Origin of the sequence: Pseudomonas sp. IT-P2, from assembly GCF_949767575.1 — a bacterium.
GTDB classification, from domain to species: Bacteria; Pseudomonadota; Gammaproteobacteria; order Pseudomonadales; family Pseudomonadaceae; genus Aquipseudomonas; species Aquipseudomonas pharyngis.
In genome coordinates, this window is record NZ_CATKQA010000045.1 from 171,983 (window position 1) to 229,653 (window position 57,671).

At 61.5% G+C, this 57,671-nt stretch carries 44 protein-coding genes and 1 other RNA gene (2 of these 45 running past the window's edge); 20 read left to right on the plus strand and 25 right to left on the minus strand.

The features are described 5' to 3' along the window. From hemN to ACM6JM_RS22515, 3 genes are all read left to right on the plus strand, one after another. Positions 1–7: the 3' portion of an oxygen-independent coproporphyrinogen III oxidase gene (gene hemN / locus ACM6JM_RS22505; protein ID WP_011333280.1), read on the plus strand. 1,376 nt of this gene lie to the left of the window's left edge; the window shows 7 of its 1,383 coding nt (coding positions 1,377–1,383); its start codon lies off the left edge, out of view; the stop codon is at positions 5–7. 199 nt (positions 8–206) lie between these two features. Further along, positions 207–941, plus strand: a complete 735-nt coding sequence (gene fnr, locus ACM6JM_RS22510; RefSeq protein WP_039770035.1) for a fumarate/nitrate reduction transcriptional regulator Fnr — start codon at positions 207–209, stop codon at positions 939–941. Positions 942–1,019: 78 nt separating this feature from the next. Next, positions 1,020–1,568 carry an adenine phosphoribosyltransferase gene (locus tag ACM6JM_RS22515; RefSeq protein WP_003223345.1) on the plus strand — a complete coding sequence of 183 codons (549 nt, stop codon included), beginning with the start codon at positions 1,020–1,022 and terminating at the stop codon, positions 1,566–1,568. A gap of 135 nt (positions 1,569–1,703) precedes the next feature. Here ACM6JM_RS22515 and ACM6JM_RS22520 read toward each other — a convergent pair whose 3' ends face one another. The 5 genes from ACM6JM_RS22520 to dnaX all read right to left on the minus strand — a co-directional run bounded on the left by ACM6JM_RS22520 (position 1,704) and on the right by dnaX (position 7,266). Further along, on the minus strand, positions 1,704–2,852 hold the full coding sequence (locus ACM6JM_RS22520; RefSeq protein WP_414882513.1) for an acyl-CoA dehydrogenase family protein: 1,149 nt from the start codon (positions 2,850–2,852) through the stop codon (positions 1,704–1,706). Positions 2,853–2,923: 71 nt separating this feature from the next. After that, positions 2,924–3,526, minus strand: coding sequence for a recombination mediator RecR (recR, locus tag ACM6JM_RS22525; protein ID WP_007951652.1), 603 nt, complete (start codon positions 3,524–3,526; stop codon positions 2,924–2,926). A gap of 66 nt (positions 3,527–3,592) precedes the next feature. Further along, entirely contained in the window at positions 3,593–4,627 is a 1,035-nt protein-coding gene (locus ACM6JM_RS22530) for an NADP-dependent oxidoreductase (protein WP_414882514.1), read from the minus strand. Positions 4,628–4,775: 148 nt separating this feature from the next. Next, positions 4,776–5,114 carry a YbaB/EbfC family nucleoid-associated protein gene (locus ACM6JM_RS22535; RefSeq protein ID WP_007951650.1) on the minus strand — a complete coding sequence of 113 codons (339 nt, stop codon included), beginning with the start codon at positions 5,112–5,114 and terminating at the stop codon, positions 4,776–4,778. Between the two features lie 67 nt (positions 5,115–5,181). After that, entirely contained in the window at positions 5,182–7,266 is a 2,085-nt protein-coding gene (gene dnaX / locus ACM6JM_RS22540; protein WP_414882515.1) for a DNA polymerase III subunit gamma/tau, read from the minus strand. Between the two features lie 145 nt (positions 7,267–7,411). Here dnaX and ACM6JM_RS22545 point away from each other — a divergent pair, with 145 nt between their 5' ends. Beyond that, positions 7,412–8,161: a substrate-binding periplasmic protein gene (locus ACM6JM_RS22545; RefSeq protein ID WP_414882516.1), complete on the plus strand. Its 750-nt coding sequence runs from the start codon at positions 7,412–7,414 to the stop codon at positions 8,159–8,161. 9 nt (positions 8,162–8,170) lie between these two features. Here the strand turns inward: ACM6JM_RS22545 and ACM6JM_RS22550 are convergent, their stop codons facing one another. From ACM6JM_RS22550 to ACM6JM_RS22580, 7 genes are all read right to left on the minus strand, one after another. Continuing rightward, a complete protein-coding gene (locus ACM6JM_RS22550; RefSeq protein WP_414882517.1) occupies positions 8,171–10,129 on the minus strand; it encodes a hypothetical protein in 1,959 nt (652 codons plus the stop codon). A gap of 217 nt (positions 10,130–10,346) precedes the next feature. Then, an RNA gene (gene ffs, locus ACM6JM_RS22555) (signal recognition particle sRNA small type) lies at positions 10,347–10,443 on the minus strand. A 111-nt stretch (positions 10,444–10,554) separates the two neighbouring features. Next, positions 10,555–11,721: a putative zinc-binding metallopeptidase gene (locus ACM6JM_RS22560; protein WP_085667907.1), complete on the minus strand. Its 1,167-nt coding sequence runs from the start codon at positions 11,719–11,721 to the stop codon at positions 10,555–10,557. A gap of 153 nt (positions 11,722–11,874) precedes the next feature. Next, complete coding sequence (gene ligA / locus ACM6JM_RS22565; protein WP_414882518.1) at positions 11,875–14,232, minus strand: NAD-dependent DNA ligase LigA; 2,358 nt, start codon at positions 14,230–14,232, stop codon at positions 11,875–11,877. An 87-nt stretch (positions 14,233–14,319) separates the two neighbouring features. Further along, on the minus strand, positions 14,320–15,177 hold the full coding sequence (gene zipA / locus ACM6JM_RS22570; RefSeq protein WP_074687633.1) for a cell division protein ZipA: 858 nt from the start codon (positions 15,175–15,177) through the stop codon (positions 14,320–14,322). 306 nt (positions 15,178–15,483) lie between these two features. Next, the gene (gene smc / locus ACM6JM_RS22575) at positions 15,484–18,972 is read right to left on the minus strand and encodes a chromosome segregation protein SMC (RefSeq protein WP_074687632.1); all 3,489 of its coding nucleotides are present in this window, start codon (positions 18,970–18,972) and stop codon (positions 15,484–15,486) included. A gap of 2 nt (positions 18,973–18,974) precedes the next feature. Further along, the gene (locus ACM6JM_RS22580) at positions 18,975–19,634 is read right to left on the minus strand and encodes a GntR family transcriptional regulator (protein WP_039770022.1); all 660 of its coding nucleotides are present in this window, start codon (positions 19,632–19,634) and stop codon (positions 18,975–18,977) included. Between the two features lie 266 nt (positions 19,635–19,900). Here ACM6JM_RS22580 and xdhA point away from each other — a divergent pair, with 266 nt between their 5' ends. From xdhA to guaD, 4 genes are all read left to right on the plus strand, one after another. Next, the gene (gene xdhA, locus ACM6JM_RS22585) at positions 19,901–21,355 is read left to right on the plus strand and encodes a xanthine dehydrogenase small subunit (RefSeq protein WP_064378760.1); all 1,455 of its coding nucleotides are present in this window, start codon (positions 19,901–19,903) and stop codon (positions 21,353–21,355) included. Next, positions 21,348–23,741, plus strand: a complete 2,394-nt coding sequence (xdhB, locus tag ACM6JM_RS22590; protein WP_103386406.1) for a xanthine dehydrogenase molybdopterin binding subunit — start codon at positions 21,348–21,350, stop codon at positions 23,739–23,741. Before xdhA ends, xdhB begins: the two co-directional genes overlap by 8 nt. A gap of 141 nt (positions 23,742–23,882) precedes the next feature. Then, entirely contained in the window at positions 23,883–24,740 is an 858-nt protein-coding gene (xdhC, locus tag ACM6JM_RS22595) for a xanthine dehydrogenase accessory protein XdhC (RefSeq protein WP_414882519.1), read from the plus strand. A 13-nt stretch (positions 24,741–24,753) separates the two neighbouring features. Continuing rightward, on the plus strand, positions 24,754–26,058 hold the full coding sequence (gene guaD / locus ACM6JM_RS22600) for a guanine deaminase (RefSeq protein WP_039770015.1): 1,305 nt from the start codon (positions 24,754–24,756) through the stop codon (positions 26,056–26,058). A 178-nt stretch (positions 26,059–26,236) separates the two neighbouring features. On the opposite strand, the gene ACM6JM_RS22605 is transcribed toward guaD, so the two are convergent. Next, positions 26,237–27,001: a GntR family transcriptional regulator gene (locus tag ACM6JM_RS22605; RefSeq protein ID WP_007952027.1), complete on the minus strand. Its 765-nt coding sequence runs from the start codon at positions 26,999–27,001 to the stop codon at positions 26,237–26,239. A gap of 224 nt (positions 27,002–27,225) precedes the next feature. Here ACM6JM_RS22605 and ACM6JM_RS22610 point away from each other — a divergent pair, with 224 nt between their 5' ends. Beyond that, positions 27,226–28,416 carry a benzoate/H(+) symporter BenE family transporter gene (locus ACM6JM_RS22610; protein WP_039770013.1) on the plus strand — a complete coding sequence of 397 codons (1,191 nt, stop codon included), beginning with the start codon at positions 27,226–27,228 and terminating at the stop codon, positions 28,414–28,416. Between the two features lie 61 nt (positions 28,417–28,477). On the opposite strand, the gene ACM6JM_RS22615 is transcribed toward ACM6JM_RS22610, so the two are convergent. Further along, positions 28,478–28,822 (minus strand): YggL family protein, encoded by a 345-nt coding sequence (locus ACM6JM_RS22615; protein WP_039770011.1) that lies wholly within the window; start codon positions 28,820–28,822, stop codon positions 28,478–28,480. A gap of 234 nt (positions 28,823–29,056) precedes the next feature. Here ACM6JM_RS22615 and dacB point away from each other — a divergent pair, with 234 nt between their 5' ends. Further along, entirely contained in the window at positions 29,057–30,517 is a 1,461-nt protein-coding gene (gene dacB, locus ACM6JM_RS22620; protein ID WP_039770010.1) for a D-alanyl-D-alanine carboxypeptidase/D-alanyl-D-alanine-endopeptidase, read from the plus strand. Between the two features lie 211 nt (positions 30,518–30,728). Here dacB and ACM6JM_RS22625 read toward each other — a convergent pair whose 3' ends face one another. Next, positions 30,729–33,113: a diguanylate cyclase gene (locus ACM6JM_RS22625; RefSeq protein WP_414882520.1), complete on the minus strand. Its 2,385-nt coding sequence runs from the start codon at positions 33,111–33,113 to the stop codon at positions 30,729–30,731. Between the two features lie 146 nt (positions 33,114–33,259). Beyond that, entirely contained in the window at positions 33,260–35,530 is a 2,271-nt protein-coding gene (gene rlmKL / locus ACM6JM_RS22630; RefSeq protein ID WP_414882521.1) for a bifunctional 23S rRNA (guanine(2069)-N(7))-methyltransferase RlmK/23S rRNA (guanine(2445)-N(2))-methyltransferase RlmL, read from the minus strand. A gap of 530 nt (positions 35,531–36,060) precedes the next feature. Between rlmKL and rmf the strand changes: the two genes are divergently transcribed. Beyond that, on the plus strand, positions 36,061–36,276 hold the full coding sequence (rmf, locus tag ACM6JM_RS22635) for a ribosome modulation factor (protein WP_003223300.1): 216 nt from the start codon (positions 36,061–36,063) through the stop codon (positions 36,274–36,276). Between the two features lie 139 nt (positions 36,277–36,415). Here rmf and ACM6JM_RS22640 read toward each other — a convergent pair whose 3' ends face one another. After that, positions 36,416–37,435, minus strand: coding sequence for a quinone-dependent dihydroorotate dehydrogenase (locus ACM6JM_RS22640; RefSeq protein WP_039770005.1), 1,020 nt, complete (start codon positions 37,433–37,435; stop codon positions 36,416–36,418). 222 nt (positions 37,436–37,657) lie between these two features. Here ACM6JM_RS22640 and ACM6JM_RS22645 point away from each other — a divergent pair, with 222 nt between their 5' ends. From ACM6JM_RS22645 to cobA, 8 genes are all read left to right on the plus strand, one after another. After that, positions 37,658–38,869, plus strand: a complete 1,212-nt coding sequence (locus tag ACM6JM_RS22645) for a CmpA/NrtA family ABC transporter substrate-binding protein (protein ID WP_074687625.1) — start codon at positions 37,658–37,660, stop codon at positions 38,867–38,869. A gap of 15 nt (positions 38,870–38,884) precedes the next feature. Then, positions 38,885–39,460 carry an ANTAR domain-containing response regulator gene (locus tag ACM6JM_RS22650; protein WP_007916390.1) on the plus strand — a complete coding sequence of 192 codons (576 nt, stop codon included), beginning with the start codon at positions 38,885–38,887 and terminating at the stop codon, positions 39,458–39,460. A 220-nt stretch (positions 39,461–39,680) separates the two neighbouring features. Then, complete coding sequence (locus ACM6JM_RS22655) at positions 39,681–40,892, plus strand: nitrate/nitrite transporter (RefSeq protein WP_414882522.1); 1,212 nt, start codon at positions 39,681–39,683, stop codon at positions 40,890–40,892. Between the two features lie 7 nt (positions 40,893–40,899). Then, positions 40,900–42,570, plus strand: coding sequence for a protein kinase domain-containing protein (locus ACM6JM_RS22660; RefSeq protein WP_414882523.1), 1,671 nt, complete (start codon positions 40,900–40,902; stop codon positions 42,568–42,570). Positions 42,571–42,880: 310 nt separating this feature from the next. After that, positions 42,881–45,334, plus strand: coding sequence for a nitrite reductase large subunit NirB (gene nirB, locus ACM6JM_RS22665; protein WP_064384028.1), 2,454 nt, complete (start codon positions 42,881–42,883; stop codon positions 45,332–45,334). Further along, positions 45,331–45,648 (plus strand): nitrite reductase small subunit NirD, encoded by a 318-nt coding sequence (gene nirD, locus ACM6JM_RS22670; protein ID WP_007951992.1) that lies wholly within the window; start codon positions 45,331–45,333, stop codon positions 45,646–45,648. Before nirB ends, nirD begins: the two co-directional genes overlap by 4 nt. After that, positions 45,648–48,362: a molybdopterin-dependent oxidoreductase gene (locus ACM6JM_RS22675; protein ID WP_414882524.1), complete on the plus strand. Its 2,715-nt coding sequence runs from the start codon at positions 45,648–45,650 to the stop codon at positions 48,360–48,362. Before nirD ends, ACM6JM_RS22675 begins: the two co-directional genes overlap by 1 nt. Positions 48,363–48,375: 13 nt before the next feature. Next, a complete protein-coding gene (gene cobA / locus ACM6JM_RS22680; protein WP_039769994.1) occupies positions 48,376–49,128 on the plus strand; it encodes a uroporphyrinogen-III C-methyltransferase in 753 nt (250 codons plus the stop codon). Positions 49,129–49,203: 75 nt separating this feature from the next. On the opposite strand, the gene ACM6JM_RS22685 is transcribed toward cobA, so the two are convergent. The 8 genes from ACM6JM_RS22685 to ppsA all read right to left on the minus strand — a co-directional run bounded on the left by ACM6JM_RS22685 (position 49,204) and on the right by ppsA (position 57,367). After that, a complete protein-coding gene (locus ACM6JM_RS22685) occupies positions 49,204–50,238 on the minus strand; it encodes an OmpA family protein (protein WP_011333252.1) in 1,035 nt (344 codons plus the stop codon). A gap of 107 nt (positions 50,239–50,345) precedes the next feature. Next, positions 50,346–50,936 carry an RNA polymerase sigma factor SigX gene (gene sigX / locus ACM6JM_RS22690; RefSeq protein WP_011333251.1) on the minus strand — a complete coding sequence of 197 codons (591 nt, stop codon included), beginning with the start codon at positions 50,934–50,936 and terminating at the stop codon, positions 50,346–50,348. Positions 50,937–51,026: 90 nt separating this feature from the next. Further along, entirely contained in the window at positions 51,027–51,851 is an 825-nt protein-coding gene (locus ACM6JM_RS22695; RefSeq protein ID WP_007951987.1) for a mechanosensitive ion channel family protein, read from the minus strand. A 2-nt stretch (positions 51,852–51,853) separates the two neighbouring features. Continuing rightward, positions 51,854–52,102: a hypothetical protein gene (locus ACM6JM_RS22700; RefSeq protein ID WP_007951986.1), complete on the minus strand. Its 249-nt coding sequence runs from the start codon at positions 52,100–52,102 to the stop codon at positions 51,854–51,856. A 63-nt stretch (positions 52,103–52,165) separates the two neighbouring features. Next, on the minus strand, positions 52,166–53,161 hold the full coding sequence (locus ACM6JM_RS22705; RefSeq protein WP_074687620.1) for a zinc transporter ZntB: 996 nt from the start codon (positions 53,159–53,161) through the stop codon (positions 52,166–52,168). Positions 53,162–53,185: 24 nt separating this feature from the next. Further along, a complete protein-coding gene (gene rraA, locus ACM6JM_RS22710) occupies positions 53,186–53,677 on the minus strand; it encodes a ribonuclease E activity regulator RraA (RefSeq protein WP_011333248.1) in 492 nt (163 codons plus the stop codon). 226 nt (positions 53,678–53,903) lie between these two features. Next, entirely contained in the window at positions 53,904–54,893 is a 990-nt protein-coding gene (locus tag ACM6JM_RS22715; RefSeq protein WP_011333247.1) for an alpha/beta fold hydrolase, read from the minus strand. Positions 54,894–54,991: 98 nt separating this feature from the next. Next, positions 54,992–57,367, minus strand: a complete 2,376-nt coding sequence (gene ppsA / locus ACM6JM_RS22720) for a phosphoenolpyruvate synthase (RefSeq protein WP_039769989.1) — start codon at positions 57,365–57,367, stop codon at positions 54,992–54,994. A gap of 174 nt (positions 57,368–57,541) precedes the next feature. Between ppsA and ACM6JM_RS22725 the strand changes: the two genes are divergently transcribed. Then, a protein-coding gene (locus ACM6JM_RS22725; protein WP_007951980.1) for a pyruvate, water dikinase regulatory protein crosses the window boundary here: on the plus strand, positions 57,542–57,671 show its start. 689 nt of this gene lie beyond the right edge of the window; 130 of the gene's 819 nt are visible here — the first part of the coding sequence; its start codon is at positions 57,542–57,544; its stop codon lies beyond the right edge, outside the window.

Below are 57,671 nucleotides of genomic sequence, written 5' to 3' on the forward strand. Positions count from 1 at the left end.
GATCTGACTTTTCATCAACAACGCAGGGGGCTGCGTATCCATAGCGGTCATCGAAACGGTGCCTTGCACGCCGTCCGAGACACGTTTATCGGCCGTCATCCCTGCGGCGTTTTGCCGGCCGGGCAATCTCGCCACAGGCTGGCCTGAATGTCCTCCGCTGGGTTACCCTTACGCCTTATGTGTGTTTTCCCACAAGGATTTAAGAAATGTCCGAGCCAGTTAAACTGCGCGCTCACAACCAGGCTAATTGCAAGGATTGCAGCCTGGCCCCTCTCTGCCTGCCACTTTCGCTGAATCTGGAAGACATGGAAGCGCTGGACGAAATCGTTAAACGGGGTCGCCCGTTGAAAAAGGGTGAGTTCCTGTTCCGCCAGGGCGACACCTTCGATTCCGTTTATGCAGTACGCTCCGGCGCTCTGAAGACCTTCAGCCTGAGCGATACCGGCGAAGAACAACTGACCGGCTTCCACCTGCCGAGCGAGCTGGTCGGGCTGTCCGGCATGGACACCGAGAAACACCCGGTTTCCGCCCAGGCCCTTGAAACCACCTCGGTCTGCGAAATTCCGTTCGAACGCCTTGATGAGCTGGCCCTGCAACTGCCGCAGCTACGCCGTCAGCTGATGCGCGTGATGAGCCGCGAAATCCGCGACGACCAACAGATGATGTTGCTGCTGTCGAAGAAAACCGCCGACGAGCGCATCGCCACCTTCCTGGTCAACCTGTCGGCGCGTTTCCGCGCTCGCGGCTTCTCGGCCAATCAGTTCCGCCTGAGCATGTCGCGCAATGAAATCGGCAACTATCTGGGGCTGGCGGTGGAAACCGTGTCCCGGGTCTTCACCCGCTTCCAGCAGAACGAACTGATCGCCGCCGAGGGCAAGGAAATCCACATCCTCGACCCGATCCAGCTCTGCGCCCTGGCCGGCGGCTCGCTCGAAGTCTGATCTCGACCCGCGGCCGAGCGAATCGTTTCAGCCGCGGGTATACTGCGCCGTTTGCAGCCCTGCCAGGACACCTCGACGATGGTCTTCGACTCCTTCGACATCAAATCCCTGATCCGCCCCGTGATCGACTTCCCGAAACCGGGTGTGATCTTTCGCGACATCACCCCGCTGTTCCAGTCGCCCAAGGCCCTGCGCCTGGTGATGGACAGCTTCGCCCACCGCTATGTCGAAGCCGACTTCACCCACATCGGTGCGATGGATGCGCGTGGTTTCCTGATCGGTTCGGTACTGGCCTATCAGTTGAACAAGCCGCTGGTGTTGTTCCGCAAGCAGGGCAAGCTGCCGGCGGACGTGCTGGCCGAAGGCTACGCGACCGAGTACGGCGAAGCGTTCCTCGAAGTGCACGCCGACAGCCTGTGCGAGGGCGACTCGGTGGTGATGTTCGATGACCTGATCGCCACCGGCGGCACGCTGATCGCAGCGGCCAACCTGATCCGCCGCATGGGCGCCCGCGTTCATGAAGCGGCGGCGATCATTGATCTGCCGGAACTGGGTGGTTCGCAGCGTCTGGAGGACATGGGGATTCCTACGTTCTGCCTGACGCAGTTTGCGTTGACTGATAAGTAAAACCCCGCGCCTGATCGTTCCCACGCTCTGCGTGGGAATGCCTCAACGGACGCTCCGCGTTCGGCTTTGGAAGGGACGCGGAGCGTCCCGGGCTGCATTCCCACGCGGAGCGTGGGAACGATCAAACACCGAAGATTACAGTCCCATCTGTTTGCTGATGATCTCGTTCATCACTTCCCGCGTCCCGCCGCCAATCGACAGAATCCGGTTATCCCGATACAGCCGCTCCACCAGACTTTCGCGCATATAACCCAGCCCGCCAAGAATCTGCACCGCCTCATTGGTAATCCGGTCCGAAGTGTCCGTGGCAAAGTTCTTGGCCATGGAAATCTCCTTGATCACGCTCTGCCCCGCCGCCATCTTCGCCGCCTGCCGATAGGTGAACTCCCGCGAGACTTCCAGCGCCGTGGCCATTTCCGCGAGGCGATGCTTGATCACCTGGAACTTGCCGATGGGTTTGCCGAACGCTTCACGCTCCTTCGCCCACTTCAGGCTTTCTTCCAGCGCCAGTTGCGCGGTCATGTTGGCCATCAGCGCCAGCGCCAGACGTTCGCTCTGAAAGTTGCCCATGATGCAGGCGAACCCCATGTTCTCCGCGCCAATCAGGTTTCCTACGGCCACCCGGCAATCATCGAAGAACAATTCAGCCGTGTCCGACGCCCACCAGCCCATTTTCTTCAGCGGCCGGCCGACGGTGAAACCGGGCGTGCCCTTCTCGATCAACAGCAGGCTGATGCCGCCAAAACCGGGCGCGCCGGTACGCACTGCGACGGTGTAGTAGTCGGCGCGCACGCCACTGGTAATGAAAGTTTTGCTGCCGCTGACTCGATAGTGGTCGCCATCGCGTACGGCGCGGGTCTGCAGGTTGGCGACATCCGAGCCGCCGCCCGGTTCGGTGACGGCCAGCGCGCTGATTTTCTCGCCGCTGAGTACTTGGGGGACGACGCGGTTACGCACTTCGGGCCGAGCCCATTTGACGATCGGCGGCAACCCGATATCGAGCGAACCGAGCCCGGCGACCAGCCCGCCGGAGCCGCAACGCATCAGTTCTTCGCTGGCGGCGATCTTGGCAAACAGATCACCTTCGTGACTGCCGCCGAGCGCTTCGGGGTAACCGATGCCGAGAATGCCGGCCGCACCGGCCTTCAGGTACAGCTCACGGGGAAAGCTCTCGGCTTCTTCCCACGCATCGATGTCCGCCAGGATCTCGCGCTCGACGAAACGTCTGACGCTGTCGCGGACCATTTGGTGGCTGGGGTCGAAGTATTCCTGGAAGGCGGGCATCGGCGAACTCCATGGAAGGGTTCGCCGAACTTAACCGAGCGCTTGCTTGGTTTTCAACAGGATTGTGTGACTCAGAGGGAAATCGGCTTGCGCCCGGCAAACGAGTGGGCCAGCGTGCCGCCGTCCACCAGCTCCAGTTCGCCGCCCAGCGGTACGCCGTGAGCGATGCGCGAGGCGATCAGGCCTTTGTTCTGCAGCAACTGGGCGATGTAGTGTGCCGTCGCCTCGCCTTCCACGGTCGGATTGGTGGCGAGGATGACTTCGGTGAAGGTGCCCGCCTCTTCGATCCGCGCCATCAATTGCGGAATGCCGATGGCTTCCGGGCCCAGGCCGTCCAGCGGCGACAGGTGCCCCTTGAGCACGAAATAGCGCCCGCGAAATCCGGTCTGCTCGACCGCGTAGACGTCCATCGGCCCTTCCACCACGCACAGCAGCGTGTCGTCGCGACGGGTGTCGGCACATTGTGGGCACAGATCGTCTTCGGTCAGCGTGCGGCACTGGCGGCAGTGTCCGACCCCTTCCATGGCCTGGCTCAAGGCCTGGGCCAGGCGCGTACCGCCGCTGCGGTCACGTTCGAGCAACTGCAACGCCATACGCTGGGCAGTTTTCTGACCCACGCCCGGCAAGGTTCGCAGGGCGTCGATCAGTTGGCGAATCAAAGGGCTGAAGCTCATGGGGAAAAAGTCCGACAAAACAACGAGACGCGGTTTATACCCGCGCCTCCGGCCAGCGTCAAATCCTCAGTCCTGGGCGACCTTCACCACCAGTTTGCCGAAGTTGCGCCCCTCCAGCAGCCCGATAAACGCCTCAGGCGCCTGCTCCAGGCCCTCGACCACGTCCTCGCGGAATTTCACCTTGCCATCGCGCACCCACGGCACCATCGCGCTGATGAATTCCGGCTGACGGTCGCCGTAGTCGTCGAACACGATGAAACCCTGAATCCGTACCCGTTTGGTCAGCAAGGTGCGTTGCAACATGGGCAGGCGATCCGGGCCTTTCGGCGCTTCCGAAGCGTTGTAGCCAGCAATCAGGCCACACAACGGGACCCGCGCCTTGGGATTGAGGAGCGGCACGACGGCATCGAAGACGTGACCGCCGACGTTTTCATAATAGATGTCGATGCCATTGGGGCAGGCCTTGGCCAGTTGTTCGGCGAAATCCGGCGCCTTGTGATCGATACAGGCGTCGAAGCCCAGTTCCTCGACCACGTATTTGCACTTCTCGGCACCACCGGCCACGCCGACGGCGCGCAGGCCTTTGATCTTGGCAACCTGGCCGACCACCGAACCCACTGCGCCGGAAGCGGCGGCGACCACCAGGGTCTCCCCTTCTTTAGGCTGACCGATGTCCATCAATCCCATGTAGGCGGTCATGCCCGGCATGCCCAGCACGCCAAGCGCCATTGACGGACTCGGCAGGCCGGACGGGATCGGGATGATGTTGCGGCCATCGCTGATGCTGTGGCTTTGCCAGCCGGTGGCACCAACCACCAGATCGCCGGCGTGGAATTTCGGATGACGCGACTGCTCGACCCGGCTGACAGCGCCGCCGGTCATCACTTCGTCGATTTGTACCGGCGCCGCGTAGGACGGCGCGTCACTCATGCGCCCGCGCATGTAGGGATCAAGCGACAGGTACAGGGTTTTGAGCAACACCTGGCCGTCTTCAAGGTCCGGCAGCGCCTCGCGCTCCAGACGGAAGTTCTCGGGCGTTGGCGCACCTACCGGCCGCGAGGCAAGCACGAAGCGTTGATTGAGGGTCAGAGGGTCGGACATGTCAGCGTCTCCTTTGAATGATGAATTCGGCGGTATAGGGAGCAGACCGTTGCAGCTATTGCGCGTTCGATGTTTCGTCAGCCGGAAACAAAAATGCCAGGCGCGATGCCTGGCATTTTTTGTAGCTCATCCAACCCGCAAAGGCGAATCAGAACGGCAGTTTCATACCGGCCGGCAGGTTCATGCCAGCGGTCATGCTGCCCATTTTGGCCTGGCTGTTGGCTTCGATCTGACGCACGGCGGCGTTGACGGCTGCAGCCACCAGATCCTCGACCACTTCACGGTCGTCTTCGTCCAGGCCCGGCAGTACGCTCGGGTCGATGCTGACTTTCTTCACGTCATGACGACCGGTCATCACCACGGTGACCAGATCGCCACCGGCCTTGCCGGTGACTTCGGCGTTGGCCAGTTCTTCCTGCATCTTGGCCATTTTTTCCTGCATCTGCTGCGCCTGCTTCATCAGGCCGGCCATGCCACCTTTCATCATGGGAATCACCTCAAAAGTACTTGGATCAAAACAGCGCCCGGCCATACAGGCCGGACGCCCTCAGTTATTAGCCCTGACTGACCAGGGCGTCGACAGGTTCAATAGTATCGTGTCGCACGACCGCGCCGAACTGCTGGACCATCTGCTGGATGAACGGATCGCCGTGGATCGATTCTTCAGCCTCGCGCTGACGGTTGGCACGGCGCCGGGACGCGGCCTGGGCCGGGGTTTCCTGTTCGGGCTTGATCAGCTCGATGGTCAGGGTCAGCGTGCGTCCGTGGAACTGGTTCAGCGCATCGTTCAGGCGACGCTGCTGGGTGGCGTTGAACAAGGCGCTGTGGGCCGGGTCCAGGTGCATCAGCCAGTTGTCGCCGTCGACCGCGATCAGCGTGCAGTTGGCGGCGATGCTGCCGGTCATGCCGGAGATCGGCAGTTTCGGGAACAGTTCCAGCCATTGCAGGGCCAGACCGGTGGCCGGCGCGGCGGCAGGTTCCGGCTCGGGTTCGGGAGTCGGTTCTGCGGCGTGTTCGCTGGCCAGATCGTCGAGGTAACTGTAGGCCGAATCCATGTCCGGCTCGATGTAATCCTCGTCGAGCGGCGGCTCGTCGTCCATGTCCATGCCCGGTGTGGCGGCATCGACGTCGGCTACTGACGGCTCGGGGATCGGCGCGGCGGCCCACTCTGGGGCGTCCGGCACGACGCTGTCCGGAGTCGGCAGTGGCATTGGCGGCAAATCGGGTTGTTCGGCGGTGGTTTCCAGAACGGGCTCCACCGCTGGCTGCTGCACAGGCGCCGGTTCTACCGGGTCATTCCACGGCAGATCGACAACTTCCTCAACAGCAACCGGCTCTGGCTCTGGCTCAGGAACGGGTTCCGGCACAATCACCTGGGCAACCGGTGCAGGCTCGGGAGCAGGCGCAACCACCAGTGCTGGCGCGGGTGTGGGCGCAACAGCCGCAGCAACTACCGGCGCAGGTTTCGGCGCGGCAGCCACTGAGTTTGCGGAATCAACTGTGGCCTGGCTGATCCCCACTGGCTTTAGCGGTTGCCTCGGGGCGTCCGCCGTGTCCGCCGGCCGGAAGGCCAGCATCCGCAGCAGGACCATTTCGAAGCCGCCTCGCGGGTCCGGCGCCAGCGGCAAGTCGCGGCGACCGATCAGGCCCATCTGGTAATAGAACTGCACGTCTTCGGCCGGCAAGGCCTGGGCCAGGGCCAACACCCGGTCACGGTCGCCGTGGCCGTTGTCGACACCTTCCGGCAAGGCCTGGGCGATGGCGACGCGGTGCAGCACGTTGAGAATTTCCGAGAGCACGCCGTTCCAGTCCGGACCCTGTTCGGCCAGATGGCGCACGGCTTCGAGCAACGCCTTGGCGTCGCCTTCGATCAGCGCGTGCAGCACATCGTAGACCTGGCCGTGATCCAGCGTACCGAGCATAGCCCGCACGTCGGCGGCCAGCACCTTGCCCTCACCGAAGGCGATGGCCTGGTCGGTCAGGCTCATGGCGTCACGCATCGAACCGTCGGCCGCGCGGCCGAGCAGCCACAGTGCGTCGTCTTCAAACGGGACGTTTTCGGCGCCCAGAACGTGGGTCAGATGCTCGACCACCCGCTCCGGCGTCATGTTCTTCAGGGAGAACTGCAGGCATCGCGACAAAATCGTTGCCGGAAGTTTCTGCGGGTCGGTGGTCGCCAGGATGAACTTGACGTAGGGCGGCGGCTCTTCGAGGGTTTTCAGCAGCGCATTGAAGGAATGGCTGGAGAGCATGTGCACTTCGTCGATCAGGTAGACCTTGAAGCGCCCGCGGCTCGGGGCGTACTGCACGTTGTCGAGCAGCTCGCGGGTGTCCTCGACCTTGGTCCGGCTCGCGGCGTCGATCTCGATCAGGTCGACGAAACGGCCTTCATCGATCTCACGGCACACCGAACACTCGCCACACGGGCTTGAAGTGATACCTGTTTCACAGTTCAGGCATTTGGCGATGATCCGCGCAATCGTGGTCTTGCCGACGCCCCGCGTACCCGTGAAGAGGTAGGCGTGGTGCAGGCGCTGGCTGTCCAAGGCATTGATCAGAGCCTTGAGCACATGGGTCTGGCCGACCATTTCGCGGAACGAGCGCGGACGCCATTTACGTGCAAGAACCTGATAACTCATCGAAAACCGTCGCGGCAAAGGAAGCAGAAGCGGCTAATGCTAGCGGAGCAAGGGCAAAATTGCATCCGGTGTGCTCGTCTATTCTGGCTAAGCTGCATGGGCAGGGGCTTTTATCGGTTCGGGATCGGGAATTACCGGAGCGTTTATGCGGTGGGCCGTGGGGGCAATACTGGGAATCAGCCTGAGCGCGATGGCGTCGCAACCGCCACTGCGCTTCGCCGTTGCCGACAGCTGGGCGATGCCGATGGTGCAGATCGAACGCGGCCGCCCGACCCAGGGCATCCTCTACGACATGATGCTCAGCCTGGCGACCCAAGTCGGCGTGCCAGCACAATTTCACGTCCTGCCCCGCGCCCGGGTGCAGAACGCCATGGAACACGGCGAAGTCGACGTGCGCTGCTATGCCGCACAATCCTGGTTGCCGAACCTGTCCGGCGATTACATCTGGAGCCTCCCGCTGTTCTTCCAGCGCGACCTGCTGATCAGCCGTCAGGACCAACCAACCAGCGCAGATCCGGCCCACCTGCCCCGCCAGTCGATCGGCACCGTGCTCGGCTACAGCTACCCCACGCTGCAACCGATATTCGACGCCGATCGACTCTGGCGCGAAGACGCACGCAATCAGGAGCAGGTGCTCGACAAACTGCTGGCCGGCCGCTACCGCTACGCGGTGAGCAATCAATGGACCCTGGACTGGTTCAACCAGCACCTGCTGCCGGGGCAACAACTGCAAGCGGTGGCGGTGTTGCAGGAGCAGAAGGTCGGCTGCTATGTACGCAATGATCCGAACGTGCCGGTGCAGCAGATATTGAGGACGTTGCTGCGGATGAAAATGTCGGGGGAGATTGATGACATTATCCGGTTGTATACCGGTGGTTCGGGCGGCGAGCCGTAAGCCAGACCCTCAATGCCCCGCCGCATCACGAAACTGCTGGTACTCGTGATACTCGACCCACGCCACGACATCGTACGGCACGTAAAGCTTCAGCCTGGCCCGGGAGATGGCGATGTACACGGCGCAGATCCGCTGATCGAACGCGTAGGCGTCCTTGAATTTCTCGTTGGTCAGCAACCCCGGTGTCAGCAGGACCTTGTCGAACTCCATGCCCCCCGCCTCTTCCGCCAGCATCAGCAGGCAGCCGTTGCCGGCGTTGTCGATCATTCGGTTCAGGCGTGTCAGGTCGGCAATCATGAAACCGTCTTCCAGCTTGGCCTTGACCCGCAGAAACGACTCGTCGAACCGGTTGGCGTCGCACACAGCCTGCCAGTCGGGCAGATCGCTGAAGTACGGATGCACGCCGTTTTCGCTGAATTCGGAACGGTAGAAGTCAGGTTTGAACAGTTCGATGGCGGTAGCCATGAAATGCTTGAGTTCATCCTGGGCGCGCTTGTCCGGGAATCTGAACTTGCAGTTGGCATCGAGCAGGTGGATGGCCCAGATCATCGTGTCCCACGGCGATGCCGTCAGCACCACGCAGCCTTCGGGCGGCACAAAACCTTCCGGATATTCCTTGATCAGGACGTCAGCATCACTGGCGCCTTCGAACGGAATCTTGCCCTTCTGCGAGTGCCGGGCGATCAGCGGGTTGACCAGCCGTTCGACGTTGCGGCCCGAGCGCACGGAATAGCTGATATCGCTCTGGCGAACCTCGCGGTGGCGCTTGACCGGTACGCCGCTGGCCTGCTGGTACTCGTCGCCGAGGGTGATCAGCACCTGACGACCGCGTTCGATGATCTGCAACAGCGACCCGGGAATATCCTGGCTCTCGTCGATCAGCACGTGCGTGTAGCGCGCCGGCACCACGCAACCAGCAATGCAGGCCCGCTTGATCATCAGCAGCGCTTCGAAGCCAGTCTGGCTGCCCCACGCCGGGTTGAGTTCGAGGTAGCCCCACACCCGGCTCGAATACTCCAGCAACACCTGAGCGTCGACGCTGGAGAGCGGCTGGTTGAAATGCGGCAGATGTTTCGCCGAAAAAGTGTGATCGCGGAAGCGGCAGTAGCGTTCGATCACTTTGAGGCAGAGTTCAAGGGTCGCCTGCCCGTCGTGGTGGCGGAAACCGAAGATATTCAGTTCCTGCGCCAGCGCCTGGCGACTGAGGATCCGAGTCGTCCCTTCAGCCTGAGGCCTGCGCCCGAGCATCAGCGATTGGGCAAACACCAGGAAGGTCTTGCCGGCCTTCTTCTCGCTCGGCCCCACCATGCGCTGGCGAAGGACTTCGAGCTTGGCCGGGGTGCGCGCCAGCAACAGGGTCTTTTCCGGGCGCAGATGCTCCAGCAACGCCACCAGCAGATGGCTTTTGCCGATCCCTGCGTAGCCTTGTACATGCAGGTCTTCGTCCAGATTGGCGCGGAAGGTTCTGACCAGTTTGTCCTGTGCCGGGCTCAACCAGCGCTCGCGCTGTCGGGGCGTCACTATCGGCTGGCTGAACGGGTCATGGCTGCGATGGCGCCGGACTTTGTATTCAAAATCCCACTGGCCATCGGGCAACAAGTAGTCGCGGGCCGATATTTCTTCGGCCAACAGAAAACGCAGGTTCAGAGGGTTCAGGACCTTCAGACCGAAATACAGTTTGCGCGGGTCGAACAGCCGCTGGGCTTCAGACAGCAGGCTCGCCGTCGTTGACTGACGGTTTTCGGCAGCCCAGGACAAGAGCTTGGCCAGAATTTTCTCTGCCGCCACGGCGCCGAGATCCTGCTCTTTCGTCTGCACCAGATTCTGGATGACCAGCACTGCCGCCAATTCGGGATCGGTCAGGCTTTCGAGCGCTTTTGCGCCACCCGCCTGCAACAGGTTCGCGCAGGTTTCATCCGTGACGGGCAAGAACACAGGGCTGGATAGATCGGAATGTTCCGGGAGCATAAAACCTCGCGGCCTGGGCGCAAACCTTAAAAGGTCGATCCTGGCCAGACTCTTCATTTATTTCGGTGGTGGCGAGTATGCGGGATTGAAGAGGCGTCGACACCTTCGCGAGCAGGGGTTCGGGTACGAAACGCCAAATCGCAGGCATAAAAAAACCGCAGTGGGCGAAACCCATGCAGTTCGGTGTTGATTCGTTCGATGTTCGTTAAGGTGGTAACCCTACCAGCCACACCCCGGCACACAATGTTCCCGCTGTGGCTGCTGCCTTCCGGCTCTGACCAGGTTCACGGGTAATCGTTGCGGGGGGACCGATAGGGTCACCATAACGACACTCGCCTGTCGGCGAGCCGCGCCATTGTACCTATCTGAGACGAAGTTACAACCGCTGGTTGCAGATTAAAAATATGAAGGGCTTCAAGCACTTGCTATTGCGCCTGAAGCACCTCGTCCGCGCGACCGCCCTCTTGCTGGATCACCAGATGAATGAAGTGCAGCTTGGCGATTGCCGCCGGCGGCAGGACGAAGGGATAGAAATCCGGCTGACCCATGCTGCGCGACAGTTCGTTGAGCATGCCGGCCAGTTCGATCCACGCATTGACGAACGACAGGAACGCCGCGCCGCCGGGATGTTCGGGGTCGTACAGCGTGCTCGACGGAAATGGCTGGTAGTCGAGGTCCATCTCCCGGGCGCTCATGCCGAAACCCAGCGCCGTGTCCACCGCGTCCATCATGTGCAGGTAATGCGCCCAGGTTTCCGCCCAGTCTTCCCACGGGTGCATGGTGGCGTAGGCGCTGACGTAATGCTGCGACCAGTCCGCCGGCGCGCCCTGTTGATAATGCCGCTCCAGCGCCTCGGCATAACTGGCGCGTTCGTCGCCGAACAGGTTGCGGAAGGAACCGAGCCACGGGCCGTTGTCGATCAGGCGATCCCAGTAGTAATGCCCGACCTCATGGCGAAAGTGCCCGAGCAGCGTGCGATAAGGTTCGTGCATCTGCGCCCGGACGCGCTCGCGGTGGGCGTCGTCGGCTTCTGCGATGTCGAGGGTGATCAGGCCGTTGGCGTGGCCGGTCATCGGCGCGTTGCCTTGCAGATCGACGCCGATGAAATCGAAGGCCAGGCCGGTGGCTTCGTCGAGCGTTTTCGGGATGACCGGCAGTCCAAGGCTGATCAGTTGCGCGACCAGTCGCCGCTTGGCGATTTCCACCTTGCGCCAGCGTTCGGGGTTTTCCGGGACGGACAGATCGGGAATGGTGCGATTCAGAGCGCAGGCCGCACACAGACTGTCGTGATCGTTGGCGGGCAGCAGCCAGTTGCAGGCGGCCGGGGTGTCGAGGTTGGCGCAGCGCCGGAACAGCCCGGCGTCGGGATCGACGTCCAGCGTCCAGGTGCCCTCTTGCGGCCCCGGTTGCAGCGAGGTCAGCCGGCTGTGTTCCGGTTGATAACCCAGCGCCGCGTTGCAGGCCAGGCACTGGCTGTTGCGAAAGAACAGCGACTGGCCGCAACGGCACGGCCAGACTTTGCTGTTGCGCGAGGATTCGCCCATCAACGGCGCGACGATGCGGGAACTGAGCTGCTCGAAAAAGCGGTACATGGCGATCTCTCCCTTGGGCTTGCCAAGACTAGATCATTCCCGCCCAAAGATCGTTCCCACGCTCTGCGTGGGAATGCATACCGTGACGCTCTGCGTCACAGCGGACGCGGAGCGTCCGGGGCGGCATTCCCACGCGGAGCGTGGGAACGATCATCAGGCGCTGATACCGTGCCCTTTCAGGAACGCGATAAAGGCCTCTTCGTCCATCACCTTCACACCCAGCTCGTTGGCCTTGGTCAGTTTCGACCCGGCGCCCGGCCCAGCGACCACGCAGTGAGTCTTGGCTGACACGGAACCGGCGACCTTGGCGCCGAGGCTTTCCAGGTGTTCTTTGGCGACATCGCGGCTCATCAGCTCGACCTTGCCAGTCAGCACCCAGGTTTCGCCAGCCAGCGGCAAGCCTTCGACGACTTTCTTTTCGCTCTGCCAGTGCATGCCGAAATCGCGCAGTTGCTTTTCGGCCGCTTCAGCCAGTTGACGATGCTCGAGCAAGGCAAAAAACTCGCGAACCGAGTTGGCCTGCTTCTCCGGCAGTGCCTGGCGCATGTCCAGCCAGTCCGCGTTCATCACCCCTTCCAGCGTTTCGAACTTGTCAGCCAGCTTCTGCGCCCCGCCCGGCCCCACCGAAGGAATGTGCAGCTTGTCGAGGAAGCCGCCCAGCGTGGTGCTCGCGGCAAACTCGGCGCCCAGTTCGCCCTGATCCTGAATTTCCAGACCGTGGCCCAGCAACTCGGCGATCACCTGCTGGTTGTGCGCATCTTCAAAAAAGCTGTGGATCTCGTGCGCCACTTCCAGACCGATGTCCGGCAGGTACGTCAGCACCTGCGGCAAGGCTTGCTGGACGCGCTCCAGCGACCCCAGCGAGCGGGCCAGCACCTTGGCCGTCTCCTCGCCGACATCCGGAATGCCCAGCGCATAGATGAACCGCGCCAGCCCCGGTTTCTTGCTGTCTTCAATCGCAGCCAGCAACTTGTTGCTCGACACCTCGGCAAAGCCTTCGAGGTCGACGATGTCCTCGAACTTCAGCGCGTAGAGATCAGCCGGCGAACTGACCAGTCCCTCATCGACCAACTGCTCGACACTCTTGTCACCGAGGCCTTCGATGTCCATCGCGCGGCGGGAGACAAAGTGAATGATCGCCTGCTTGAGCTGTGCACCACAGGCCAGTCGGCCGACGCAGCGATACACCGCGCCTTCGCTGATGGTTTCCTTGCCCTTGCTGCGTTTGACCAGTTGCGTGCGTTCGACATGGGAACCACAAACCGGGCAACTCTCGGGAATCTGCACCGGCCGCGCGTCTTCGGGACGACGCTCGGTGACAACCTGCACCACTTGCGGGATCACGTCACCGGCGCGGCGAATGATCACCGTGTCGCCGATCATCAGGCCCAACCGGGCGACTTCGTCCATGTTATGCAGCGTGGCATTGGCCACGGTAACGCCGGCCACCTTGACCGGCTTCAAGCGCGCCACGGGTGTGACGGCACCGGTGCGGCCGACCTGGAATTCCACGTCGAGCAGTTCGGTGAGTTCTTCCATGGCCGGGAATTTGTGGGCGATGGCCCAGCGCGGTTCACGGGCGCGGAAACCCAGTTCGCGCTGATCGGCAATGCTGTTGACCTTGAACACCACACCGTCGATTTCATAGGCCAGCGAATTACGGCGTTCGCCGATATCGCGGTAGTAATCCAGGCATTCGCCAATGCCCTTGGCCAGCTTCAATTCGTGGCTGATCGGCATGCCCCAGGCTTGCAGCTGTTTGAGGTTGCCGATGTGAGTGTCGGCGATGTCGTGAGAGACCTGACCGATGCCGTAGCAGCAGAATTCCAGCGGGCGGTTGGCGGTGATCTTCGAATCCAGCTGACGCAGGCTGCCGGCGGCGGCGTTGCGCGGGTTGGCGAAAGTCTTGCCGCCGACCTCCAGTTGCGAGGCGTTGAGGCGTTCGAAACCGGCCTTGGACATGAACACTTCGCCGCGCACTTCCAGGGTCGCGGGCCAGCCCGTGCCGTGCAGCTTCAGCGGAATGTTGCGCACCGTGCGCACGTTGACGCTGATGTCTTCGCCAGTGGTGCCGTCGCCGCGCGTGGCGCCGCGCACCAGCACGCCGTCCTGATACAGCAGGCTGACCGCCAGGCCATCGAGTTTCGGCTCGCAGCTGTATTCCACCGCCGCGCCACCGCCGAACAGGTCACCGGCCGGCAGATCCAGACCCTCGGTCACCCGACGGTCGAACTCGCGCATGTCGGTTTCTTCGAAGGCGTTGCCGAGGCTGAGCATCGGCACTTCGTGACGCACCTGGGTGAACGCGGTCAGCGCGACGCTGCCAACGCGCTGGGTCGGCGAGTCGCTGGTGATCAGTTCCGGGTTGGCCGCTTCCAGCGCCTTGAGCTCGTGGAACAACCGGTCGTACTCGGCATCCGGAATGCTCGGCTCATCGAGGACGTGGTAACGGTAGTTGTGCTGATCGAGTTCAGCGCGCAGCTCTAGAATGCGGTCTTTGGCGGCAGTCATGGGTGTTCTCTCATAAAGCAAAAGAGCAGCCGAGGCTGCTCAATCTATTTTGCCGATTGCCCCTTTATTGCGAGGCAACCTTTTCAATCAACGCTTCTGGGTCAGGGCGCGACGTTCGAATTCAACGATGCGCTGACGGTAGTGCTCGATGGTCTGCGCGGTCAGGACGCTGCGCTGGTCATCTTTCAATTCGCCGTTCAGTTCCTGGGACAGCTTGCGGGCTGCCGCGACCATCACGTCGAAGGCCTGCTTCGGATGACGCGGGCCTGGCAGGCCGAGGAAGAAGCTCACCGCCGGGGTGCTGAAATGGTCGATGTCGTCCAGATCGAAGATGCCCGGCTTGACCGCGTTGGCCATCGAGAACAGCACTTCGCCGTTGCCGGCCATGCTTTCGTGACGGTGGAAAATATCCATCTCGCCGAAACGCAGACCGCTTTCCAGAATGTTCTGCAGCAGTGCCGGGCCCTTGAAGCCGGCCGGGTCGCGGCAGATCACGCTGATCACCAGCACTTCTTCTGCCTGCGGCTGATCCTTGTCGGCCACTGCCGGCGAAGACTTGGCGGCAGGTTCGACAAAATCATCGTCGCGGCTGCTGATGCTCGGGCCGCCGTCCAGGTCCAGATCGAGATTCAGGTCGCCCTGGGCCGGACCGCTGCTGCCACGCTTGCCGCGCTTGGAACCGGATTCGCGAGGCTCGCGAGCCGGCATGCTCACCGATGGCAGATCGTGCTCGTCCAGTTGCGGCTCTTTATGGGTATCCAGCACGCGGGCCGGGCCCAACAGCTCGGCGCTGGTGTCCTCGTCGGGCAGGTTGGACAGACTTCGGTCAAGACGGAATTTCAGTTTTCCCTTGCCGCCGCGCATACGGCGCCAGCCATCGAAAAGAATACCGGCTATCACAATGATGCCGATGACGATCAGCCACTCGCGCAGACCGATTTCCATGTAATCCCGTGCCTCTATAAAAAATGCTGAAAAATAAGGGGTTTACACTGTGCAAACCGCTTTAAAACGTGGCGCCAACTCTATGTTCTGACAGGCGTTTTGCCCACGTATACGAAAAATTGACATTAAACTAGCACGACCAAAGACAACTTTACACCGTCTGTCGAAATCGCCGCGCAAATTGTGTCGAATTGCCACTTTCATTCAAATAGCCCACCTGTCGTCAGCTTTGCGCAGCTCAGCTGCAAGTTGCGAGCTACAAGCTCTTCTCTTACAGCTCGCAGCTTATCGCTCGAAGCTGCGCCGCTAGGCGTCCACCATCGCCATCGCCTCCTCGACATCCACGGCTACCAGTCGCGAACAACCCGGCTCATGCATCGTCACCCCCATCAACTGGTCAGCCATTTCCATGGCGATCTTGTTGTGGGTGATATAGATGAACTGCACGGTCTGCGACATCTCTTTGACCAATCGTGCGTAGCGTCCAACGTTAGCGTCATCCAGTGGTGCGTCAACTTCATCGAGCATGCAGAACGGCGCCGGATTCAATTTGAAGATCGCAAAAACCAGTGCCAGTGCGGTCAGGGCTTTCTCGCCGCCGGAGAGCAAATGGATGGTGCTGTTCTTCTTCCCGGGCGGCTGCGCCATGATCGTCACCCCTGTATCGAGTAGATCTTCGCCCGTCAGTTCCAAATACGCCCGCCCGCCACCGAAAACTTTTGGGAAAAGTGCCTGTAAACCGCCATTGATCTGATCAAAGGTATCTTTGAAACGGTTACGGGTTTCCTTGTCGATCTTGCGGATGACGTTTTCCAGAGTCTCCAGCGCCTCCACAAGATCGGCGTCCTGGGCATCCAGATAACGTTTACGCTCGGATTGTTGCTGGTATTCGTCGATCGCCGCGAGGTTGATCGCGCCCAGGCGCTGAATCCGCGCGGCGATGCGTTCAAGTTCTTCTTCGGCAGCCTTCTCGCTGGCCTCGGCAGTCAAGGTGTTGAGCACGCCGTGCAGATCGTAGCCGTCTTCCAGCAATTGATCCTGCAGGGCCTTGCGGCGCACGGTCAGGGCTTGCCATTCCATGCGTTGCTGTTCGAGCTGGCCACGGATCAATTGCGATTGCTGCTCGGCCTGGGTCCGGCGTTTTTCTGCATCGCGCAGTTCGCGATCGGCGTCTTCCAAAGCAATCTGCGCAGTCTTGAGTTCGTCGTCGACGCTCATGCGCTTGTCGAGCAATTCTTCGAGTTTGAGGCGCAATTCTTCCAGCGGCGCCTCGCCCTCCTCCAGATTCAGGCTGAGCTGTTCACGTTTTTCAGTGAGGCGCTCGGCCTGCATTTCCAGACGCTCAAGGGCCTGGCGAGTCGAATCATGCTGGGCCCGCAGCGAGCCGAGGCGCACGGCCAATTGATGCGCGTGGTCCTTGTGCTGGCGGGCTTCCTGACGCACCCGATCCAGCCGCTCGCGCAGGCTGTCACGTTGAGCCAGCAGCAATTCGCGCTGCTCGGTATCGAGGGCCATGGCGTCGAGGGCCTCCTGCAACAGGATCCGCGCTTCGCCGATGTTTTCGTGTTCCAGCTCGCGCTGCTCGGCGAGCTCGACCAGCTCTTCGTCGAGGCGGGTGCGACGCAGGTTCAACTGCTCGGCCTTGGCCTTGCCGGCGGACAGTTGAGCTTTCAACTCGCCTTGCTGACGGGCTTCGTCTTGCAGCAAACGACGCAAATGTTCGCGACCGTTTTCCTGCTGACGCTGTTGCGCGCGCAGGGTTTGCAGACGGGTTTCCATGGCCTCGACCGTGGCCTCGCGCTCTTCGCGTTCGGCATGCAACGATTCAATTTCCTGACCGCGTGCGAGCATGCCGCTTTCGGCTTCGCTGGCGCGGCGCACCCGCAGGAAATGCCGGCCGATCCAGTACCCGTCGCGGCTGATCAGGCTCTGCCCGGCAGCCAGTTGGCCGCGCAGGGCCAGCGCCTGTTCAAGGCTGTCGACCGGTTTGACCTGCCCGAGCCACGGCGACAGATCGACCTGCGCCTCGACCTTGTCCAGCAGACTTCCGGCCACGCGCACACCGTCATTGCCGGGGCTGAGCAATCGCAGATCGCCTTGGGCAAAACCGGACAGATCCAAGCCGTCGAAATCATCCACCAGCACCGCTTGCAGGTCGGCGCCGAGCACGGTTTCCACCGCCAGCTCCCAACCGGCCTCGACCTTCAGGCCTTCGGCCAGACGCGGGCGCTCGGCGAGGTTGTGTTCCTTCAGCCATTCGGCAGTGCCGGTGCCCGGATCGAGCGCGGCCTGCTGCAAGGCTTCCAGCGATGCGAGGCGGCCATTGAGGCGCTGCAAATCGCCTTGCGCCTGCTGCTGCGCGGTCAGCGCCTGCTGCAATTCCTGACGCAGTTGCTCAAGTTTTTCGACCTGGGCTTCTTCGCTGGTCTGCAAATCTTCAAGGGTGGCTTCGGACTCGGCGAGCTGCTCGCTGAGCTCCATGATCGCCGCATCTTCCGGATCGGCCGACAGCAGCGCCCGCTCTTCGCCCAGGCGCTTTTGCCGATCGGCCAAACGCTCCATGCTGGATTCCAGCTGCTGGATGCGCGACTGCTGCACTTCGGCCTGGCGACGGGGTTCAGCGGCGGTCAGGTTGAAGGCGTCCCACTGCTCCTGCCAGCCGTGCATCACGGCTTCGGAATCTTCCAGCGCAGCGGCGGCTTCTTCGGCGGCGGCGTTGGTGATTTCCTGCTCGGGAGTCAGTTGATCGAGTTCTTCGCCGAGGGTCAGCAGCAAGGTGCGGTCGTGGCCCAGGTGCGATTCGGTTTCGAGGCGTGCGCGCTCGGCTTCTTTCAGATCGTCCTGCAACTGGCGCAAGCGTTGCTGACCATGCTGGATGCTCTGCTCGACCCGGGCGATGTCGCCGCCGACCGAATAGAAGCGTCCCTGCACCAGATTGAAGCGCTCGGACAGGTCATGGTGACCGTCGCGCAGGCGTTCAATGGCCGCGTCGGCGTTGCGCTGCTCGGCGACCAGCGCTTCGAAGCTGATTTCCTGGTTGCCGATGATCGATTCACGCTGGCTGACCTGATCGTTCAGATCCTGCCAGCGCAGGGCCGACAGTTGCGCCTTGAGCTGGCGTTCTTCGGCCTTGTATTCCTGATACTTCTTGGCGGCCTCGGCCTGACGGTGCAGGCGTTCGAGCTGGCGCTCGAGTTCTTCGCGCAGGTCGGTCAGACGGGCAAGGTTTTCGTGGGTGCGGCGGATGCGGTTTTCGGTCTCGCGCCGGCGCTCCTTGTACTTGGAGATGCCGGCGGCTTCTTCGATGAAGTTACGCAGGTCTTCCGGTTTGGACTCGATCAGCTTGGAGATCATCCCCTGCTCGATGATCGAGTAACTGCGCGGGCCGAGGCCGGTGCCGAGGAAAATGTCGGTGATGTCGCGACGACGGCATTTGGCGCCGTTGAGGTAATAAGTCGTCTGGCTGTCGCGGGTCACTTTGCGGCGGATCGAAATTTCCGCGTAGGCCGCCCACTCGCCCAGCAGCGTGCCGTCGGAGTTGTCGAACACCAGTTCGATGCTCGCCTGGCTCACCGGTTTGCGACTGGTCGAGCCGTTGAAGATGACGTCGGTCATCGACTCGCCGCGCAGGTTTTTCGCCGAGCTTTCGCCCATCACCCAGCGCACGGCGTCGATGATGTTCGACTTGCCGCAACCGTTCGGCCCGACGACTGCCGCCATGTTGCTGGGGAAGTTCACCGTGGTCGGGTCGACGAAGGATTTGAACCCCGCCAGCTTGATGCACTTGAGCCGCAAGGTCAGGCAACCGTCAGGGCGGACACCACCAGATCGCAGCTGCGCTGGGCGTAAGCCGTCAGCACGATGCGAATCTGCGGCAGGTCACGGGCGAGGACGGCGGCGAGCAGGCGTTCGAACAGGTCGAGGAACTCGCTCATCTCGGCCTTGCGCTGCTCCAGCGCGAGGAAGTACGCACGGCTCATGGCCGGTTGCAGGTTCTCGACGGTTTCTTGCAGGTACGGGTTGTTGGCGAAGGGATACGCGGCGCGCATGACGTTGAAGCTGTCGTCGACGAAGGTGCGGATGTCCTGACGCTCGTAGCTGGCGGTCAGGCGCTGCTGGATCTGCACGAACGGCGCCATGTCGGCCTGGGTCTGCCAGCCATTGGCCACGGCGTTGCCGAGCAGGATGTACAGCTCGCTCATCAGCGTGCACAGGCTCTGCACCTTGTGCGCCGTCAGCTCAGTGACGTGCGCGCCGCGGCGCGGCAGGATCGCGATCAGGTGACGGCGCTCGAGGATCAGCAAGGCTTCGCGGACCGAGCCGCGGCTGACGTTCAGCGCCAGCGTGACCTTCTGTTCCTGGATGCGCTCTCCCGGCTTCATTTCGCCGCGAATGATCCGTTCGGCGAGGTGGTGAGCGATTTGCTCGGCGAGGCTGTCCGGCGCCTTGAACGTCATGGTTGTCCTTCAAACTCTTCGATCTGCACAAGCGGCGCAGTGTAGCGCAATGCGCGGTCATGGCGGAGTGCCCGCACAGCGGTTTTTGGCACGATTCCCGCAAAAAAGCGCTTGATCCAATGAGGGTCAATACTGAAGAGACACGTGGTTGAGCGACAAAACGGTTTTTCCTGACCTTTAAGTCAGAAAACCATTGACCGAAAAGTCAGACCTGCTAAATTCGGCTCAAGTCGCTCAACAACAATAATGAGTCTGCGAGGCCTTCCGTGATCCAGTTTTTACTTAACCAGGAACTCCGTAGCGAGCACGCCCTGGACCCGAACCTGACTGTGCTCAACTACCTGCGCGAACACGTGGGTAAATCCGGCACCAAAGAAGGCTGCGCCAGCGGTGACTGCGGCGCGTGTACGGTGGTGGTCGGCGAGTTGCAGACGGATGACGATGGCCGCGAACACATTCGCTATCGCAGCCTCAACTCGTGCCTGACGTTCGTGTCGTCGCTGCACGGCAAACAATTGATCAGCGTCGAAGACCTCAAGCACAAGGGCGAACTGCACAGCGTGCAGAAAGCCATGGTCGAGTGCCACGGTTCGCAGTGCGGTTTCTGCACCCCCGGTTTCGTGATGTCGCTGTTCGCCCTGCAAAAGAACAGCGATGCACCGGATCAGGCCAAGGCCCACGAAGCGCTGGCCGGCAACCTTTGCCGCTGCACCGGCTACCGACCGATCCTGGCCGCCGCCGAACAATCCTGCTGCGCCAAGCAACCGGATCAGTTCGACGCCCGTGAAGCGGAAACCATCGCCCGCCTCAAAGCCATTGCCCCGACGTCGATCGGCGAACTCAACAGCGGCGACAAACGCTGCCTGGTGCCGCTGACCGTCGCCGACCTGGCCGATCTTTACGACGCTTATCCACAAGCCCGCCTGCTGGCCGGCGGCACCGATCTGGCGCTGGAAGTCACGCAGTTCCACCGCACGTTGCCGGTGATGATCTACGTCGGCAACGTCGCCGAAATGAAACGCATCGAGCACTTCGAGGATCGCATCGAAATCGGCGCCGCCACCGCCCTCTCCGACTGCTACGAAGCGTTGAACGCCGAGTACCCGGACTTCGGCGAGCTGTTGCACCGCTTCGCCTCCCTGCAGATCCGCAACCAGGGCACTTTGGGCGGCAACATCGGCAACGCCTCGCCGATCGGTGACTCGCCGCCCCTGCTGATCGCCCTCGGCGCGCAGATTGTGCTGTGCAAGGGCGAGACCCGCCGCACGCTGGCCCTCGAGGATTACTTCATCGATTACCGGGTCACCGCGCGTCAGGAAAGCGAGTTCATCGAGAAGATCATCGTCCCTCGCGCCACGGCTGAGCAGCGCTTCCGCGCCTACAAAGTCTCGAAGCGTCTGGACGATGACATTTCTGCCGTCTGCGCTGCGTTCAATCTGCGCATCGAAAACGGCGTGATCACCGACGCCCGCGTCGCCTTCGGCGGCATGGCCGCGATCCCGAAACGCGCCGCTCATTGCGAAGCCGTGCTGCTCGGCCAGCCGTTCAACAATGCCGTGATCGAACGTGCCTGCACCGCGCTGGGCGAGGATTTCACCCCGCTCTCGGACTTCCGCGCCAGCAAGGAATACCGCCTGCTCAGCGCGCAGAACCTGCTGCGCAAATACTTCATCGAACTGCAAACACCGCACATCGAGACTCGGGTGACCGCTTATGTCTAACCATCACGGCGTAGAGAAAACGCAAGCTGAACTGGCTGAACTGTTCGCCAAAGACCTGACCACCGGCGTCGGCCGCAGCGTCAAGCACGACAGCGCCGCCAAACATGTGTCCGGTGAAGCGCAATACATCGATGACCGCCTGGAATTCCCCAACCAATTACACGTTTACGCGCGGCTGTCGGATCGCGCCCACGCGAAAATCATCAGCATCGACACCCAGCCCTGCTACGCCTTTGAAGGCGTGCGCATCGCCATCACCCATGAAGACGTACCGGGCTTGAAAGACATCGGCCCGCTGCTGCCGGGCGATCCGCTGCTGGCCATCGATGACGTGCAGTTCGTCGGTCAGCCAGTGCTGGCCGTGGCCGCCAAGGATCTGGAAACCGCCCGCAAGGCCGCCATGGCCGCAATCATCGAATACGAAGATCTGGAGCCGGTGCTGGACGTGGTCGAAGCCCTGCGCAAACGCCACTTCGTGCTCGACAGCCATACCCATCAACGCGGCGATTCAGTCAATGCGTTGGCCACGGCTGAACACCGGATTCAAGGCACGCTGCACATCGGCGGTCAGGAACACTTCTATCTGGAGACCCAGATCTCCTCGGTGATGCCGACCGAAGACGGCGGCATGATCGTCTACTGCTCGACCCAGAACCCCACCGAAGTGCAGAAGCTGGTGGCCGAAGTTCTCGACGTGTCGATGAACAAGATCGTGGTCGACATGCGCCGCATGGGCGGTGGTTTCGGCGGCAAGGAAACCCAGGCCGCGAGCCCGGCGTGCCTGTGCGCGGTGATCGCGCACCTCACCGGCCAGCCGACCAAGATGCGCCTGCCGCGTGTCGAAGACATGCTGATGACCGGCAAGCGTCACCCTTTCTACGTCGAGTACGACGTCGGTTTCGACAGCAACGGGCGCCTGCACGGCATCGCGATGGATCTGGCCGGTAACTGCGGCTGCTCGCCTGATCTGTCGGCCTCGATTGTCGACCGGGCGATGTTCCACTCGGACAACTCGTATTACCTGGGCGATGCGACCATCAACGGTCACCGCTGCAAGACCAACACCGCGTCGAACACCGCGTACCGTGGTTTCGGCGGGCCGCAAGGGATGGTCGCGATCGAAGAAGTGATGGACGCCATCGCCCGTCATCTGAACCTCGATCCGCTGGCCGTGCGCAAGGCCAACTACTACGGCAAGACCGAGCGCAACGTTACCCATTACTACCAGACCGTCGAGCACAACATGCTCGAAGAAATGACCGCCGAACTGGAAGAAAGCAGCCAGTACGCCGAGCGCCGCGAAGCGATCCGTCGCTACAACGCCAACAGCCCGATCCTGAAAAAAGGCCTGGCGCTGACCCCGGTGAAATTCGGCATTTCCTTCACCGCCAGCTTCCTCAACCAGGCCGGTGCGCTGGTGCACGTCTACACCGACGGCAGCATCCACCTGAACCACGGCGGCACGGAAATGGGCCAGGGTCTGAACACCAAAGTCGCGCAAGTCGTGGCCGAAGTGTTCCAGGTGGAAATGGACCGCGTGCAGATTACCGCGACCAACACCGACAAAGTGCCGAACACCTCGCCGACCGCGGCCTCCAGTGGCGCCGACCTGAACGGCAAAGCGGCGCAGAACGCTGCCGAGACAATCAAGCAGCGGCTGGTCGAATTCGCCGCGCGGCACTACAAGGTCAGCGAAGAAGACGTGGAATTCCACAACGGCCACGTACGGGTGCGTGACCACATCCTGACCTTCGAAGCGCTGATCCAGCTGGCGTATTTCAATCAGGTGTCGCTGTCGAGCACCGGGTTCTACAAGACCCCGAAAATCTACTACGACCGCAGCCAGGCCCGTGGCCGGCCGTTCTACTACTTCGCCTTCGGCGCGGCGTGCTGCGAAGTGATCGTCGACACCCTGACCGGCGAGTACAAGATGCTGCGCACCGACATCCTCCACGACGTCGGCGCCTCGCTGAACCCGGCCATCGACATCGGCCAGGTCGAAGGTGGTTTCGTTCAGGGCATGGGCTGGCTGACCATGGAAGAACTGGTGTGGAACAACAAGGGCAAGCTGATGACCAACGGCCCGGCCAGTTACAAGATCCCGGCCGTGGCGGACATGCCGCTGGACCTGCGGGTGAAGCTGGTGGAAAACCGCAAGAACCCGGAAGACACGGTGTTCCACTCCAAGGCTGTGGGTGAACCGCCGTTCATGCTCGGCATCGCCGCGTGGTGTGCGATCAAGGATGCGGTGGCCAGCCTTGGCGATTACAAACATCAGCCGAAGATCGACGCGCCGGCGACCCCGGAGCGGGTGTTGTGGGGCTGCGAGCAGATGCGCCAGCTCAAGGCGGTGAAAGCCGTCGAAGCTGAAACCGAGGTTGTTTGATGATCGTTCCCACGCTCTGCGTGGGAATGCAGCCCGCGACGCTCTGCGTCGCATCCTGAACAGCGGACGCGGAGCGTCCAGTGATGCATTCCCACGCGACGGTTCGACGCCTCGACGTGGGAACGATCTGAGAGGTGAGATATGTACAACTGGATCGACGCCCTCGCCGACCTGCAGAACCAGGGCGAACCCTGCGTTCTGGTGACGATCATCGAAGAACTCGGCTCGACGCCGCGCAATGCCGGCTCGAAGATGGTCGTCAGCGCCCGCCAGACGTTCGACACCATTGGTGGCGGGCACCTGGAATACAAAGCCATGCAGATCGCCCGCGAGATGCTCGCCAGCGGCAGGCAGGACACCCATCTGGAGCGCTTCAGTCTCGGTGCCAGCCTCGGCCAGTGCTGCGGCGGCGCCACGGTGCTGCTGTTCGAACCGATGGGCCAGGTGCAGGCACAGATCGCCGTGTTCGGCGCCGGTCATGTCGGCCGCGCGCTGGTGCCGCTGCTCGCCAGCCTGCCCTGCCGGGTGCGCTGGATCGATTCCCGGGAAGAGGAATTTCCCGAACAGATTCCCCACGGCGTGCGCAAGATCGTCGCCGAGGAGCCTGTGGATGAAATCGACGACCTGCCCGCCGGCAGCTACTGCATCGTCATGACCCACAACCATCAACTGGATCTGGAACTCACCGCCGCGATCCTCAAGCGCAACGACTTCACCTGGTTCGGCCTGATCGGCTCGAAGACCAAACGGGCCAAGTTCGAACACCGCCTGCGTGACCGTGGCTTCGACGCCAGCGTCGTGCAACGCATGCGCTGCCCGATGGGCATCGGCGAAGTCAAAGGCAAGTTGCCTGTGGAAATCGCCATCTCCATCGCCGGCGAAATCATCGCCACCTATAACGCCAATTTCGGCCAGCACACCGCCAGCGCCGAACCGATTGCCAAACTGCTGCCGGTTTCGCGCCGCAGTCGGGCCGCCACACTCAAAGCCTCAAACTGATTAGAGAACCCTCATGCCTCTGACTCGCAAAGCCTACCGCGCCGCCATCCTGCACAGCATCGCCGACCCCGCCGAGGTCGGCATCGAAGCCTCCTACGAGTATTTCGAGGACGGCCTGCTGGTGGTCGATGGCGGCAAGATCAGCGCCCTTGGCCACGCCAGCGAACTGCTGCCGAGCCTGCCGGCGGACATCGAGATCACCCATCACAAGGATGCGCTGATCACCCCGGGCTTCATCGACACCCACATCCACCTGCCGCAGACCGGCATGGTCGGCGCCTATGGCGAGCAACTGCTGGACTGGCTGAACACCTACACCTTCCCGTGCGAAAGCCAGTTCGCCGACAAGGCCCACGCCGATGAAGTGGCGGATATTTTCATCAAGGAACTGTTGCGCAACGGCACCACCACCGCGCTGGTGTTCGGCAGCGTGCACCCGCAATCGGTGAACTCGTTCTTCGAAGCGGCCGAGAAGCTGGACCTGCGGATGATCGCCGGCAAGGTGATGATGGACCGCAACGCGCCGGACTACCTGACCGACACCCCGGAATCGAGCTACGTTGACAGCAAGGCGCTGATCGAGCGCTGGCACGGCAAGGGTCGTCTGCACTATGCAGTCACCCCGCGTTTCGCCCCGACCAGCACCCCGGAACAGCTGACCCTCGCCGGCCAGTTGCTCAGCGAATACCCGGATCTGTACATGCAGACCCACATCAGCGAAAACCTCAAGGAAGTCGAGTGGGTCAAGGAGCTGTTCCCGGAGCGCAAGGGCTATCTGGACGTCTACGACCACTATCAATTGCTCGGCGAGCGTTCGGTGTTCGCCCATGGCGTGCACCTGTGCGATGACGAATGCGCGCGCCTGGCGCAGACCGGTTCGGCAGTCGCGTTCTGCCCGACCTCGAACTTCTTCCTCGGCAGCGGCCTGTTCAACCTGCCGATGGCCGAGAAGCACAAACTGAACGTCGGCCTCGGGACTGACGTCGGCGGCGGCACCAGTTTCTCGCTGCTGCAAACCCTGAACGAAGCCTACAAGGTGATGCAGCTGCAAGGTGCGCGCCTGAGCCCGTTCAAGTCGCTGTACCTCGCCACCCTCGGCGGCGCGCGGGCACTTCGTCTGGAAGACAGGATCGGCAACCTGCAACCGGGCTCCGACGCCGACTTCCTGGTGCTGGACTACAACGCTACGCCGCTGCTGAGCTACCGCTTGAAGCAGGCCAACAACATTGCCGAGACGCTGTTTGTACTGATGACCCTGGGCGATGACCGCACTGTGGCTCAGACTTATGCAGCAGGTGCGCTGGTACACCAGCGCTAACTGATTGCTCGATCGTTCCCACGCTCTGCGTGGGAATGCAGCCCGTGACGCTCCGCGTCACTGGACGCGGAGCGTCCCCAGAGACATTCCCACGCAGAGCGTGGGAACGATCAGACGGACAAAAAAAATCCCCCGGTACTTTGCAGTCCGGGGGATTTTTATTGCCTGTCGATTCGCCTCAGAGCTTGACCGCCGGCCGCCCCGGCTTCTTGGTCTGCAACAGGTGCGAGAACACTGCATGCAGATCGTCCGAAGCGCTTTCCTCGTCGAGGTTGAGCTTGCTGTCGATGTGATCCATGTGATGCATCATCAGGTCCACCGCCAGCTCGCCGTTGCGCGCTTCGATGGCGTCAATCAACTGGGTGTGCTCGTCGTAGGAACAGTGCGAGCGGTTGCCGCTTTCATACTGGGCAATGATCAGCGACGTCTGCGAAACCAGACTGCGCTGGAAGCTGATCAACGGCGCGTTCTTCGCCGCTTCGGCCAGTTTCAGGTGGAATTCGCCGGAGAGACGGATGCCGGCGCCGCGATCGCCACGGGAGAAGCTGTCGCGTTCGTCGTTGACCATCTGGCGCAGTTCGGCAATCTGCTCGGCGGTGGCGTGTTGCACCGCCAGCTCGGTGATCGCGCGTTCCACCAGACGTCGGGCGAGGAACACCTGACGCGCCTCTTCAACGCTCGGGCTGGCGACGACTGCGCCACGGTTCGGCCGCAACAGCACCACGCCTTCATGGGCCAGACGCGAGAGCGCGCGGCGAATGATGGTGCGGCTGACCCCGAAAATTTCCCCCAGCGCTTCTTCGCTCAACTTGGTGCCGGGCGCCAGACGCTGTTCGAGGATGGCCTCGAAGATATGCGCATAGACAATATCGTCCTGGGTTCCGCTGCGGCCGGCTTTGCCTGCTCGCGGTTGTTTCTTGAGGGGTTGCAACTGTTCGTTCATGGGCACTCGAGTCGGGAAGAACGGCGGCGAATTGACCGTGACTGTAATACGGCACAGTGGGTCGCTGGCAAGTATCGCGTAAAAAACAGCGCGATTGTACACAATGGAAGGTGGCAACACGACTGTACGGCTGTTTGCGACTTCGGCTGTATTGCAACGCTCCGTTACGTTTGAGTTTAGGCTTAAACCCGAAATCCGTGGCTTGAACAAGGAACGCCGCTGTCATGAACGAAATTACCCACACCCGACTGCGCCCGCTGGCGGACACATCGCCCTCCGCCATTGTCGCCGGGTTCATCGCGATGATGACCGGCTACACCAGCTCGCTGGTGCTGATGTTCCAGGCCGGACAGGCGGCGGGCCTGACCAGCGGGCAGATTTCGTCGTGGATCTGGGCGATTTCCATCGGCATGGCGGTGTGCTCGATCGGCCTGTCGTTGCGCTATCGCACGCCGATCACGATTGCGTGGTCAACGCCCGGCGCGGCGCTGTTGATCACCAGCCTCGGCGGCGTGACGTATGGCGAAGCGATTGGCGCCTACATTACCTGCGCCGTGCTGGTGACGATCTGCGGCCTGACCGGCAGCTTCGAACGGCTGGTGAAAAAGATCCCGGCCTCCCTCGCCGCCGCGCTGCTGGCGGGGATCCTGTTCAAGATCGGCAGTGAAATCTTCGTCGCGGCACAGCACCGCACCGGCCTGGTGCTGGGGATGTTCTTCACGTATCTCATCGTCAAACGCCTGTCGCCGCGTTATGCGGTGCTCGCTGCGCTGCTGATCGGCACCGCGCTGTCGGGCTTCATGGGTTTGCTGGACTTCAGCGGCTTTCATCTGGAAGTGGCGACACCGGTCTGGACCACGCCGCACTTTTCCCTGGCCGCGACCATCAGCATCGGCATTCCGCTGTTTGTCGTAGCGATGACCTCGCAGAACATGCCCGGCATCGCCGTGTTACGGGCCGACGGCTACAACGTCCCGGCCTCGCCGCTGATCACCGCCACCGGCATCGCGTCCCTGCTGCTGGCGCCGTTCGGCTCCCACGGCATCAACCTGGCGGCCATCAGCGCGGCGATCTGCACCGGGCCCCATGCCCATGAGGATCGCAACAAACGCTACACCGCAGCGGTGTGGTGCGGGATTTTCTACGGGATTGCCGGGGTGTTCGGCGCCACGCTGGCGGCGCTGTTCGCCGCGCTGCCCAAGGAACTGGTGCTGTCGATCGCTGCGCTGGCGCTGTTCGGTTCGATCATCAACGGCTTGAGCATCGCCATGACCGAGGTGAAGGAACGGGAAGCAGCGCTGATCACGTTCATGGTCACGGCGTCGGGGCTGACGTTGTTTTCCATCGGTTCAGCGTTCTGGGGGATTGTCGCGGGGGTGTTGACCTTGCTGATCCTCAACTGGCGCAAGGCTTGAGGCCTGAATAAAAAGCAGGCATAAAAAAACGGCGACCCTCGGGTCGCCGTTTTTTTCAGTATCACTTGGCCGCGTTGATCGGCTTTTCCGGATACCAGACGTCCAGCAGCGGGCTGATTTCAGTGCTGGTCAGCTCGGAGCGGGTTTTCAACCAGGCTTCAACAGCAGCGCGCTGCTCTTCGGTGACCGAGCCGCGCTTCTGCAGGCAAACCAGACCGAAGTCGTCGCCGCCGACATAGCCCAGACCGTTGGCTTCCATGGCTTCTTTGATGAATGCTTCGAGGAAAGCGTCAATGGCTTCTTCGGACAGGTCTTCTTTGAAGCCCAGGTTCAGTTCGAAACCCAGCTCTTGAAATTCATCGACGCACAGTTTTTTGCGCAGACGCTGGGAACGGTTAGTCGCCATTGGAACAATCCTCTTAAGTAATAACGGCCGGCACTTTACCAGTTTAAGCCGGCGATTGCCCGACTCTCTGGAACGTGCGTGCGACCGCCTGTAAAAAAATAACGAATTGGCGCCCTTGCGAAAGGCACAAGCTGTAACAGCTTGGGGCATAATGCCGACACTTTCATGACCACTGAGGGCCTTTTCATCCATGTCCTCGTCTTTTTTCCCCTCGGCTGTAGGGTTTTATTTCATATGATCAAATCGTTGCGTCCTCTGCTCCTGGCCGGTCTTCTTCTGCCGCTGGCCTTGCCCGTCTCCGCTGCCACCATCAACACCGCCCTGACCCCCAACGTCGAAAAAGCCCTCAAGGCCAGCAAGCTGCAGCCCACTGCCCTGTCGCTGGTGATGGTGCCACTGGACGGTCCGGGCACGCCGACCGTGTACAACGCCGACGTGTCGGTCAACCCTGCCTCGACCATGAAGCTGGTCACCACTTACGCGGCGCTGGAAATGCTCGGCCCCAACCATCAGTGGAAAACCGAGTTTTACACCGACGGCGACCTGAACGGCGGGATCCTCAACGGCAACCTCTACCTCAAGGGTGGTGGCGATCCGAAGCTGAACATGGAAAAACTCTGGCTGCTGATGCGCGACCTGCGTGCCAACGGCGTAACCCAGGTCACCGGTGATCTGGTACTGGACCGCAGCTTCTTCGTGCAGCCGCAACTGCCGGAATTCAACGATGACGGCAACGACGAGAACAAGCCGTTCCTGGTCAAGCCGGATTCGCTGCTGGTCAACCTCAAGGCCCTGCGTTTCGTGGCTCGCAATGACAACGGCCGGGTATTGATCTCGGTCGAGCCGCCGATTGCCAGCATCAACATCGAAAACACCGTCAAAGCGCTCAACTCCAAACAATGCACCGGCGGCGTGCGCTACAACCCGGTGCCGCAGGCCGATGGCAGCGTGACCGTAACCGTGGCCGGCCAGTTGGGCGAAGGCTGCAGCTCGCAGACTTATCTGTCGCTGCTCGACCACGCGACCTACACCGCCGGCGCCGTGCGGGCGATCTGGAAGGAACTGGGCGGCAGCATCCAGGGCAAGGATCGTCTGGCCCCGACGCCGAGCAGCGCCAAAGTGCTGGCCCGCGCGTTCTCGCCGGATCTGGCGGAAATCATCCGCGACATCAACAAGTACAGTAACAACACCATGGCTCAACAGCTGTTCCTGAGCCTGGGCCAGAAATTCCGCAACGACGCCGACGGCGATGACGCCAAGGCCGCGCAACGCGTGGTGCGTCAGTGGCTGGCGAAGAAAGGCATCACCGCGCCGCATCTGGTGATGGAGAACGGTTCCGGTCTGTCGCGTTCCGAGCGGGTCAGCGCCCGGGAAATGGCCAACATGCTGCAAGCGGCCTGGCACAGCCCATATGCTGCCGAGTACATCAGTTCACTGCCGATCGCGGGCACTGACGGCACCATGCGCAAACGCCTGAAGACCACCGCGATGCGCGGCGAAGCCCACGTCAAGACCGGCACCCTGAACACCGTACGGGCAATCGCCGGCTTCAGCCGCGACGTCAACGGCAACACTTGGGCGGTGGTGGCGATCCTCAACGACAAGGCCCCGTTCGGCGCGTCGTCGGTGCTGGATCAGGTGCTGCTGGATCTCTATAAACAGCCGCGGACGCCGCAGACTGCTTCGGTTCTGTAATCCCCGTAATTGATTGTTCCCACGCTCTGCGTGGGAACAATCATCACAGCCGAAACTGCCGCCCCCCCCCCAAACCTGATTGTTCCCACGTCGAGGCGTCGAACCGTCCGCGTGGGAATACAGCCCGTGACGCTCTGCGTCACTGGACGCGGAGCGTCCCCGGGGAGGCATTCCCACGCAGAGCGTGGGAACGATCAGGTGGCAGAGGGGCTCAGTTCATCTGCCGCTCGACCCGATCCCGTCCGCCCTGCTTCGCCGCATACACCCCGGAATCCGCCCGCAACAACAGCGCATCCGCGCCCTCCCCCGGTCGCCAGCTGGCAATCCCGAAACTGGCCGTCACCACCCCCACCACGTCGATCGGCGCACTGCGCAGGCTGTGCCATAACTCCTCGGCCAGCATGTGGGCGTGTTCGCCGTCGATGTCCGGGCACAGCACCATGAACTCTTCGCCGCCCAACCGGCAGAACACGTCGGTACGCCGCAGCCGGTGACCGATGCGCTCGCAAACCGCCTGCAACACGCGGTCGCCCACCGCGTGACCGTACTGATCGTTGATCCGTTTGAAGTGGTCGATGTCGAGCATGATCACTGACAACTCGCCACCGCCACGCTCGACCCGCGCCATCTCGGTGGTCAGGCGCTCCTGGAAATAGCGCCGGTTGTGAATGCCGGTCAGGGAATCGGTCACCGACAGCGCGCGCAATTCTTCTTCCACCCGTTTCAGGTCGGAAATGTCGGAAATATAGCCGTGCCACAGCACGCCGCCGCCCGGCAGCTCCTCCGGCGTCGCCTCGCCGCGAACCCAGCGCAGGCCGCGCCCGGGTAATTGCACGCGGTATTCCTCGCGCCACGGACTGAGATTGTCCGCCGAAGCGCGGATCGACTTGCGCACGCGGCTGACGTCCTGCGGATGGATACGGGTGAAAATCGCTTCGGCGTTGAGCAGCAGCACATCCGGCTCGAGCTCGTAGATTTCGCGGATACCGTCGCTGGCGTAGATCACGCTGAAGCGTCCGTCGAACTCCATTTTGAATTGATAGATCCCGCCGGGAACATGGGCGCTGAGCTTTTTCAACAGCACATCCCGCGCGGCCAGCGCTTCGTGCACGCGCTTGCGTTCGGTGATGTCGATGCAGATCGCCAGGTGCCCGACCCACAGCCCCTGCTCGTCCAGCACCGGCGTGGCCAGCATGTTCACTGGAATGTGGCTGCCGTCCTTGCGCACCAGCGTCCACTCGCGCGCCTCGTGCCCGCCGACTTCGCCACCCTCCACCAGCATCGCCTGGCAGGTCGGAATGGTCTTGCCATAGCGGGCGCTGAGCTCCGCCGCGCGGGCCACCAGTTCCCGGGGAAAGTGCAGGTTTTCCAGGGTCATGTGGCCGACCACTTCGTTGCTGAGATAACCGAGCATCTGCTCGGCGCCGGGGTTGAACGTGTTGATCACACCGCGCAGGTCGGTGGCGATGATTGCCACTTGGGTGGCCGCGTTGAGCACTCCGCGCAACTGGCCGTGGGTGCCGCGCAGTTCCTGTTCGCGTTCATGCAGCTCCTGAGTACGCAACTCGACCATGCGCAACGCGCGCTGGCGCTGACTGACCAGCACATAAAGCAGCGCACTCAACAGCAGACTGAGCAACCCGCCCAGCACCACCACGCTGCCCACCGCAGAATGGTTGGCCTGCATGAACGCTTCGCTGGGCAGGATATCCACCTGATAGTCGTGATCAGCCATGCGCACCAATCGCGTAGCCGACAGATCGCTCGGCACCGGTTCATTGGTCGACTCGAACAACACTTCATGCTGATCGTTGGTGGACAGATCGAGGATGCGTACCGACAGATAGTCATGAAGTGCATCCGGCAAGCCGTCTGCCAGCAGCTGTCGCATGCTGATGACAGCCATCACATAGCCATATGATCTGGATTCCCCTTCGCGCAGCAGCGGTGCCACCAACAATACGCCGCGTGCGTAAGCCGGCTCGATACCGACCAGATGCATGGGCTGCGACACCGCCAGACCGCGTAGCTGGTCGGCGCGTTCAAGGGTCGAGCGGCGCAATGGCTGGGCCAGCAAGTCGTAACCCAGCGGCGCGCCAAGCCGGCTCTGGGTCTGGCTGTACAACACCACTACGTATTCATCGCGGGCCGAAGCCAGTTGCAGCTCGCCGCGCGCGTTGAGTTCGCGCACGCTGAAGGTGCTCAGGCCTTCATCCCGCGCCCGCTGTTCAAAGGCTGCACGCTCGGCGCCGCTCACCCGCAGGGCGAACGAATAGGCCTGGGTGCGCAGTAATAAAGGTTGGGTGTAGCCGTCGAATTCGGCGCGGGACACCGATTCGGAGTTGGCGAAGAACCGGCGCAGGCCATCGAGGCGTTGCTCCTGATCCTGAAAACGTTCTTCGATGCGGCTGTAGCGCTCGTTGGCCAGCAGCTGAAAGCGTTGGCGCAACTGGCTATGAAACTGATTGAGGGTGCCCCAGGCGAGCAGCCCCGTGAGAATCCCGCCGGCGAGCAATACCAGCAGCGCGACCAGCCAGGCCGAGACTTCTTCGCTGATAAAACCCAATATCTTCGGGCGCACGGGGTGCAACGACATAAAAGCCACTCACTACGTCAGCATCTGCGGGAAAAACCCCATCGGCCGTGTGTGAGTTATAGCTATTAGCCACTAATTTGGCTAGTTCTGAACGGATCCAAGAGCCTTTAAAAATCAAGGCTCTGTGGATCCAATGTTGCAGAGTGTCAACGAGCCGTGATTTTCCAGGCGCGGTGGATCTTGCCGTTACGGGCGAAATCCGGGTCGATGGTGCTGGCGGTGATTTCCTCGACCGCGTAACGCTCGGCCAGGTTGTCTTCGAGCTGGAACTTGCGGAAGTTGTTGGAGAAATACAACACCCCGCCGCTGGCCAGACGCGCCATGGCCAGGTCGATCAACTGCACCTGATCTCGCTGCACGTCGAAGATGCCTTCCATGCGCTTGGAGTTGGAGAACGTCGGCGGATCGATGAAGATCAGGTCGTACTCTTCGCGGCAATTTTCCAGCCACGCCATCACATCGCCCTGCTCCAGACGGTTCTTGTCGGAGAAACCGTTGAGCGAAAGGTTGCGGCGCGCCCAGTCGAGGTAGGTTTTCGACAGGTCGACGCTGGTGGTGCTGCGCGCGCCACCCTTGGCAGCGTGCACACTGGCGGTCGCGGTGTAGCAGAACAGGTTGAGGAAGCGCTTGCCGGCGGCCTCTTTCTGAATCCGCATGCGCATCGGCCGGTGATCGAGGAACAGCCCGGTGTCGAGGTAATCGGTGAGGTTGACCAGCAACTTGACGCCGCCCTCAGTCACTTCATTGAACTTGCCCTGAGCCGCCTGACGCTCGTACTGCTTGGTGCCGCTCTGACGCTCGCGGCGCTTGACCACCACGCGGCTCTTGTCGATGTTCAGCGCCTGCGGGATGGCCGCCAGCGCGTCGAACATGCGGATCGAGGCTTTTTCCGGGTCAATAGACTTCGGCGCGGCATATTCCTGAACGTGTACCCAGTCGTGGTACAGGTCGATGGCCATGGCGTATTCCGGCATGTCCGCATCGTAGACGCGGTAGCAGTCGATGCCTTCGCGCTTGACCCACTTGCTCATGGCCTTGAGGTTCTTCTGCAGGCGGTTGGCAAACATCTGCCCGCCTTCGCTCAGGCGTGGTTGCTCGATCACTGGCGCCGGGGCCGGCGTCGGTTTGATCGGATTGCCGTTCTTGTTGAACCTGCGCTCTTGCGGCTCGTTCGGCGTCTGATCGTAGGCCGCTTGCTCGCGCTCGGCCTGACGCTGCTCCGGGGTGCGGCGCTCGCCGGTGACGAACTGATCCGGCAGGACCTTGATCAACAGCAGCTTGCACGGCAGCGCGCCGTTCCAGAACGAATACTGTTTGTGGCTGCGAATCCCCATGCGTTTGCCCAGGTCCGGCGCGCCGGTGAACACCGCCGCTTCCCAGTTCAGGCAGGCCTGACGCAGACGCTCGCCGAGGTTCTGGTAGAGGTACAACAGACTGGCTTCATCACCCAGACGCTCGCCGTACGGCGGGTTGCAGATGACCAGACCTTTCTGGTTCTGGTCCGGACGCGGTTCGAAGGTCGCGACTTCGCCCTGATAGATCTTGATCCACTCGCTCAGGCCGGCGCGTTCGACGTTGTTGCGGCCCGGCTGGATCAGGCGTGGGTCGGCTTCATAACCACGGATCCACAGCGGCGGTTTGGCCAGACCGGCAGCGGCGCGCTCGACGGCTTCTTCATGGAGTTTTTTCCACAGCGCCGGCACGTGGCCCAGCCAGGCGGTAAAGCCCCACTGTTCGCGACGCAGGTTCGGCGCCATGTCGGCGGCGATCATGCCGGCTTCGACCAGGAACGTGCCGACACCGCACATCGGGTCAGCCAGCGCGCCACCTTCGGCGGCGATGCGCGGCCAGCCGGAACGGATCAGGATCGCTGCCGCCAGGTTTTCCTTCAGCGGCGCGGCGCCCTGCTGCAAGCGGTAACCGCGCTGGTGCAGGCTGTGGCCGGACAGGTCGAGGGACAGAATCGCTTCGCCGCGATCCAGACGCAGGTGAATGCGCAGGTCCGGGTTGAGCTTGTCGATGCTTGGACGGTCGCCCTGCGGGGTGCGCAGTTTGTCGACGATGGCGTCCTTGACCTTCAGGGCGCCGAAGTGAGTGTTGTCGATGCCCGAACCATGACCGCTGAATTCCACCGCCAGGGTGCCGTCGGCCAGCATGTGGTCCTGCCAGTCGACGTCGAGTACGCCGTGATACAGGTCTCCGGCGTTTTTCATCGGGAAGCGCTTGAGCACCAGCAGCACCCGGTTGGCCAGACGCGACCAGAGGCACAGGCGATAAGCGGTTTCCATGGTCGCCATGCCACGCACGGCGGAGGTGTGTTCGCGGGCCTCTTCAAGGCCAAGCCCGACGGCTTCCTCGATGAGCAGGCCTTCAAGGCCTTTGGGGCAAGTGAGGAAGAGTTCGAAACGGTCGGACATGGTTTTTCCAGAGCCTTTGGCTGATGAACCGGCAACGCATTGCCGGTCCGGTTTTCAATCAGGCGCTTTTCTACAAGAGCGCCCGCGTGGCACGAAGGTGTGCCGTTCCATCCCCGCTGCTCGGGTTAAAAGAGCTTAGATGCCGGGACAGATAAAAAAGTTGAAGCAACAAAATGACTCAAAGCAACCCTTCGTCGATTAGTACCCCAGCGTAAACGTGGGTCATTCTCACTAAAGGATTAACCTCATCATCCAGCGCGGGGCCGATCATACCGGGGTTTGGCCAATAAACGCTGGATAAATACGCGGTTACTTATGGCCATAGCATCTTTTTCGTTACGTCCTTATGACAAAACGGTCATTCCATCGATGTGACTCATTGGTTAGAACTGGACACAGGTTGACGTCGCAACGGCGTCAACACCTTGGCTCGCCACGCCGGCAGCGAGCCGCCAACGGCAGAGTTTTTCTGCCAGACCTCAATTGAGGTCGACGCGACAAAAACAGTCAACAAGTGAGGGAAACACCCTATGAGAAGACTTAAGCGTGATCCGTTGGAAAGAGCATTTTTGCGCGGATATCAATATGGCGTTGGTGGCAAATCCCGTGAGCTTTGCCCATTTACTCTACCGTCGGTACGTCAAGCCTGGATCAACGGCTGGCGAGAAGGACGCGGCGACAACTGGGACGGTATGACCGGCACTGCGGGAATCCACAGACTCAACGAACTTCACGCCGTCGGCTGACACAGGGCACTTATTCCGACACGACAATCTGATTTCGTAACAACCTGATCACCATGCACGTCCTTCCCGGACGGCGGGCTACGGCCCAGGGGCTCCTTCGAGGAGCCCTTTTTTATGCCTGCCTTTTTATGCCGGCCAATCAGCGCTTGGCGGCGATCGCGTCCACGGATTCGCGGATCAGCGCCGGGCCCTTATAGATGAAGCCGGAGTAGATTTGCACCAGGCTCGCGCCAGCCGCGATCTTCTCGGCCGCATGTTTGCCTTCGGTGATGCCGCCCGCCGCGATGATCGGCAGCTTGCCGCCCAGCTCGGACGCCAGCACTTTCACGGTGTGTGTGCTCTTCTCACGCACCGGCGCGCCGGACAGACCGCCCGCCTCGTCACCGTGTTCCATGCCTTCGACGCCCACGCGGCTGAGGGTGGTGTTGGTGGCAATCACCGCGTCCATCCCCGTTTCGATCAGCGCCTGGGCCACTTGCGCGGTTTCTTCGTCGGTCATGTCCGGCGCGATCTTGATCGCCAGCGGTACATGTTTGCCGTGGCGCAGGGCCAGTTCGGCGCGGCGCGTGGCCAGATCCGCCAGCAATTGCTTGAGCGAGTCGCCGAATTGCAGGCTGCGCAAGCCCGGGGTGTTCGGCGAGCTGACGTTGACCGTGACGTAACTGGCGTGGGCGTAGACCTTGTCCAGGCAGATCAGGTAGTCATCCACCGCACGCTCGACCGGGGTGTCGAAGTTCTTGCCGATGTTGATCCCCAGCACGCCCTTGTATTTGGCCGCTGCCACCCGCGCCAGCAGGTTGTCCACACCGAGGTTGTTGAAACCCATGCGGTTGATGATCGCCTCGGCTTCCGGCAGGCGGAAAATCCGTGGTTTCGGGTTGCCCGGCTGCGGACGCGGGGTCACGGTGCCGATTTCAACAAACCCGAAACCCAGTTGTGCGAAGCCGTCGATGGCCGCGCCGTTCTTGTCCAGACCGGCCGCCAGACCCACAGGGTTCGGGAACGTCAGGCCCATGACATTCACCGGCAGCGACGCCGGCGCCTTGCACAGCAAGCCGTTGAGGCCCAAACGCCCGCCCGCGCCGATCAGATCCAGCGACAGATCGTGGGAGGTTTCCGGGGAAAGTTTGAACAACAGCTGACGGGCCAGGGTGTACATGGGCGGCTATGACTCGGGCGGCGAAAAGAGGCGGCGATTATAGCCGGGCATCCCCCCGCCGCGCGAGGCGCACGGGTAAATCCGTGCGCATGGCATATGCCTTGCACCTTCCACGGCATCAGCCGGCAGGCCAATGGTGGCGTGCAGGCAAGGACAATGGCGTCGTCTCTCGGTTTTGCGCGGGCAAAGCCTGGGACGACGTTTTTTTTGAGGGTGGCTTTCATGACTCAAACCTCCGCCGGGCCGCTGGCCTGGGTCAACGGCAGCGATGCCCCGGAAAAAAGCGCGATCAACCTGGGTTTCATGGCCCTGAGCGACTGCGCCTCGCTGGTGGTCGCCGCCACTCAGGGCTTTGCCCAGCCTTACGGCCTGACCCTGAACCTCAAGCGCCAGAGTTCCTGGGCCAACCTGCGGGACAATCTGGTCAGCGGCGAACTCGATGCCGCCCACAGCCTTTACGGGCTGATCTACGCGGTGCATCTGGGCATCGGCGGTGTCGCGCCGACCGACATGGCGGTGCTGATGGGCCTGAACCAGAACGGCCAGAGCCTCAACCTGTCCCACGGTTTGCAGGGCCTGGGCGTGACCGGTCCTGAAGCGCTGCACCACCACGTGCACCAAACCCGCGCAAAACTGACCTTCGCCCAGACCTTCCCGACCGGCACCCATGCCATGTGGCTTTATTACTGGCTGGCGAGCCAGGGCATTCATCCGTTGCAGGATGTCGACAGCGTGGTGGTGCCGCCGCCGCAAATGGTCGCGCACCTGCAGGCCGGGCGCATCGATGGTTTATGCGTTGGCGAGCCGTGGGCGGCCAGCGCCGTGCAGCAAAATCTCGGGTTCACCCTGGCCACCAGCCAGACCATCTGGCCCGATCACCCGGAAAAAGTCCTCGGCTGCACCCGCGCCTTCGTCGAGCAATACCCCAACACCGCGCGCGCGCTGGTGATGGCGATCCTCGAGGCCAGCCGTTTCATCGAAGAGAGCCCGGAAAACCGCCGCAGCACCGCGCAACTTCTCAGCGCCGCCGAGTACCTCGACGCCCCGGTGTCCTGCATCGAACCACGCTTTCTCGGCGACTACGACGATGGCCTCGGCAATCGCTGGCAAGACCCTCACGCCCTGCGCTTTCACGGCGATGGCGCGGTGAACCTGCCGTACCTGTCGGACGGCATGTGGTTCATGACTCAGTTCCGCCGTTGGGGTTTGCTGCGCGATGACCCGGACTACCTCGCCGTCGCCCGGCAGGTGCAGCAACTGGAGATCTATCGCGACGCGGCGACTGCTGTGGGCGTCGCAGCGTGGGGCAAGGACATGCGCAGCAGCCAGTTGATCGACGGCAAAATCTGGGACGGCAGCGACCCGGCCGCCTACGCCCGGAGCTTCAAGCTCCACGCGCTGAGCGACAGCGCGCCACTTCTTGCCCGCCGCTGACAGGAGACCGCGAACATGCTGCGCATTCTGCTGATCAACGACACCGCGAAAAAAGTCGGACGCCTGAAAGCCGCATTGACCGAGGCCGGTTTCGAGGTGATCGACGAGTCGGGCCTGACCATCGACCTGCCGGCGCGCGTCGAAACGGTGCGTCCGGACGTGATCCTGATCGATACCGAGTCACCGAGCCGCGATGTGATGGAACAAGTGGTGCTGGTCAGCCGCGACCAGCCCCGGCCGATCGTGATGTTCACCGACGAGCATGACCCCGGCGTGATGCGCCAGGCGATCAAGTCCGGGGTCAGTGCCTACATCGTCGAGGGCATTCACGCACAACGCCTGCAGCCGATTCTCGACGTGGCCATGGCCCGCTTCGAAAGCGATCAGGCCTTGCGCGCCCAGCTACAGGCCCGCGACCAGCAACTGGCCGAGCGCAAGCGCATCGAACTGGCCAAGGGCCTGCTGATGAAAATGAAGGACTGCAACGAAGAAGAGGCCTACACCCTGATGCGCCGCCAGGCCATGAGCCGCCAGCAGAAACTCATTCAGGTGGCGGAGCAGATCATCGCGATGAGCGAGTTGCTTGGCTGAGCTGGCACAAATCTCGCTAAGCAATCACCACAGGTAACCAACGGCGGTTGCCCCACCTACGACAAAGACGTCGCTCACCTTCTTCGCCCCTTTCGGCGATCCGGGTAGCGGCGTTTTTGCGTTTTGGCCCCACAGCCCGGGGCCGGTGGTGCGGCCGTGGCGGCGCCCCACTGTGCTGGTTCTGACTCCTTCTCGAGATTCTCTACAGCTGAGGTGCGCAATGAATAAAAGCTTCTGGAAATCCGGCCACACCCCGACCCTGTTCGCAGCCTTCCTGTATTTCGACCTGAGCTTCATGGTCTGGTATCTGCTCGGCCCGTTGGCGGTGCAGATTGCCGCCGACCTGCACCTGACCACCCAACAGCGCGGCCTCGTGGTGGCCACGCCGATTCTGGCCGGCGCGGTGCTGCGCTTTGCGATGGGCATGCTCGCCGATCGCCTGTCGCCGAAAACCGCCGGGCTGATCGGCCAGGTGATCGTGATCTGCGCACTGTTCGGCGCCTGGAAGCTTGGCATCCACAGTTACGAACAGGCCCTGCTGCTCGGTTTGTTCCTCGGCATGGCCGGCGCCTCGTTCGCCGTGGCCCTACCCTTGGCCTCGCAGTGGTATCCGCCGGAGCATCAGGGCAAGGCGATGGGCATCGCCGGGGCCGGCAATTCCGGGACTGTGTTCGCGGCACTGATCGCCCCGGTGCTGGCGGCGGCGTTCGGCTGGAGCAATGTGTTCGGGTTCGCCCTGATTCCACTGATCCTGACCCTGGTGCTGTTCGCCTGGCTGGCGAAAAACGCGCCGGAGCGGCCGAAAGCCAAATCCATGGCCGACTACTTCAAGGCCCTGGGCGACCGTGACAGCTGGTGGTTCATGTTTTTCTACAGCGTCACCTTCGGCGGCTTCATCGGCCTGGCCAGCGCCCTGCCCGGCTACTTCAACGATCAATACGGTTTGAGCCCGGTGACCGCCGGTTACTACACCGCGGCCTGCGTGTTCGGTGGCAGCCTGATGCGTCCACTGGGTGGCGCGCTGGCGGACCGGTTCGGCGGGATTCGCACCCTGCTGGCGATGTACACAGTGGCCGTAGTCTGCATCGCGGCGGTCGGCTTCAACCTGCCGAGTTCCTACGCGGCGCTGGCACTTTTCGTCTGCACCATGCTTGGTCTCGGTGCCGGTAACGGCGCGGTGTTCCAATTGGTGCCTCAGCGCTTTCGGCGCGAAATCGGCGTGATGACCGGGCTGATCGGGATGGCCGGCGGCATCGGCGGCTTTGCCCTGGCGGCAGGCATGGGCGCGATCAAACAGAGCACCGGCAGCTATCAACTGGCGCTGTGGTTGTTCGCCAGCCTTGGCGTGCTGGCGTGGTTTGGCCTGCACGGGGTCAAACGTCGCTGGAGAACCACTTGGGGTTCGGCGGCCGTGACCGCTGCCCGGGTCTGAAGCCCGAATGGCTCTGCAACTGAGCTTTGCCGAAGCCAGCGCCACCGGCCCCCGCGCGGAAAACCAGGACGCCTTGCGCCTGGTCACGCCGGCTCCGGCGCTGGCGGCCAGCAAAGGGTTTCTGTTCGCCATCGCCGACGGCGTGAGCCAGTGCGCCGATGGCGGGCTGGCCGCGCGTTCGACCTTGCAGGCGCTGGCACTGGACTACTACGCCACCCCGGAAACCTGGAGCGTGGCCCAGGCCCTCGATCGTCTGCTGCTCGCACAAAACCGCTGGTTGCAGGCCAACGGTGGCGGGCAGCCGCTACTTACCACGGTCAGTGCGCTGGTCCTGCGCGGCCGGCGGTTTACCCTGGCGCACGTCGGCGATTGCCGGGTCTATCGCTGGCACGCCGAGACCTTGCAACGGATCACCGAAGACCACGTCTGGGATCAACCGGGCATGCAGCATGTGCTCAAGCGGGCATTGGGACTGGATCAGCATCTGGTGCTGGACTTTCTCGATGGCGAACTGCGTGACGGCGAATGTTTCGTGCTGCTCAGTGATGGCGTGTGGGCCGCGCTTGGCGATAGCGCCATCGCCGGGATTCTGCGCGATCAACCGGATCTGCACAGTGCCGCGCAAACCTTGGTCAATGCCGCGCATTTGGCCGGCAGTCAGGACAATGCCAGTGCGCTGTTGGTGCGGGTGGATGCTGTTGGCGAGGCCAGCATCGGCGATGCGCTGATTCATTTGCAGCAGTGGCCGCTGCCCCCGCCGCTGAAACCGGGTCAGGTCTTTGAAGGCTGGCGGGTTCAAGAGCTTATAAGTCGCAGCCAACAATCGTTGCTGTATCGCGTGCTTGATAGTCAGGGCCAGGCGTGGCTGTTGAAGACGTTGCCTGCACAACTGGCAGACGATGCCCAGGCCGGCCAGGCCTTGCTGGCGGAGGAATGGTTTCTCAAACGCGTCGCCGGGCGGCATTTCCCTGAAGTCCATAGCGCCGGTCAGCGTCAGCATTTGTACTACGTGATGCGTGAATATTCGGGAACCACCCTGGCGCAGTTGTCCGAACAAAGCGGCCCGCTGCCACTGGCCCAGTGGCAGGGTTTGGCCGAGCGCCTGCTGCGGGCCGTCGGCCTGCTGCATCGACGGCAGATCCTGCACCGCGACATCAAACCGGAGAACCTGCACCTGGGGGACGACGGCGAGTTGCGTCTGCTGGATTTCGGTCTGGCGTATTGCCCCGGTCTGTCGCAGGACGCACCGTCGACCTTGCCCGGAACCCCGAGCTACATCGCACCGGAAGCCTTTCAAGGCGCAGCACCCGGCGCACAACAGGATCTGTATGCGGTGGGCGTGACTCTGTATTTCTTGCTCACCGGGCATTTTCCCTACGGCGAGATCGAAGCGTTCCAGCGCCCGCGTTTCGGGGTGCCAGTGAGTGCCGGTCGCTATCGCCCGGATCTGCCGGAGTGGCTGGCGCAGTGTCTGGAGCGCGGTGTGGCAGCTGATCCTTTGCAACGTTATGAAACCGCCGAGGAATGGCTGCTGACGCTGGAACAAGGTGAGCGCCGCAGCCTGAATGTACGCCCTCGCCCCTTGCTGGAACGGGAGCCGCTGAAGGTCTGGCGGACACTGGCGTTACTGGCACTGCTGGGCAATCTGGTGCTGCTGTTTCTGTTGTTTCATGGCTGATGCGGCGCTCCATTAACGAGCGTACTGCTTCCATTCAGTGCAAAAACCACAACGAAAATCTGGCCAATTCCAGCGTTACCCAGTGAATTCGCGGCCCGCCGCGACTTGGCACAACCACTGCATTAACGTTTTCAACTGACATACAGCCCGACCTTCAACGACGAAGGCCAGGCTTCCCGAGAGAACGGGACAAGGACAAAGGCGTCCTCGCTAGGTAACTGGCGGGGACGCCTTTTTTGTTTGCGCCATTTTTTGTCGAGCAAGGCCTGAACGCCCACAAGAGGCAAGCCCGAAGCTCCCGGAGAACCTGATGAAAAAACTCAAACTGGTGATGATAGGCAATGGCATGGCCGGGGTCCGTACCCTGGAAGAACTGCTCAAGCTGAGCAACGAGCTGTACGACATCACAGTCTTCGGCGCCGAACCGCACACCAACTACAACCGCATCCTGCTGTCGCCGGTATTGGCCGGCGAGCAGACCTTCGAAGAGATCGTGCTCAACGACCTCGACTGGTACCTGGAAAACGGCATCAAACTGCTGCTTAACCGCAAAGTGGTGGAGATCGACCGGGTCAAACGTCGGGTGATCGCCGAGGACGGCACCGAGGCCGAATACGATCGCCTGCTGATCGCCACCGGCTCGACCCCGTTCATCCTGCCGATCCCCGGCAACACCTTGCAGGGCGTGATCGGTTACCGCGACATTGCCGACACCCAGGCCATGATCGACACCGCAAAAACCCACAAGCACGCCGTGGTGATCGGCGGCGGCCTGCTCGGCCTCGAAGCCGCCAACGGCCTGATGCTGCGTGGCATGCACGTCACCGTGGTGCACCTCGGTGAATGGCTGCTGGAGCGGCAACTGGACAAGACCAGCGGCCAGCTCCTGCAAACCGCCCTCGAATCCCGTGGCCTGCACTTTCGCCTGTGCGAACAGACCCAGGCCCTGCACGACGCCGGCAATGGTCGGGTCGGCTCGGTGCAATTCAAGAACGGCGACATCATTCCTGCCGATCTGGTGGTCATGGCCGCCGGCATCCGCCCCAACACCGAACTCGCGGAAAAGGCCGGCATCCCGTGCAATCGCGGGATTCTGGTCAACGACACCCTGCAAACCTACGACCCGCGCATCTATGCCATCGGTGAATGCGCCAGCCATCGTGGCATTGCCTACGGGCTGGTGGCGCCGCTGTTCGAACAGGCCAAGGTTTGCGCCAACCACTTGGCCCAACTGGGTTTCGCCCGTTATCAGGGCTCGGTGACGTCGACCAAACTGAAGGTCACCGGCATCGACCTGTTTTCCGCCGGCGACTTCATGGGCGGCGAAGGCACCGAGACCATCACCCTCTCCGACCCGATCGGCGGGGTGTACAAAAAACTGGTGATCAAGGATGACGTGCTGGTCGGCGCCTGTCTGTACGGCGATACGGCAGATGGCGGTTGGTATTTCCGGCAGATTCGTGAGAATCACGCCATCGGCGAGATCCGCGATCACTTGATGTTTGGTGAAAACGCCCTCGGTGACGTAGGACATCAAGGCCAGGACAAAGCCATGAGCATGGCCGACAACGCTGAAGTCTGCGGCTGTAACGGCGTGTGTAAGGGCACCATCGTCAAGGCGATTCAGGAACACGGCCTGTTCAGCGTCGACGAAGTGAAGAAACACACCAAGGCTGCGAGCTCCTGCGGCTCCTGCGCCGGGCTGGTCGAGCAGATCCTGATCAACACCGTCGGCGGCGCGGCAGACGTCAAACCGAAAAGCGAAAAAGCCATCTGCGGTTGCAGCGACCTCAACCATGGCCAGATTCGCCAGGCGATTCGCGAACAGCATTTGCTGACCATCGCCGGCACCATGAGTTACCTCAACTGGCGTACCCCGAACGGCTGCGCCACCTGCCGCCCGGCCCTCAACTACTACCTGATTTCCACCTGGCCCGGCGAAGCCAAGGACGATCCGCAGTCGCGCCTGATCAACGAGCGGGCCCACGCCAACATCCAGAAGGACGGCACTTATTCGGTGGTGCCACGGATGTGGGGCGGCGTGACCAACCCGTCGGAATTGCGGCGGATCGCCGACGTGGCAGACAAATATCAAGTGCCGATGGTCAAGGTCACCGGCGGCCAGCGCATCGACTTGCTGGGAATCAAGAAACAGGATCTGCCCGGTGTGTGGAAAGACCTCGACATGCCATCCGGCCACGCCTACGGCAAATCCATCCGCACCGTGAAAACCTGCGTCGGCAGCGAGTTCTGCCGCTTCGGCACGCAGAACTCGACCCAGTTGGGCATCGACCTCGAACACGACCTGTTCAACATGTGGTCGCCGCACAAAGTGAAGCTGGCGGTCTCCGGATGCCCACGCAACTGCTCGGAAGCAGGGATCAAGGACGTAGGAATCATCGGCGTCGATTCCGGCTGGGAGATGTACATCGGTGGCAACGGTGGGATCAAGACCGAAGTCGCCGAGTTCTTCGTCAAGCTCAAGACCGCCGAGGAAGTGCGCGAATACAACGGCGCGTTCCTGCAGCTGTACCGCGAGGAAGCCTTCTACCTCGAACGCACCGTGCATTACCTGCAACGGGTCGGCATGGAGCACATCAAGAAAGCCGTGCTGGAAGATCCCGAGCGTCGCAAGGCCCTGAACGAGCGCCTGCAATTCTCCCTGTCGTTCGAACAGGATCCGTGGAAAGAGCGCCTCGCCCAGCCGCAACTGAAAAAAGAATTCGACGTGATCCCCGTGAAAAACCTGGAGGTGCCGGCATGAACTGGCTCGATATCTGTGCCCTGGAAGAGATCAATGCCCTCGGTTCGCGGATCATCGCCGGGCCCAAAGGCGACATCGCGATCTTTCGCACAAGCGACGACGAAGTTTTCGCACTCGATGACCGCTGCCCGCACAAGGGCGGCCCATTGTCCCAAGGACTGATCTACGGCAAGCGTGTCGCCTGCCCGCTGCACAACTGGCAGATCGACCTGCAGTCCGGCGAAGCCCAGGCCCCGGACGTCGGTTGCGCGCACCATCACCCGGCCCGAGTGGAAAACGGCCGCGTGCAATTGGCCCTGCGGGACGCCGTCTGATGAACCGCCAGACGACCGCCTCGACCTGCTGTTATTGCGGAGTCGGCTGCGGCGTGCTGATCGAGCATGACGGCGAGCGCATTCTCGGCGTCAGCGGCGATCCGGCGCATCCGGCCAACTTCGGCAAACTGTGCAGCAAAGGCTCGACCCTGCACCTGACCGGCGATCTGGCGGCCCGGGCGTTGTATCCGGAATTGCGCTTGGGCAAAGGCCTGGCGCGCAGTCGTTGCGCCTGGGACACCGCGCTGGATCACGCCACCAACGTGTTCGCCGACACCATCGCCGAACACGGCCCGGACAGCGTGGCGTTCTATATCTCCGGGCAGTTGCTGACCGAGGATTACTACGCCTTCAACAAACTGGCGCGGGCGCTGGTCGGCACCAACAACATCGACAGCAATTCGCGGCTGTGCATGTCTTCGGCGGTGGTCGGTTACAAACGCAGCCTCGGCGCCGACGCACCGCCTTGCAGCTATGAAGACCTGGAGTTGAGCGATTGCGTGGTGATCGTCGGCAGTAACATGGCCTACGCCCACCCGGTACTGTTTCGTCGTCTCGAAGAGGCAAAATCCCGCCGCCCGCAGATGAAAGTCGTCGTCATTGATCCACGGCGCACCGACACCTGCGATCTGGCCGACCTGCATCTGGCGATTCTGCCGGGCACCGATGTCGCGCTGTTCCATGGGATTTTGCATCTGCTGTTGTGGGAAGACTGGATCGACCGCGACTTCATCAAAGCCCACACCGAAGGCCTCGCCGAGCTGAAAAGCCTGGTGCGTGATTACACGCCGGCGATGGTGTCGCAGCTGTGCGGGATCAGCGTCGAGCAGTTGCAGCAATGCGCCGAATGGATCGGTACATCACCAAGCTTTCTGTCGCTGTGGTGCATGGGCCTGAACCAGTCCACCGCCGGTAGCGCAAAGAACAGCGCGCTGATCAATCTGCACCTGGCCACCGGGCAAATCGGCCGGCCGGGTGCAGGACCTTTCTCCCTGACCGGTCAGCCAAACGCCATGGGCGGACGGGAAACCGGCAGCCTTTCCAATCTGTTGCCCGGTCACCGTGAAGTCGCCAATCCAGAGCACCGCGCAGAAGTCGCGGCGTATTGGGGTGTGGATAAGCTGCCGGAAAATACAGGTCTCAGCGCCATCGAATTGTTTGAACAGGTGCGCAGCGGCAAGATCAAGGCGTTGTGGATTGCCTGCACCAACCCCGCGCAATCGATGCCGGACCAGAACGCCGTGCGTGCAGCGCTGGAGGCTTGTCCGTTCGTGGTGTTGCAGGAGGCGTTTCGCACCACCGAAACCGCGGCGTTTGCCGATCTCCTGTTACCGGCGGCCAGTTGGGGCGAGAAGGAGGGTGCGGTGACCAACTCCGAACGGCGGATTTCCCACGTCCGCCAAGCCATTGCCGCACCGGGTGAAGCGCGACCGGACTGGGCGATTACCGTTGATTTCGCACAACGCCTGGAGAAACGTCTGCGCCCGCAACAACCGGGTCTGTTTGCCTTCGAGCAACCGGCGCAACTGTTTGACGAGTACAAACAACTGACTCGTGGCCGCGATCTGGATTTGTCCGGGATCAGCCACGGACTGATTGATGAACTGGGGCCACAGCAATGGCCCTTCCCCGCTGGCGCTCGCCAAGGCACAGCCCGACTGTATGGCGACGGGATCTTTCCTACAGCGAACGGGCGCGCGCAGTTCGTTGCCGATCCCTATCGCGCCGCCAAGGAACAACGCGACGCACGTTTTCCCCTGACCCTGATCACCGGCCGCCTGCGAGATCAATGGCACGGTATGAGCCGCACCGGCACGGCTGCGCAGTTGTTCGGCCATGTCAGCGAAGCGGTGTTGAGCCTGCACCCGGAGGAGTTGCGCCGGCACCGTTTGCAGCCGGGGGAGCTGGTGAATCTGAAAAGTCGTCGAGGCGCAGTGATCGTGGCGGTCGCCAGCGATGACAGCGTGCGTCCGGGCCAGGCGTTCCTGCCGATGCACTGGGGTGATCGCTTCCTCAAGGGTGGCGTGAACAGCCTGACCCTGCCCGCCTTCGATCCTTTGTCGAAACAGCCGGAACTCAAGCATAGCGGCGTGCGGCTGGAGCCGGTGGATTTGCCATGGCAACTGTTCGCACTGATCGAGGGCGATGTTCAACGGCATTTCGAGGCGCTTCGACCGCTCTGCGAGGCGTTTTCCTACGCAAGTCTCAGCCTTGTCGGACGTGAACGGCCTGCGCTGCTGATACGCGCAGCCAGCGTCGTGGCGCCAGAACCGCAATTGCTGCGTGAAATCGACCAGTGCCTGGCCCTGATCGACGGGCCGGTGCTGGCTTATGACGATCCTCGCCGCGCCATCGGTAAACGGGTGCGCATCGAAAACGGGCGAATCACCGCGATCCGCCTGGCCGGCGAAACCCTCGCTCAGCACTGGTTGCAAGGCCTGTGGCTGGAGGGTCGTGCCGACGAACAACTGCGGCGCTGGCTGCTGGCACCGATGAGTGCACCGCCGGGCAATGCCGGCGCGCAGGTTGTGGCGGACAAAACCCTGTGCAACTGCAAGAACGTCAGCCACAGCGCGGTCTGCACCGGTATTCGTGAAGGGCTGGATCTGCAGGGTTTGAAAAATACATTGGGGTGCGGCACGCAATGCGGCTCCTGCGTCCCGGAAATCAAGCGTTTGCTGGCCGCCGAAGTGCGTCCGGTCGCCGTCATCTGAAGAGGAAAACACCATGAACGCGAAAGTCTGGCTGGTGGGCGCGGGCCCTGGTGATCCTGAATTGCTGACGCTCAAAGCGGTGCGTGCCTTGCGCGAGGCCGAGGTGGTGCTGATCGACGATCTGGTCAATGAGGCGGTACTTGAGCACTGCCCTGCTGCCCGGATCATTGCCGTCGGCAAACGCGGCGGCTGCCGCTCGACGCCCCAGGCGTTCATCCATCGGCTGATGCTGCGTTATGCCCGTCAGGGCAAATGCGTGGTGCGGCTCAAGGGCGGCGATCCGTGCATTTTCGGGCGTGGGGGTGAGGAAGCGCAGTGGTTGCGCGAGCGCGGGGTCGAGGTGGAACTGGTCAATGGCATCACCGCCGGACTGGCCGGCGCGACCCAGTGTGATATTCCGCTGACATTGCGCGGCGTGGCCCGGGGCGTGACGCTGGTCACGGCCCACACTCAGGACGACAGCCAGTTGAACTGGCGGGCCTTGGCGCAGGGCGGCACGACGCTGGTGATTTACATGGGGGTGGCGAAGCTCGGCGAGATTCGCGAACAGCTGTTGGCAGGAGGGATGGCGGCAGATACGCCAGTGGCGATGATCGAGAATGCTTCATTGCCGGAGCAACGCGAATGCCGCAGCGATCTGACAGCGATGGAAGACGATGCCCTTGGTTTCCAGCTCAAGAGCCCTGCGATTCTGGTCATAGGCGCCGTCGCAGCGGCCGCGCCCCAGGTCGACTCGATTGGCTGGGTAGCTGATCGCCTGGCCTGACAATCTCTGGCGTCACCAAATCGCAGGCAAAGAAAAGCCCGGCCTGAGCCGGGCTTTTCTCGGAGCGGCAGCTAATTACTTAGCTTGAGCTTCAACCTGCGCTTCTACGCGACGGTTAACAGCGCGGCCAGCTTCAGTTTTGTTGTCAGCAACTGGGCGGGATTCGCCGTAGCCGATCGACTGAACGCGGGACGATTCAACACCGTACTGGTTGGTCAGAACTTGCTTAACGGCGTTTGCACGACGCTCGGACAGTTTCTGGTTGTAAGCGTCAGGACCGACGGAGTCAGTGTGACCTTCAACAGTAGTGGTGGTGGATGGGTACTGCTTCATGAAGTCAGCCAGGTTCTTGATGTCGCCGTAGCTGTTTGGCTTAACAACCGACTTGTCGAAGTCGAACTTCACGTCCAGCTCAACACGAACAACTTCAGCAACTGCTGGGCAGCCATCAGCGTCAACAGTTACGTTGGCTGGGGTGTCCGGGCACTTGTCAACGTTGTCGCAAACGCCGTCGTTGTCGCTGTCGGAGCAGACTTCAGCCGGTGCTGGAACTGGAGCAGCAGCTGGCTTGGAGCCGCCACCGAAGTTCACACCGATACCGACGCTAGGAGCCCACTCGGTGTCGCCCTGGTCGATGTTGTACTGAGCTTCAACGCCAGCACGGGCGTAGAAGTTGTCGGTGAAGTACAGCTTGGCACCAGCGCCCAGGTTGGCGAAGGTGGAACGGTTACGACCGTTCGAACCGTTCTGGTCGATGCTCTGGTCAGAGAAACCGGCCGAAACGTATGGACGCAGCATGTCGCCTGGGTTGTTGAAATGGTACAGAGCGTCCAGAGCGGTGTTGGCGCCCTTGACGTTCTTGCCATCGTCGGCACGCACGTTGTGCACTTCGTCGTAGCCCAGACGCAGTTCAACGTCGTCGGTCAGGAAGTAACCGATCGAACCGCCGAACAGGTTGCCGTTGTTCTTGAAGTTACGAGCGCTGTCGAATTGTTCTTTCTTTGCGAAGCCTTCGATTTCAACTGCGCCTTGGCCTTGTGCCAGAGCGCCGAAAGAAGTGGCGGCAATCAAAGAACCAATGGCCAAGCCCAAGGTGTTTTTCAGTTTCATCCGTTAAATCCCCATCTGGTGATTGTGAAGCAGTCCCGCAAACCGGGGGACAACTCGGCGGCAAGTCTATCAGAACTTGCCTACACGTAAGAGATATTTGCGCCGAACTAAGTTTCAGCAATGCCTGCAAATTTCTCACGCAATTTATCAAGAGCGCGTTTGTAACGCATTTTTGTCGCACTCAAACCCATGTGCATGATGTCTGCGATCTCCTGAAACTCCAGCTCTGCGACAAATCGTAGCACCAGAATTTCCCTGTCGATCGGGTTCACATACACCAGCCAGCGATCCAGTCCGCCCTTCTCCTCGGGTTTCGGCGCCTTTTCTTCGGACGCTTCCTCGAGGGGGTCAAGACTCAGTGCGTCCATCAAGCGACGCTTTCGCCGTTCCTTCCGATACTGTGTGATGCATTCGTTGTAGGTGATGCTGTATAGCCATGTCTTGAACTTCGATTTCCCCTCGAAGTTCTTCAGGCCGTACAGCACCTTCAACATCACTTCCTGACAGACATCGTCTGCGTCGCGATCGTTCCCAAGATATCGTGCGCACACGTTAAATAATGTCCGCTGGTAACGCCGCATCAGTTCTTCGTAGGCGCGCGTCACGTGAAAAAGCTCGGTATGCGAGCGCGCGACCAACTCCTCATCAGAGAGCTCGCGGGGATCGTAGCGCGTGGATAGCGTTTGGGCTTTATTCAAAACAAGTCGTGCCGACAGTCAGGTCAATGTCCACCGCAGCCAGCGACAGCTGGCATTTTGCGGCGGCATACATTAGCAGGGTTTGCCGGGTTAGCGGCTACTCACATGCTGTTCCAGCAGGATCCGATTGGAGAGAGAGACTAGCTCACCCTCATCGGTCAGCAATGTGGTCTTAACCGTGCCGATCTCTTCGATCTGGCCTTCGACCTCGCCAATACGCACTTGTTGCCCAACCTGATACAACTCACGCACATAGATTCCCGCAAGAATCTGACCGGCAATTTCCCGGCTTCCCAAACCCATGGCCAGCGCAACCGCCAGACCAACGGTAATCAATACGATGACGATCACATGGTTCAGCAGGTCGGTCTTGACCTCCAGCTGACTGATCGCGACCGAAATGCTGATGATGATCACCAGGCCCTGGGCAATTCGCCCAAGTCCTGAAGCGTAGTCCAGGCCTACGCCTTCTGCCGCCCCGCGAACCAGGCCATTGGCCAGTTGTGCGAGCAGGACACCCACCAGCAATACCAGCGCGGCACCGAACACTTTCGGCAAATACAGCGCGAGCATGTCAAGCGTAGCTGAAACTCGCTCAAGTCCAAGGGATTCTGCTGCCGAAACCAGAAAAATCAGCAGAACGAACCAGTAAACGATTTTGCCGATCAACGTGGAGATCGGCACTTGCAGCCCCGCGCGGGACATCAATTTAGTCAGGCCGGTGCCGCCCATCAGGCGATCAAGCCCCAGTTTGGCCAGCAACTTGGAGAGCAAGGTGTCCAGCAGCTTGGCCACGACGAAACCCAAAAGCAGCACAACCAATGCGCCGAACAGGTTAGGAATGAAGTTAGCGACTTTGGTCCACAACGCAGTCATTGCAGTGACGAGGCTCTGAGTCCAGAGATCAAGTTCCATATTCAATCAGCCTTATCAGCAGTGCGAGCGGTAGGTTTACGGAGACGGGAGACCGGCGCGACATGGGCCGAGCCGTTATTCAGGGCGATCATCAGCGCGGGCAGCCAGCGGCCCAGCAGGCTGAACAGATCGCCGGCGCCGACCTGGCGGTTGGCGGTTTTGAGCACGCGACCCAGGCAGGCATCGTCGTCGCGGCTGGACGGCGAAGCGTTGAGCATGTCGCGCAAAGACTGTTCAAACGGATCGTGCATACGCACCTCTCGTGATGTCTGTGAAAGACGCGGGCAAATTTGGTCGGGTCACATGATGCATCGTCAGACCCAGCGCAATCGGCGGAACAACCACCATTGTCCGAACGCCAGGGCGAGCACCGTCAGGCAGGCGATGAGGAAGCCATAAGGGCTGCTGGCGAACGGTATTCCGCCAACGTTTATGCCCAACAGACCGGTAATAAAACTCATCGGCAAGAAGATGCAGGTGATGATCCCGAAGCGATACATCGTGCGATTCATGTGCACGCTCAAGCGCCGGTCTTCGGCCTCCAGCACCAGCCCCACGCGCTCTCGGGTCAATTCGAGCTCTTCGAGATAACGGGTCAGGCTGTTGTTCAATTCGTTCCAGTAGTCGGCATCGTCATCGACGAACCACGGCAGCTTTATCCGCGTCAGCTGTCCGAAAATATCCCGCTGCGGTGCCAGAAAACGCTTCAGTCCGGCGGCCCGGCGACGGATATGCAAAATGGCGCCGTGCTCGGGGGTATACCGTTCGTCGGCATCCAGTTTTTCTTCCTCTTCATCGACCACTTCGGAGAGACAAGTCACCAGATCCTGCACCTTGTTGGTGAGGAATTGCGCCAGATACAGCATCAGTTCGGACGAGGTTTTCGGCCCCTTGCCCTCGGCGAGCATCGCCAGTAACTCGTCAGTGGCGCGCAATGGACGCAAACGCAGGGAAATCACCCGCTGGGCCGAAGCGAAAATCCGCACCGACACCATGTCTTCCGGCTCGGCGCCGGGGTTGAGATTGACCCCGCGCAAAAAAAGCAGCAGCTCGGAATCCGGCAGCGGCAACAGGCGTGGACGGGTGTTCTCTTCCAGCAGCAGGTCGCAGGTGAACTCATTGAGCCCACTGGATTTACGCAGCCAGGTCTGGGTCTGCGGGTGACTGCGATCCCAGTGCAGCCACAGGCTTTCATGAGCCTGCAGCCGCAGATCGTCGAGATCAGTCCGGGCTATCGAACGCGCACCGCCTTTACCGTCCAGCACCAGGGCATGCACCAGCCCCCATTGCGCGTTTTCTTCCTCGAACATCCTCACCCCTGTGGTTACCGCGATTTATTCAGGCATTTTCAGCGGACTCGGCGAGATGATCACGCCATTGTTGTCCGCATAGATGTACTGGCCGGGATGGAAGGTCACACCCGCGAAGGTCACCGGCACGTTGAGGTCGCCGAGACCGCGTTTTTCAGTCTTTTTCGGATGGCTGGCCAGGGCCTGAACGCCGAGATCGGTCTGGGCGATGACGTCCACATCACGGATGCAACCGTAGATCACCAGCCCTTCCCAACCGTTTTTCGCGGCTTTCTCGGCGATCATGTCGCCCAGCAGCGCGCAGCGCAGGGAACCACCACCATCGACCACCAGCACCTTGCCGTTGCCCTTGAGCTCGGCTTGTTCCTTGACCAGCGAGTTGTCTTCGAAGCATTTGATGGTCACGATTTCGCCGCCGAACGAATCACGGCCGCCGAAATTGCTGAACATCGGTTCCAGCACCTGAACCAGCTCCGGATAGGCGTCGCACAGGTCAGGCGTAAGGTAATGGTTCATCGAAAAACTCCTGTAACAAGGAAGACGAGCAAGAATGTCGCACTCTTTTGAAACGAGTCCCAACGGTCGCTGTTTACCTTAGCCCATGTCATGGTCGCTGAACGAACCTGAACACAGGCTGAAACGTAATAGCGAAACAGTCACTAAATATGACCAGAACCGTTCAATGCGTCATATCTTAGCCGCAAGCCGACCCGAACGAAATGCCCTTTTAAAGGCGCCGCGCTCACACCGCTGCCGCCAGATCCGGCTTCTCGCCGAGCAATGGCGTGTGCTGATCCGCCAGCCAACGCGCCACCAGCGGCCAGACCTCGGCCTGCGCCGCTTTGCTGACCAGCATCTCGACATGGCCGAACTGATCGTTGAAACCCTGTTCACGGCCCAAGTTGATGAACTGCTTGTGCTCGGAGCCGATCTGTTCGAACAGTTTCCGGCAGGCCCAGGCCGGATCCTGATGATCCCCCGCCGCGCTTACCGCCAGCACCGGGACCTGCACGTCGGCAAGACCTGCCCACCAATCCTTGTCCTTGTCGCCGAAACGTCCGAACAGTCCGTACCAGCGCATGCTTTCCAGCGCCAGGCCGATCGGCTCGTCCTCGGGGCCGCGCTTGAGTCGCGAGCCGGACAACTGGGCAAAACGCTTGAGAATGAAGCGCCCGCTCCACTCCACCGGCGGAATCTTCAGCGGCCAATAGGTGCGGCTGACCTGGGTGCCGAAAAACGCCGCCGACGCCACCGCCGGCTCACCGAGGTATTCGCCGCCCAGCGCAGCCGCCAACGTGATGCCACCCAGCGAGTGACCGATCCAATGCGGAATCTGCCCGCTCTGCTCACGGACGAACGCGGCAATCGCCGGCAGATCGTAACGGGCATAGTCGGCGACCCGGTTGCGGCGGTAGTCCTCGTTGCGCTGGGACAGACCGTGACCACGCATTTCCGGGATCCACACATCGAAACCCAGACGCGTCAGATACGCGCCCAGACCCAGCCCCTTCGGCGAGAACCAGAAGCGCCGATTGGAAAAACTGCCGTGCAGCAAGATCACCGGCACGCCGCGCGACGCCGGCTCATCGGCCATGCCGAGCCGGGTCACCGCGATTTCCACGGACCAGTCAGGGCTGTTGCCCGGTTTCAAACGGTAAACGTCTTCGCTCAGATCACCGCGTCGCTCGGCGCTGATCAGGGCGACAGGAAATAGGTTGCTGCTGCTTTGCATAATGCTCTTGCACAAAAAAGGGCGGCATCCGAAGAGCTCGCCCTACTTCAATCTTAAAGCCCCGACCCGGTTCAACGGGCCGGGGCTTCATTCACGGCTTATTCCGCCGCCTGGCCTTCTGCAAGGAAGAACCAGGTTTCCAGCACGGTGTCCGGGTTCAGCGACACGCTTTCGATGCCCTGCTCCATCAGCCACTTGGCGAGGTCCGGGTGATCCGAAGGGCCCTGACCGCAGATGCCGATGTATTTGCCGGCCTTGTTGCACGCGGCAATAGCGTTGGCCAACAGCTTCTTGACCGCCGGATTACGCTCGTCGAACAGGTGCGCGATGATCCCGGAGTCACGGTCCAGACCCAGTGTCAGCTGAGTCAGGTCGTTGGAGCCGATCGAGAAACCGTCGAAGAATTCGAGGAACTCTTCAGCCAGGATCGCGTTGGATGGCAGTTCGCACATCATGATCACGCGCAGACCGTTTTCACCGCGCTTGAGGCCGTTTTCGGCGAGCAGATCCACCACCTGGCTGGCTTCGCCGAGGGTACGGACGAACGGCACCATGATTTCGACGTTGGTCAGGCCCATCTCGTTGCGCACGCGCTTCAGCGCACGGCACTCGAGTTCGAAGCAGTCACGGAACGATTCGCTGATGTAACGCGAAGCGCCACGGAAGCCCAGCATCGGGTTTTCTTCTTCCGGCTCGTAGAGTTTGCCGCCGATCAGGTTGGCGTATTCGTTGGACTTGAAGTCCGACAGACGCACGATGACCTTCTTCGGTGCGAACGCAGCGGCCAGGGTGCTGATGCCTTCAACCAGTTTCTCGACATAGAAGCCGACCGGATCGTCGTAACCGGCGATGCGCTTGTCGACGCTTTCCTTGATGTCCTGCGGCAGGCCGTCGTAGTTCAACAGCGCTTTCGGGTGCACGCCGATCATGCGGTTGATGATGAATTCCAGACGGGCCAGGCCCACACCGGCGTTCGGCAGCTGCGCGAAGTCGAAGGCGCGGTCCGGGTTGCCGACGTTCATCATGATCTTGAACGGCAGCTCCGGCATGGCGTCGACGGAGTTCTTCTTGATGTCAAAACCCAGTTCACCTTCGAAGATGTAACCGGTGTCGCCTTCGGCACAGGACACGGTCACGCCCTGGCCATCCTTCAGCAGTTGGGTGGCGTTACCGCAACCGACAACAGCAGGAATACCCAGCTCACGGGCGATGATCGCCGCGTGGCAGGTACGGCCGCCACGGTTGGTGACGATGGCGCTGGCGCGCTTCATGACCGGTTCCCAGTCCGGGTCGGTCATGTCGGAAACCAGTACGTCGCCCGGCTGGACTTTGTCCATCTCGGAGACGTCCTTGATGATCCGCACCTTGCCGGCGCCGATGCGCTGGCCGATGGCACGGCCTTCCACGAGCACGGTGCCGGTTTCTTTCAGCAGGTAACGTTCCATGACGTTGGCCTGGGTGCGGCTCTTCACGGTTTCCGGACGGGCCTGCACGATGTACAGCTTGCCGTCGTCACCGTCCTTGGCCCACTCGATGTCCATCGGGCAGCCATAGTGCTTCTCGATGATCATCGCCTGCTTGGCCAGCTCGCTGACTTCAGCGTCGGTCAGGCAGAAACGCGCGCGCTCGGCCTTGTCGACATCAACGGTTTTCACGGAACGACCGGCCTTGGCCTCGTCACCGTAGATCATCTTGATGGCCTTGCTGCCCAGGTTGCGGCGCAGGATTGCCGGGCGACCGGCTTCCAGGGTGCCCTTGTGGACATAGAATTCGTCCGGGTTCACCGCGCCCTGTACGACGGTTTCGCCCAGGCCGTAAGCGCCGGTGATGAACACCACGTCACGGAAGCCGGATTCGGTATCGAGGGTGAACATCACGCCGGCGGTGCCGGTTTCCGAACGCACCATGCGCTGCACGCCAGCGGACAGGGCGACCAGTTTGTGGTCGAAGCCCTGGTGCACGCGGTAGGAAATGGCACGGTCGTTGAACAGGGAAGCGAACACTTCCTTGGCCGCGCGGATGACGTTTTCCACGCCACGGATGTTCAGGAAGGTTTCCTGCTGACCGGCGAACGAAGCGTCCGGCAGGTCTTCGGCGGTGGCGGAGGAACGCACGGCCACGGCCACGTCAGGATTACCGGCCGACAACGCGGCGAACGCGGTGCGGATCTCGGTGTTCAGTTTTTCAGGGAATTCGGCTTCCATGATCCATTGGCGGATCTGGGCGCCGGTCTTGGCCAGGGCATTGACGTCATCGACGTCCAGCGCATCAAGGGCCTTGTGGATCTGATCGTTCAGACCGCTCAGTTCCAGGAAGTCGCGATAGGCTTGCGCCGTGGTGGCGAAGCCGCCGGGGACCGAAACACCGGCACCGGCCAGGTTACTGATCATCTCGCCCAGGGATGCGTTCTTGCCCCCCACATGCTCAACATCGTGTTTGCCGAGCTTATCGAGGGAAACTACGTACTCTACCAAGGTGATCTCTCCACTAACTGTGTTGGAAAAGCTCAGAAACCGGCGGCTCGGGGGAGCGTTGGCCGGCTGTATGGCCTGGACCTGGAAAATAAGTGAGAATGCGGGCCAATGGTGGCCGACAAATCGCGCCTATCATATCCAGAAATGCTCATTAGCTTAAGGCCCAAGGTGCAAATGAAACGATCTGCTTTCTTTATCTCCGATGGCACCGGTATCACCGCCGAAACCCTGGGTCAAAGCCTTCTGGCGCAGTTCGAAAACATTACCTTCAGCAAATTCACGCGACCGTACATCGACAGCGTTG

Coding starts and splice junctions, on each gene's coding strand:
- ACM6JM_RS22640 (WP_039770005.1), bottom strand. CDS start 37,435: ATGTACACCCTGGCCCGTCAGCTGTTGTTCAAACTTTCCCCGGAAACC.
- ACM6JM_RS22535 (WP_007951650.1), bottom strand. CDS start 5,114: ATGATGAAAGGTGGCATGGCCGGCCTGATGAAGCAGGCGCAGCAGATG.
- nirB (WP_064384028.1), top strand. CDS start 42,881: ATGAAAAAACTCAAACTGGTGATGATAGGCAATGGCATGGCCGGGGTC.
- rraA (WP_011333248.1), bottom strand. CDS start 53,677: ATGAACCATTACCTTACGCCTGACCTGTGCGACGCCTATCCGGAGCTG.
- ACM6JM_RS22545 (WP_414882516.1), top strand. CDS start 7,412: ATGCGGTGGGCCGTGGGGGCAATACTGGGAATCAGCCTGAGCGCGATG.
- fnr (WP_039770035.1), top strand. CDS start 207: ATGTCCGAGCCAGTTAAACTGCGCGCTCACAACCAGGCTAATTGCAAG.
- ACM6JM_RS22605 (WP_007952027.1), bottom strand. CDS start 27,001: ATGAACGAACAGTTGCAACCCCTCAAGAAACAACCGCGAGCAGGCAAA.
- recR (WP_007951652.1), bottom strand. CDS start 3,526: ATGAGCTTCAGCCCTTTGATTCGCCAACTGATCGACGCCCTGCGAACC.
- cobA (WP_039769994.1), top strand. CDS start 48,376: ATGAACGCGAAAGTCTGGCTGGTGGGCGCGGGCCCTGGTGATCCTGAA.
- ACM6JM_RS22650 (WP_007916390.1), top strand. CDS start 38,885: ATGCTGCGCATTCTGCTGATCAACGACACCGCGAAAAAAGTCGGACGC.
- ACM6JM_RS22610 (WP_039770013.1), top strand. CDS start 27,226: ATGAACGAAATTACCCACACCCGACTGCGCCCGCTGGCGGACACATCG.
- xdhC (WP_414882519.1), top strand. CDS start 23,883: ATGTACAACTGGATCGACGCCCTCGCCGACCTGCAGAACCAGGGCGAA.
- ACM6JM_RS22655 (WP_414882522.1), top strand. CDS start 39,681: ATGAATAAAAGCTTCTGGAAATCCGGCCACACCCCGACCCTGTTCGCA.
- ACM6JM_RS22515 (WP_003223345.1), top strand. CDS start 1,020: ATGGTCTTCGACTCCTTCGACATCAAATCCCTGATCCGCCCCGTGATC.
- rlmKL (WP_414882521.1), bottom strand. CDS start 35,530: ATGTCCGACCGTTTCGAACTCTTCCTCACTTGCCCCAAAGGCCTTGAA.
- ACM6JM_RS22550 (WP_414882517.1), bottom strand. CDS start 10,129: ATGCTCCCGGAACATTCCGATCTATCCAGCCCTGTGTTCTTGCCCGTC.
- guaD (WP_039770015.1), top strand. CDS start 24,754: ATGCCTCTGACTCGCAAAGCCTACCGCGCCGCCATCCTGCACAGCATC.
- ACM6JM_RS22625 (WP_414882520.1), bottom strand. CDS start 33,113: ATGTCGTTGCACCCCGTGCGCCCGAAGATATTGGGTTTTATCAGCGAA.
- xdhB (WP_103386406.1), top strand. CDS start 21,348: ATGTCTAACCATCACGGCGTAGAGAAAACGCAAGCTGAACTGGCTGAA.
- ACM6JM_RS22675 (WP_414882524.1), top strand. CDS start 45,648: ATGAACCGCCAGACGACCGCCTCGACCTGCTGTTATTGCGGAGTCGGC.
- zipA (WP_074687633.1), bottom strand. CDS start 15,177: ATGGAAATCGGTCTGCGCGAGTGGCTGATCGTCATCGGCATCATTGTG.
- dnaX (WP_414882515.1), bottom strand. CDS start 7,266: ATGAGTTATCAGGTTCTTGCACGTAAATGGCGTCCGCGCTCGTTCCGC.
- ACM6JM_RS22520 (WP_414882513.1), bottom strand. CDS start 2,852: ATGCCCGCCTTCCAGGAATACTTCGACCCCAGCCACCAAATGGTCCGC.
- ligA (WP_414882518.1), bottom strand. CDS start 14,232: ATGACTGCCGCCAAAGACCGCATTCTAGAGCTGCGCGCTGAACTCGAT.
- ACM6JM_RS22695 (WP_007951987.1), bottom strand. CDS start 51,851: ATGGAACTTGATCTCTGGACTCAGAGCCTCGTCACTGCAATGACTGCG.
- ACM6JM_RS22530 (WP_414882514.1), bottom strand. CDS start 4,627: ATGTCCGACCCTCTGACCCTCAATCAACGCTTCGTGCTTGCCTCGCGG.
- nirD (WP_007951992.1), top strand. CDS start 45,331: ATGAACTGGCTCGATATCTGTGCCCTGGAAGAGATCAATGCCCTCGGT.
- ACM6JM_RS22685 (WP_011333252.1), bottom strand. CDS start 50,238: ATGAAACTGAAAAACACCTTGGGCTTGGCCATTGGTTCTTTGATTGCC.
- ACM6JM_RS22705 (WP_074687620.1), bottom strand. CDS start 53,161: ATGTTCGAGGAAGAAAACGCGCAATGGGGGCTGGTGCATGCCCTGGTG.
- ACM6JM_RS22560 (WP_085667907.1), bottom strand. CDS start 11,721: ATGTACCGCTTTTTCGAGCAGCTCAGTTCCCGCATCGTCGCGCCGTTG.
- dacB (WP_039770010.1), top strand. CDS start 29,057: ATGATCAAATCGTTGCGTCCTCTGCTCCTGGCCGGTCTTCTTCTGCCG.
- ACM6JM_RS22700 (WP_007951986.1), bottom strand. CDS start 52,102: ATGCACGATCCGTTTGAACAGTCTTTGCGCGACATGCTCAACGCTTCG.
- ACM6JM_RS22660 (WP_414882523.1), top strand. CDS start 40,900: ATGGCTCTGCAACTGAGCTTTGCCGAAGCCAGCGCCACCGGCCCCCGC.
- ACM6JM_RS22645 (WP_074687625.1), top strand. CDS start 37,658: ATGACTCAAACCTCCGCCGGGCCGCTGGCCTGGGTCAACGGCAGCGAT.
- ACM6JM_RS22580 (WP_039770022.1), bottom strand. CDS start 19,634: ATGACGTTCAAGGCGCCGGACAGCCTCGCCGAGCAAATCGCTCACCAC.
- rmf (WP_003223300.1), top strand. CDS start 36,061: ATGAGAAGACTTAAGCGTGATCCGTTGGAAAGAGCATTTTTGCGCGGA.
- ACM6JM_RS22715 (WP_011333247.1), bottom strand. CDS start 54,893: ATGCAAAGCAGCAGCAACCTATTTCCTGTCGCCCTGATCAGCGCCGAG.
- ACM6JM_RS22615 (WP_039770011.1), bottom strand. CDS start 28,822: ATGGCGACTAACCGTTCCCAGCGTCTGCGCAAAAAACTGTGCGTCGAT.